The 56,146-nt window shown below is 66.4% G+C and carries 55 protein-coding genes, 1 other RNA gene and 1 pseudogene (1 of these 57 cut by a window edge); 20 read left to right on the top strand and 37 right to left on the bottom strand.

What is annotated here, in order from left to right; translation table 11 throughout:
- Positions 1 to 173 precede the first annotated feature (173 nt).
- Positions 174 to 1,358 (bottom strand): CdaR family transcriptional regulator, encoded by a 1,185-nt coding sequence (locus N416_RS0112425; RefSeq protein ID WP_036457854.1) that lies wholly within the window; start codon positions 1,356 to 1,358, stop codon positions 174 to 176.
- Between the two features lie 233 nt (positions 1,359 to 1,591).
- Here N416_RS0112425 and N416_RS0112430 point away from each other — a divergent pair, with 233 nt between their 5' ends.
- From N416_RS0112430 to N416_RS0112450, 4 genes are all read left to right on the top strand, one after another.
- Positions 1,592 to 2,167, top strand: coding sequence for an HdeD family acid-resistance protein (locus N416_RS0112430; protein ID WP_024442433.1), 576 nt, complete (start codon positions 1,592 to 1,594; stop codon positions 2,165 to 2,167).
- 47 nt (positions 2,168 to 2,214) lie between these two features.
- Positions 2,215 to 2,658, top strand: a complete 444-nt coding sequence (locus tag N416_RS0112435; RefSeq protein ID WP_024442434.1) for a hypothetical protein — start codon at positions 2,215 to 2,217, stop codon at positions 2,656 to 2,658.
- Between the two features lie 225 nt (positions 2,659 to 2,883).
- On the top strand, positions 2,884 to 3,741 hold the full coding sequence (locus N416_RS0112445; RefSeq protein WP_024442436.1) for a 3-hydroxyacyl-CoA dehydrogenase: 858 nt from the start codon (positions 2,884 to 2,886) through the stop codon (positions 3,739 to 3,741).
- 19 nt (positions 3,742 to 3,760) lie between these two features.
- Positions 3,761 to 5,524 carry an oleate hydratase gene (locus N416_RS0112450; protein WP_024442437.1) on the top strand — a complete coding sequence of 588 codons (1,764 nt, stop codon included), beginning with the start codon at positions 3,761 to 3,763 and terminating at the stop codon, positions 5,522 to 5,524.
- 25 nt (positions 5,525 to 5,549) lie between these two features.
- Here N416_RS0112450 and N416_RS0112455 read toward each other — a convergent pair whose 3' ends face one another.
- From N416_RS0112455 to N416_RS0112470, 4 genes are all read right to left on the bottom strand, one after another.
- Positions 5,550 to 6,974 carry a TIGR00366 family protein gene (locus N416_RS0112455; RefSeq protein WP_231384221.1) on the bottom strand — a complete coding sequence of 475 codons (1,425 nt, stop codon included), beginning with the start codon at positions 6,972 to 6,974 and terminating at the stop codon, positions 5,550 to 5,552.
- Positions 6,975 to 7,062: 88 nt separating this feature from the next.
- A complete protein-coding gene (locus tag N416_RS22160; protein ID WP_024442439.1) occupies positions 7,063 to 7,650 on the bottom strand; it encodes a TetR/AcrR family transcriptional regulator in 588 nt (195 codons plus the stop codon).
- Entirely contained in the window at positions 7,647 to 9,473 is a 1,827-nt protein-coding gene (locus tag N416_RS0112465) for an NAD(P)/FAD-dependent oxidoreductase (RefSeq protein WP_024442440.1), read from the bottom strand. The genes N416_RS22160 and N416_RS0112465 overlap by 4 nt, the downstream gene beginning before the upstream one ends.
- Positions 9,474 to 9,586: 113 nt before the next feature.
- On the bottom strand, positions 9,587 to 10,510 hold the full coding sequence (locus tag N416_RS0112470; protein WP_024442441.1) for an alpha/beta hydrolase: 924 nt from the start codon (positions 10,508 to 10,510) through the stop codon (positions 9,587 to 9,589).
- Positions 10,511 to 10,589: 79 nt separating this feature from the next.
- Between N416_RS0112470 and N416_RS0112475 the strand changes: the two genes are divergently transcribed.
- Together N416_RS0112475 and N416_RS0112480 are read left to right on the top strand one after the other, a co-directional pair.
- Positions 10,590 to 10,967 (top strand): MerR family transcriptional regulator, encoded by a 378-nt coding sequence (locus N416_RS0112475; protein WP_024442442.1) that lies wholly within the window; start codon positions 10,590 to 10,592, stop codon positions 10,965 to 10,967.
- Positions 10,968 to 11,037: 70 nt separating this feature from the next.
- Positions 11,038 to 11,793 (top strand): DUF1295 domain-containing protein, encoded by a 756-nt coding sequence (locus N416_RS0112480; protein ID WP_024442443.1) that lies wholly within the window; start codon positions 11,038 to 11,040, stop codon positions 11,791 to 11,793.
- Positions 11,794 to 11,802: 9 nt separating this feature from the next.
- Here N416_RS0112480 and N416_RS0112485 read toward each other — a convergent pair whose 3' ends face one another.
- On the bottom strand, positions 11,803 to 12,624 hold the full coding sequence (locus N416_RS0112485) for a nuclear transport factor 2 family protein (RefSeq protein ID WP_024442444.1): 822 nt from the start codon (positions 12,622 to 12,624) through the stop codon (positions 11,803 to 11,805).
- A 43-nt stretch (positions 12,625 to 12,667) separates the two neighbouring features.
- A complete protein-coding gene (locus N416_RS0112490) occupies positions 12,668 to 13,642 on the bottom strand; it encodes an NADPH:quinone oxidoreductase family protein (RefSeq protein ID WP_024442445.1) in 975 nt (324 codons plus the stop codon).
- Positions 13,643 to 13,740: 98 nt separating this feature from the next.
- Here N416_RS0112490 and N416_RS0112495 point away from each other — a divergent pair, with 98 nt between their 5' ends.
- Positions 13,741 to 14,727 (top strand): alpha/beta fold hydrolase, encoded by a 987-nt coding sequence (locus N416_RS0112495; RefSeq protein WP_024442446.1) that lies wholly within the window; start codon positions 13,741 to 13,743, stop codon positions 14,725 to 14,727.
- A gap of 15 nt (positions 14,728 to 14,742) precedes the next feature.
- The gene (locus tag N416_RS0112500; protein WP_024442447.1) at positions 14,743 to 15,741 is read left to right on the top strand and encodes a TIGR03617 family F420-dependent LLM class oxidoreductase; all 999 of its coding nucleotides are present in this window, start codon (positions 14,743 to 14,745) and stop codon (positions 15,739 to 15,741) included.
- Between the two features lie 26 nt (positions 15,742 to 15,767).
- On the opposite strand, the gene N416_RS0112505 is transcribed toward N416_RS0112500, so the two are convergent.
- Both N416_RS0112505 and N416_RS0112510 read right to left on the bottom strand, forming a co-directional pair.
- Positions 15,768 to 16,883 carry a hypothetical protein gene (locus N416_RS0112505; RefSeq protein WP_024442448.1) on the bottom strand — a complete coding sequence of 372 codons (1,116 nt, stop codon included), beginning with the start codon at positions 16,881 to 16,883 and terminating at the stop codon, positions 15,768 to 15,770.
- Positions 16,883 to 18,022: a phosphotransferase family protein gene (locus N416_RS0112510; protein WP_024442449.1), complete on the bottom strand. Its 1,140-nt coding sequence runs from the start codon at positions 18,020 to 18,022 to the stop codon at positions 16,883 to 16,885. The genes N416_RS0112505 and N416_RS0112510 overlap by 1 nt, the downstream gene beginning before the upstream one ends.
- A 45-nt stretch (positions 18,023 to 18,067) precedes the next feature.
- Between N416_RS0112510 and N416_RS0112515 the strand changes: the two genes are divergently transcribed.
- From N416_RS0112515 to N416_RS0112525, 3 genes are read left to right on the top strand one after another with little or no spacing between them, the layout of a single operon-like run.
- Positions 18,068 to 18,670, top strand: coding sequence for a TetR/AcrR family transcriptional regulator (locus N416_RS0112515; protein WP_024442450.1), 603 nt, complete (start codon positions 18,068 to 18,070; stop codon positions 18,668 to 18,670).
- Between the two features lie 4 nt (positions 18,671 to 18,674).
- Positions 18,675 to 19,370: a PIG-L deacetylase family protein gene (locus tag N416_RS0112520; protein ID WP_024442451.1), complete on the top strand. Its 696-nt coding sequence runs from the start codon at positions 18,675 to 18,677 to the stop codon at positions 19,368 to 19,370.
- Entirely contained in the window at positions 19,367 to 20,365 is a 999-nt protein-coding gene (locus tag N416_RS0112525; protein ID WP_024442452.1) for a Gfo/Idh/MocA family protein, read from the top strand. The genes N416_RS0112520 and N416_RS0112525 overlap by 4 nt, the downstream gene beginning before the upstream one ends.
- A 20-nt stretch (positions 20,366 to 20,385) precedes the next feature.
- Here the strand turns inward: N416_RS0112525 and N416_RS0112530 are convergent, their stop codons facing one another.
- From N416_RS0112530 to hisN, 27 genes are all read right to left on the bottom strand, one after another.
- Complete coding sequence (locus tag N416_RS0112530; RefSeq protein WP_024442453.1) at positions 20,386 to 20,874, bottom strand: flavin reductase family protein; 489 nt, start codon at positions 20,872 to 20,874, stop codon at positions 20,386 to 20,388.
- 39 nt (positions 20,875 to 20,913) lie between these two features.
- The gene (gene nuoN / locus N416_RS0112535) at positions 20,914 to 22,515 is read right to left on the bottom strand and encodes an NADH-quinone oxidoreductase subunit NuoN (RefSeq protein ID WP_024442454.1); all 1,602 of its coding nucleotides are present in this window, start codon (positions 22,513 to 22,515) and stop codon (positions 20,914 to 20,916) included.
- Between the two features lie 2 nt (positions 22,516 to 22,517).
- The gene (locus tag N416_RS0112540) at positions 22,518 to 24,143 is read right to left on the bottom strand and encodes an NADH-quinone oxidoreductase subunit M (protein WP_024442455.1); all 1,626 of its coding nucleotides are present in this window, start codon (positions 24,141 to 24,143) and stop codon (positions 22,518 to 22,520) included.
- On the bottom strand, positions 24,140 to 26,074 hold the full coding sequence (gene nuoL, locus N416_RS0112545; protein WP_024442456.1) for an NADH-quinone oxidoreductase subunit L: 1,935 nt from the start codon (positions 26,072 to 26,074) through the stop codon (positions 24,140 to 24,142). Before nuoL ends, N416_RS0112540 begins: the two co-directional genes overlap by 4 nt.
- Positions 26,075 to 26,089: 15 nt before the next feature.
- A complete protein-coding gene (gene nuoK / locus N416_RS0112550) occupies positions 26,090 to 26,389 on the bottom strand; it encodes an NADH-quinone oxidoreductase subunit NuoK (protein WP_024442457.1) in 300 nt (99 codons plus the stop codon).
- Positions 26,386 to 27,243: an NADH-quinone oxidoreductase subunit J gene (locus tag N416_RS0112555; RefSeq protein ID WP_024442458.1), complete on the bottom strand. Its 858-nt coding sequence runs from the start codon at positions 27,241 to 27,243 to the stop codon at positions 26,386 to 26,388. The genes nuoK and N416_RS0112555 overlap by 4 nt, the downstream gene beginning before the upstream one ends.
- Positions 27,243 to 27,812, bottom strand: coding sequence for an NADH-quinone oxidoreductase subunit NuoI (nuoI, locus tag N416_RS0112560; protein WP_024442459.1), 570 nt, complete (start codon positions 27,810 to 27,812; stop codon positions 27,243 to 27,245). Before nuoI ends, N416_RS0112555 begins: the two co-directional genes overlap by 1 nt.
- Positions 27,805 to 29,037, bottom strand: a complete 1,233-nt coding sequence (nuoH, locus tag N416_RS0112565; RefSeq protein ID WP_024442460.1) for an NADH-quinone oxidoreductase subunit NuoH — start codon at positions 29,035 to 29,037, stop codon at positions 27,805 to 27,807. Before nuoH ends, nuoI begins: the two co-directional genes overlap by 8 nt.
- Positions 29,034 to 31,442: an NADH-quinone oxidoreductase subunit G gene (locus N416_RS0112570; RefSeq protein ID WP_024442461.1), complete on the bottom strand. Its 2,409-nt coding sequence runs from the start codon at positions 31,440 to 31,442 to the stop codon at positions 29,034 to 29,036. The genes nuoH and N416_RS0112570 overlap by 4 nt, the downstream gene beginning before the upstream one ends.
- On the bottom strand, positions 31,439 to 32,791 hold the full coding sequence (nuoF, locus tag N416_RS0112575; RefSeq protein WP_024442462.1) for an NADH-quinone oxidoreductase subunit NuoF: 1,353 nt from the start codon (positions 32,789 to 32,791) through the stop codon (positions 31,439 to 31,441). The genes N416_RS0112570 and nuoF overlap by 4 nt, the downstream gene beginning before the upstream one ends.
- Entirely contained in the window at positions 32,788 to 33,567 is a 780-nt protein-coding gene (gene nuoE / locus N416_RS0112580) for an NADH-quinone oxidoreductase subunit NuoE (protein WP_036457865.1), read from the bottom strand. Before nuoE ends, nuoF begins: the two co-directional genes overlap by 4 nt.
- A 59-nt stretch (positions 33,568 to 33,626) precedes the next feature.
- Positions 33,627 to 34,931, bottom strand: coding sequence for an NADH dehydrogenase (quinone) subunit D (nuoD, locus tag N416_RS0112585; RefSeq protein ID WP_024442464.1), 1,305 nt, complete (start codon positions 34,929 to 34,931; stop codon positions 33,627 to 33,629).
- Positions 34,931 to 35,632, bottom strand: a complete 702-nt coding sequence (locus tag N416_RS0112590; protein WP_051190254.1) for an NADH-quinone oxidoreductase subunit C — start codon at positions 35,630 to 35,632, stop codon at positions 34,931 to 34,933. Before N416_RS0112590 ends, nuoD begins: the two co-directional genes overlap by 1 nt.
- The gene (locus tag N416_RS0112595) at positions 35,629 to 36,183 is read right to left on the bottom strand and encodes an NADH-quinone oxidoreductase subunit B family protein (protein ID WP_024442466.1); all 555 of its coding nucleotides are present in this window, start codon (positions 36,181 to 36,183) and stop codon (positions 35,629 to 35,631) included. Before N416_RS0112595 ends, N416_RS0112590 begins: the two co-directional genes overlap by 4 nt.
- A gap of 22 nt (positions 36,184 to 36,205) precedes the next feature.
- On the bottom strand, positions 36,206 to 36,583 hold the full coding sequence (locus N416_RS0112600) for an NADH-quinone oxidoreductase subunit A (RefSeq protein ID WP_024442467.1): 378 nt from the start codon (positions 36,581 to 36,583) through the stop codon (positions 36,206 to 36,208).
- Positions 36,584 to 36,800: 217 nt separating this feature from the next.
- Positions 36,801 to 37,205, bottom strand: coding sequence for a response regulator transcription factor (locus N416_RS0112605; protein ID WP_024442468.1), 405 nt, complete (start codon positions 37,203 to 37,205; stop codon positions 36,801 to 36,803).
- Between the two features lie 87 nt (positions 37,206 to 37,292).
- Positions 37,293 to 37,640 (bottom strand): DUF6285 domain-containing protein, encoded by a 348-nt coding sequence (locus N416_RS23250; RefSeq protein WP_024442469.1) that lies wholly within the window; start codon positions 37,638 to 37,640, stop codon positions 37,293 to 37,295.
- The gene (locus N416_RS0112615; protein WP_024442470.1) at positions 37,637 to 38,617 is read right to left on the bottom strand and encodes a phosphotransferase family protein; all 981 of its coding nucleotides are present in this window, start codon (positions 38,615 to 38,617) and stop codon (positions 37,637 to 37,639) included. The genes N416_RS23250 and N416_RS0112615 overlap by 4 nt, the downstream gene beginning before the upstream one ends.
- Complete coding sequence (locus N416_RS0112620; RefSeq protein ID WP_024442471.1) at positions 38,614 to 39,855, bottom strand: acyl-CoA dehydrogenase family protein; 1,242 nt, start codon at positions 39,853 to 39,855, stop codon at positions 38,614 to 38,616. Before N416_RS0112620 ends, N416_RS0112615 begins: the two co-directional genes overlap by 4 nt.
- A 17-nt stretch (positions 39,856 to 39,872) precedes the next feature.
- Positions 39,873 to 40,493: a TetR/AcrR family transcriptional regulator gene (locus tag N416_RS0112625; RefSeq protein ID WP_024442472.1), complete on the bottom strand. Its 621-nt coding sequence runs from the start codon at positions 40,491 to 40,493 to the stop codon at positions 39,873 to 39,875.
- Positions 40,494 to 40,501: 8 nt separating this feature from the next.
- Positions 40,502 to 41,407 carry a hydroxymethylglutaryl-CoA lyase gene (locus N416_RS0112630; protein WP_024442473.1) on the bottom strand — a complete coding sequence of 302 codons (906 nt, stop codon included), beginning with the start codon at positions 41,405 to 41,407 and terminating at the stop codon, positions 40,502 to 40,504.
- Positions 41,404 to 42,609 carry a CaiB/BaiF CoA-transferase family protein gene (locus tag N416_RS0112635; RefSeq protein ID WP_024442474.1) on the bottom strand — a complete coding sequence of 402 codons (1,206 nt, stop codon included), beginning with the start codon at positions 42,607 to 42,609 and terminating at the stop codon, positions 41,404 to 41,406. Before N416_RS0112635 ends, N416_RS0112630 begins: the two co-directional genes overlap by 4 nt.
- Entirely contained in the window at positions 42,606 to 43,790 is a 1,185-nt protein-coding gene (locus N416_RS0112640) for a S9 family peptidase (RefSeq protein ID WP_024442475.1), read from the bottom strand. Before N416_RS0112640 ends, N416_RS0112635 begins: the two co-directional genes overlap by 4 nt.
- Positions 43,787 to 44,881 (bottom strand): homogentisate 1,2-dioxygenase, encoded by a 1,095-nt coding sequence (locus N416_RS0112645; protein WP_024442476.1) that lies wholly within the window; start codon positions 44,879 to 44,881, stop codon positions 43,787 to 43,789. Before N416_RS0112645 ends, N416_RS0112640 begins: the two co-directional genes overlap by 4 nt.
- A gap of 150 nt (positions 44,882 to 45,031) precedes the next feature.
- On the bottom strand, positions 45,032 to 46,240 hold the full coding sequence (locus N416_RS0112650) for an acyl-CoA dehydrogenase family protein (RefSeq protein ID WP_024442477.1): 1,209 nt from the start codon (positions 46,238 to 46,240) through the stop codon (positions 45,032 to 45,034).
- 49 nt (positions 46,241 to 46,289) lie between these two features.
- The gene (locus N416_RS0112655; RefSeq protein WP_024442478.1) at positions 46,290 to 47,693 is read right to left on the bottom strand and encodes an acyl-CoA dehydrogenase family protein; all 1,404 of its coding nucleotides are present in this window, start codon (positions 47,691 to 47,693) and stop codon (positions 46,290 to 46,292) included.
- A gap of 112 nt (positions 47,694 to 47,805) precedes the next feature.
- Positions 47,806 to 48,618 (bottom strand): histidinol-phosphatase, encoded by an 813-nt coding sequence (gene hisN / locus N416_RS0112660; protein ID WP_024442479.1) that lies wholly within the window; start codon positions 48,616 to 48,618, stop codon positions 47,806 to 47,808.
- 23 nt (positions 48,619 to 48,641) lie between these two features.
- On the opposite strand from hisN, the gene N416_RS0112665 reads away from it, so the two are divergent.
- Positions 48,642 to 48,965: a hypothetical protein gene (locus N416_RS0112665; protein ID WP_024442480.1), complete on the top strand. Its 324-nt coding sequence runs from the start codon at positions 48,642 to 48,644 to the stop codon at positions 48,963 to 48,965.
- Positions 48,966 to 49,064: 99 nt separating this feature from the next.
- On the opposite strand, the pseudogene N416_RS0112670 reads toward N416_RS0112665, so the two are convergent.
- A pseudogene (locus N416_RS0112670) lies at positions 49,065 to 50,435 on the bottom strand (FAD-dependent oxidoreductase); the annotation flags it as partial.
- A 97-nt stretch (positions 50,436 to 50,532) separates the two neighbouring features.
- Here N416_RS0112670 and prfB point away from each other — a divergent pair.
- From prfB to ssrA, 8 genes are all read left to right on the top strand, one after another.
- Positions 50,533 to 51,639 (top strand): peptide chain release factor 2, encoded by a 1,107-nt coding sequence (gene prfB / locus N416_RS0112675; protein WP_024442482.1) that lies wholly within the window; start codon positions 50,533 to 50,535, stop codon positions 51,637 to 51,639.
- A 4-nt stretch (positions 51,640 to 51,643) separates the two neighbouring features.
- Positions 51,644 to 52,546, top strand: a complete 903-nt coding sequence (locus tag N416_RS0112680; RefSeq protein WP_024442483.1) for a mechanosensitive ion channel family protein — start codon at positions 51,644 to 51,646, stop codon at positions 52,544 to 52,546.
- Positions 52,547 to 52,590: 44 nt separating this feature from the next.
- On the top strand, positions 52,591 to 53,076 hold the full coding sequence (locus N416_RS0112685; protein ID WP_051190256.1) for a hypothetical protein: 486 nt from the start codon (positions 52,591 to 52,593) through the stop codon (positions 53,074 to 53,076).
- Between the two features lie 13 nt (positions 53,077 to 53,089).
- The gene (gene ftsE, locus N416_RS0112690; protein ID WP_024442485.1) at positions 53,090 to 53,779 is read left to right on the top strand and encodes a cell division ATP-binding protein FtsE; all 690 of its coding nucleotides are present in this window, start codon (positions 53,090 to 53,092) and stop codon (positions 53,777 to 53,779) included.
- 1 nt (position 53,780) lies between these two features.
- Positions 53,781 to 54,674, top strand: a complete 894-nt coding sequence (gene ftsX, locus N416_RS0112695) for a permease-like cell division protein FtsX (RefSeq protein WP_024442486.1) — start codon at positions 53,781 to 53,783, stop codon at positions 54,672 to 54,674.
- A 2-nt stretch (positions 54,675 to 54,676) separates the two neighbouring features.
- Complete coding sequence (gene smpB / locus N416_RS0112700) at positions 54,677 to 55,177, top strand: SsrA-binding protein SmpB (RefSeq protein ID WP_024442487.1); 501 nt, start codon at positions 54,677 to 54,679, stop codon at positions 55,175 to 55,177.
- On the top strand, positions 55,174 to 56,019 hold the full coding sequence (locus N416_RS0112705; RefSeq protein ID WP_231384222.1) for a DMT family transporter: 846 nt from the start codon (positions 55,174 to 55,176) through the stop codon (positions 56,017 to 56,019). The genes smpB and N416_RS0112705 overlap by 4 nt, the downstream gene beginning before the upstream one ends.
- A gap of 97 nt (positions 56,020 to 56,116) precedes the next feature.
- Positions 56,117 to 56,146, top strand: a transfer-messenger RNA (tmRNA) gene (ssrA, locus tag N416_RS22625) (it continues 358 nt past the right edge of the window).

The raw sequence follows: 56,146 nt of genomic DNA on the forward strand, positions 1-56,146 counted from the left end.
CGCAACTCGGCCGGGTACCTCTTCGACGTACTCCCTGACATGACTCCATCCTTTCCAAGAAACAGAGTCTCCGGACACGCCGGGGGGATTCAGTCTTGTGGTGCGCCCATGGTGTTCCCTCCGGAGATTCTGTGGACGACGCGACGAGGCTGCACTGATGTGCCGTCGGACCGCTAGCGGCCCTTGACCGTCTCGAATGCGAGGCACAGTTCGGCGAGCTCACGTGGCGCGCTCAGGGAACGTCCGGTGTGTTCTTCGATGCGGCGCAACCTATTTCGTACCGTGTTGGGGTGACAGAACAGTACGGAAGCGGTCTCTGAAATCGACCCATCGTGGTCGAGCCACGCCTCGAAAGTCGCGCACAGACTGAGTTGCTCATCGCTGGGCAGCGAATTGAACGGGCCGAGGATGATTTCGGAGATCTTGCGGGTCACCTCCGGTGCACTGACCGCGGCGATGCCGAGCACCGAATCGTCGAACGCACACACGTTGCCGTTCTGTTGGGCTGGTGCCGCCTGGGCTACCCGGGCATAGCGCAAGGACATCGCGGTGTCGGCGAGATCGTTGAACACCGGGCTGACGCCGATGTTGGTGGTAGCCACGCGCCTGAGCAGGTCGATGACTCGCGACAGCGAATCGTTGGAAGGGAGGTGGGCGATACCGATCTGCACGTCGGGAAGCAGTCGCCATGCGGAGTGCACGTCCAGGCCGGCCAACATCGCCGTGGCGCTGCGGAGAGCTTGCTGACCGACTTTGGGCAATCCCGCGGCGATCACGATGTAGGGACCGTGGGCCGGCAGTCCCAGCAGTTCCGCGACATCCCAGAGGCTGTACTCGCCCAGAGCTCGACCCTGCAGCAGCGCTTCGGTCAGGGCCGCCTGTTCGGCGGCGTCGTCGATGGCGAGTTGTGTTGCGGTCTCGTGGTAGGCGGTGGTCATGGCCTCGGTGTAGCGGTCCTGTGCGTCCCAGAACCGTGCGGTAGCCGACAGCAGAGTCGCCGGACTGATATCCGGATTGTCGGCGCAGAACTTCATCATCTGGTTCCAGACGGTATGGCTGGCAACCCGAAAGGCGGCCACCACCGCGGATCGCGGTACGCCGCTTCGAGCTCTCAGCCGGCCGGTGTCCGCAGCCGGCGAGGTGTCGAAGGACGTGTGGTTCTGCAGCGCGCGGAACACAAAATGCATGTTGTCGGCCGCCGATTGCCCAAGTTCCTCGTCGGAAACTACGGCATTATTCCGATAGAAGGCGACTTCCGTGCGGACTTGGCCGACGATCTGGCGGCCCAGCTCTTCGACGCGTGATTCCAGCAGAGCCCCGAGCTTATCGAGCGCAATGTCGGGTTCGGGGTTGGTCATGCTGGGCATTGTAGGGGGCCTATACGCGGTTGTACCCGTGGACAGTCAAGACCTTGAATCCGTGTTCCCACGGCTATGGGCAGGTTCGAAATAGCTTCCTAGCATCGAGAAGTGTTATCGCAAGACCTGCGTTGGCACCCTCTTCGCTGTTGAGGATTTTTCTCCTTATGCAACTCTCCGGGAAGGACTTGGAATCAGTCATGCCTGAATCACCGTCGGCGACACCCGCCACCATGATCGGAGTTCTTTGGCGAACGGCTATCGCATGGGGTGTGCTCGCGGTCATCTTCGGAGCGCTCATGCTGCTGTGGCCGACAATCACCGTGGTCGCGGCCTCAGTGCTGTTCGGTGCTTACCTGCTGGTGTCGGGGGTGGTGCAGGTGATCGCCGCATTTGGCGTGGAAATTTCGGGTGGTAGTCGCATCTTGCTCTTGATCAGCGGAGCGCTGTCGGTGATTCTGGCGATCATGGCCTTCCGGCATTTCGAGGAAGGCTACGGAGTCTGGCTGCTGGCCACCTGGATCGGCATCGGCTTTGTTTTCCAGGGGATCTCGGAGGTCGTCGTGGCGGCGAGCTATCGGGATCTGCCCGGGCGTGGCTGGCAGGTCTTCGGGGGAGTGGTCACCGTTGCGGCCGGCATCGTCACCCTGGCTTGGCCGATCACGTCGATCGTGACGCTGGCTCAGGTCACCGGAGCTTTCCTGATCGTCATCGGCATCATGCAGATCGTGAAGGCCATCCAGCTGCGCACTGGCGCGAATGAACTGACCCACGATCTGGGCTTGGATGGGCGCTACGCGCATCAGTGACGACGGGGCAGATACCTCAAGTGAATTCAATGATGAAAGGGATATAAATGGCACTGTCTGACCAACTCGCCAAGCTGAGCGCGCAGGCGAAGTCGCTGGAGGACGCCGCGGCCGCAGTATCGTCCAAGAACCGGGCATGGCTGGCCCAGCGAGAAGCGGAGGTACGGGCGACGCTGGACGAGACGCAATCTGCGACCAAGGCTGCGGTCCAGGAGACCAAGGACGACGTCGCCGCAGGCTGGCACGACCTTCAGCAGTCGGTGTCCGACGGCGTAGCGTCGATCAAGAACAAGGCGGACAAGCGGCGTACCGAGCACAAGGCCAAGCGGGCGGACCGCGCCGCCGACAATGCCGAGATCGACGCCGAGGACGCGATCGCCTTCGCTGTCTACTCGCTCGAAGAGGCCGAATACTACGTGCTGGCGGCTGCGCAGGCGCGTATCGACGCAGACGAGGCAGAGCTGGAAGCGGCAGCCAAGTCCACCGAGTAGCACGCTGGAGTGACTTCGCCGTCGGGTGCCGCCGTTCGTTGATCCGGTGTGCACCCGGCGGGCGATGTCGTTGCCGCAGAGCAACCAACTCCACGGGGGCACCTCGCTCGAGCGCGTCTGCGCGAAAGATGTGCCGGGATATGTTCGTACCGATGTATACCGGTCGATCCCGACCAGTGACGCAGCCGATCACGCGCATGTGGCGTGAAAGAACGGAGGAATCCCTTGGCTACGCAGATTCGCAGCGTGACCGTACTCGGTGCCGGCGTGCTCGGCGCGCAGATCGCATTCCAGTCCGCGTTCAAAGGTTTGACCGTGGTCGCCTACGACATCAACGACCAGGCATTGGCGGCCGCCCGCCAACGTTTCGACGGTTTGGTGCAGACCTATGTCACCGAGGTAGCCGACGCGAAAGATGGTGCAGCGCAGGAAGCCCTGACGCGATTGACTCTCTCCAGCGACCTGGGTGAGGCTGTCGCTGATGCCGATTTGGTGATCGAGGCCGTTCCTGAGGTGCTTTCGCTCAAGCAGGAGACCTACCAGAAGCTCGGCAGACTGGCGCCGCCGGAGACCATCTTCGCCACCAACTCCTCGACCCTGCTGCCCAGTGATCTCAAGGACTTCACCGGTCGACCGGACCGGTTTCTGGCGTTGCACTTCGCAAACCGGGTGTGGCAGTTCAACACCGCAGAGGTGATGGGCACCGATCAAACCGATCCGGCGGTCTATCAACAAGTCGTCGAGTTCGCCCGGGCTATCGGGATGGTTCCGATCGAACTGCACAAGGAGAAGGCGGGTTATGTGCTCAACTCGCTACTGGTGCCGTTCCTCAACGCCGCTCTCGAACTGGCGGCTGGTGGCTACGCCGACCCGGTCGATGTCGACACCACGTGGCGGATCGCCACCGGAGCGCCGGTCGGACCTTTCCAGATCTACGACATCATCGGCATGAACACGCCCTACAACATTATGGCGCATGGCAGTCCGGCGGATCAGAAGCTCGCGGCCTGGCTCAAAGAGAACTACATCGACAAGGGCAAACTCGGAATCGCCTCCGGCGAAGGCTTTTACAAATACTCCTGAAACCCCCTCGAAAGGCAGCATGTACTACAGCAGCGGCAATTACGAAGCATTCGCACGCCCGCGCAAGCCTGCCGGGGTCGACGACAAGACCGCCTGGCTCGTCGGCGCGGGCCTCGCGTCAATGTCGGCCGCTGCGTTCATGATCCGGGACGGACAGATGAGCGGTGAGCAGATCACCATTATGGAACGGCTCAAACTGCCCGGCGGCGCCCTCGACGGAATCAAGGAACCCGAGAAGGGATTCGTCATTCGCGGCGGCCGCGAGATGGAAGACCACTTCGAATGCTTGTGGGACCTGTTTCGCACGGTACCGTCGATCGAGGTCGACGGCGCCAGCGTCCTCGACGAGTTCTACTGGCTCAACAAGGACGACCCGAACTTCAGCCTGCAGCGTGCCACTGTCAACCGCGGGCAAGATGCCCACACCGAGTGCAAGTTCGCGCTGAGTCACGCTGCACAGCAGGACATTCTCAAAGTCTTCCTCGCCACCCGCGCGGAGATGGAGAACAAGCGGATCGACGAGGTGTTTGGCAAGGATTTCCTGGCCAGCAACTTTTGGCTGTACTGGCGCACTATGTTCGCGTTCGAGGAATGGCACAGCGCGCTGGAGATGAAGCTGTACCTGCACCGCTTCATCCATCACATCCACGGGCTGCCCGATCTGTCGACCCTGAAGTTCACCAAATACAACCAGTACGAGTCGTTGGTGCTGCCGCTGTACAGATGGCTGCTGGACCAGGGTGTGACGTTCGAGTTCGACACCGAGGTCACTGACATCGACTTCGAGATCACCGCGGACCGTAAGCAGGCCAACCGAATCCACTGGATCCGCGGCGGTATCGGCGGCGGCGTCGATCTTGGACCAGATGACCTCGTGTTGACCACCATCGGCTCGTTGACGGAAAATTCCGACAACGGAGATCAACACACCCCGGCCAAACTCAACACCGGACCGGCGCCCGCCTGGGACCTGTGGCGGCGGATCGCCGCCACGGACCCGTCATTCGGGCGTCCCGACGTGTTCGGTGGCGACATCCCCAAGACCAAATGGGAATCGGCTACCGTCACCACCTTGGATCACCGTATCCCGGAATACATTCAGAAGATCTGCAAACGAGACCCGTTCAGCGGCAAGGTGGTGACCGGCGGCATCGTCACGGCGCGCGACTCGAAGTGGTTGCTGAGCTGGACAGTCAACCGCCAGCCACACTTCAAACAACAACCGAAAGACCAGATCGTGGTGTGGGTGTACTCGTTGTTCGTCGACGTGCCCGGGGACTACGTCAAGAAACCGATGCAGGACTGCACCGGCGAGGAGATCACCCAGGAATGGCTCTATCACCTCGGTGTTCCGGAAGCCGAGATTGCTGAGCTGGCGGCCAACGCGGCCAGGACGGTGCCGGTGATGATGCCCTACGTCACCGCGTTTTTCATGCCGCGCCAGGCCGGTGATCGGCCCGATGTGGTGCCCGACAAGGCGGTGAACTTCGCGTTCATCGGACAGTTCGCCGAGACCAGCCGGGACTGCATCTTCACCACCGAGTACTCGGTGCGTACCGGCATGGAGGCCGCATATCGGTTGCTGAACATCGAACGGGGCGTGCCCGAGCCGTTCGGATCCACCTACGACGTGCGCAAGTTGATCGAGGCGTCGCTGCATCTGCGCGACGGCCAGGAGATGCAGTTGCCGGTGCCGGAGATCTTGCGCAAGCGAATGATGGCCAAGGTGACCGACAACGAAGTCGGCGCGCTACTGGTCCAGCACGGTCTGCTCGCGGAGTAGCGGCTCGGGTTCGCCGAACAAGCTCTCAGATGATCCACGGCGCAATGATCGTCATCGCCCCCAGGACCACCAACCCGATGACGAACGCCACGATCGTAAAGCCCATCACCTGACGGACATTGAGCTTCGCGATCGCCAGCAGTGGCAGCAGCCAGAAGGGCTGAATCATGTTCGCCACGCCCTCGCCGACAGCAACGGCCATGGATACCAGGCCGAGATAGGCCGGTGACTGCTGGCCGATCGCCAGCGCAGAGTCGACGGCGATCGGGCCCTGCACGGCCCAGTGCCCGCCGCCGGACGGCACGAACAGGCTGATGATCACCGAGCCGATAAAGGTCAGGAACGGCAACGTGTACTCCGTCGCGCCGTTGACCAGCGTCTGGGCCAGTAGCGTCTGCAGCGGCTTGGACCCCTCGGCGCCCTGGTACGCCAGCAGTCCGACCAGGCCCCCGTAGAGCGGATATTGCAGCAGCAGCGGGCCAGAGACCTTCGCGGCACCGGTGAATGCCCGGATGAAGCGAATCGGCGTGCGGTGCAGCAGGGCGGCGGTGATCGTGAACAGCATGATCATCGACGAGATGTTCAGCGCGAAACCACTGGTCACGAAATACGTGATCCCCGCCGCGAACAGCAGCACGTTGAGGATCCACTGATTCTCCAGCCATTCGGCAAATGTCTTGCCGGCCGGGATCTCAACGGCCGCTGTGTCGTCTTCGAACACCGCGGAATCGGGGGGCAGGCTTTCCGACGGCTCCATCCGCCACACCGCGAGCGCGAGCACCCCCAACACGATGAGCGCCGACAGCCAGCTGTACGGCTGGAAAATGGTCTGGCTCAACGGCACGGTGAATCCGGCGATCTTGTGGATCACGTTGATGGGGCTGCCGGCATCGGTGTTCGCCAGCGCGATCGACGACGAGAGTCCCTGCGTCCAGACGATGAAGCCCATGAACGCCGCGGCGATCAGGTAGCCGAAATGCGAGTCGGGGAAACGTCGCGCGACCTGCCGGGCCACCAGCGCACCGGCCACCAGGCCCAGGCCCCAGTTCAATAGGGACGCAGCGGCACTGACGGTAAAGCACAGCAGCGCCCCCTGCACCTGGTTGCGCGGCACAGCCGCGACGCGGACGATCGCCCGCTTCAGCACGGGGGCTTCGGCCAGCGTGTAGCCGGTCACCAGGATCAGGGCCATCTGGAAGGCGAACGTGAAGATGTTCTGCGGCCCCCAGACCCCGGCGTACCAGGCCGTCAGCATGCCGCTGGCCGATGCGCCGCGCACCAGAGCGGCGACCATCCCGGCGACGATCAGCGTGAGGATCACGGCGAACAGGTACGGGTCGGGCATCAGGCGCTCGACGTAACGGACACTGAGCCCGGTGAGCGATTGCATGACGCCTCGGCGTTGCGTCGGCTGCTCAGTCATCGCGCCGTCTGCCCGTAGCTCGGTCATTGCGCAGCCTCTCGTCGGAAAACCGCTCGCATTGCGGTCGCTCGTGCTGTGCCACGATAAATCCCGCCGGCGCTCGGGCCGGGGGTTTTCAGCGCATGGTGGCGTGCAGCGCGTCGGTCATCGCTTCAATGGCAGCCTCGCGCTCCAGTGGCCAGCCGTCGACCAGCCACAGGTGCATGAAGGAATCGACCATGGTGTACATCATCGCGATGGCCAGCCGCAGCTGGGCCTCGGTGGCATCGGGCATGGCATCGGCCTCGATCCACTCGGTGACGTTGTCCTCCATGGTGGCTCGATGCGCCGCGGCGAACTCCGGGTCGGCCGCCCGCGCCTGATGCAGTGCCATATAGAGCTGCGGCGCGGAGGTGTAGAAGTCGACCACCTTCTCGAAGAACGCTCTGATCGAGGGCCGTCCCGATCTGCCGCCACGCGGGGCGTCCTGCTGGGACCAGACGGTCATGCGGGTATTGCGCAGTTCGCGCAGCACGGCAGCTTTGGAGTCGAAGTGCAGATAGAACGTCGCCCGCCCGATCCCGGCCCGGCGAACGATGTCGTCGATGGTCACTGCGACATAGCCGCGGTCGGCAAACGCCTCCAACGCGGCGGCCATGATCTGGTCGCGGGTCATGGCGCGGTGCCGGTCACGCATCGTGAGTTTCGGTGCAGTGGAAGTCATTTCAGGATCACCCCCTCCAGCTGGCCGGTGGATCGCCACGCGTTCAGCATCGCGAAGAACTCGACAGGCTTGCCTCCGAAATTGGTCGACAGCATGCCGTGCGGATTCTCCCGGTCGCCCTCGGAACTGAGGTAACTCGGCGTGCACTCGGCGTAGAAGGCTTTGGGCTTTCCTGATGCTTGGTCCATCGCGGCCAGCCACTGCTCCTCGGCGGCCTTGGTGGCTTCGATGGTGTTCGCACCCCGCTGCACGAATGTGCTGACCAGGTAGGCGAAATGGCGGGCTCGCTCCTCGGCGGTGTGGGTGTAGTTGGGGGAGACCCCCGATTGGGTGTAGCCCAGGAAGAAGCAGTTGGGAAAGCCGTGGGTCTGTAGGCCGTGCAGTGTCCGCATGCCTTTGGCCCACTTGTCGCTCAGCCGCACATCGTCGCGGCCCACGATCTCGAAGCCGAGCCGACGGGTGAACTCGGTACCCACCTCGAAGCCGGTCGCGAACACCAGTGCGTCGAGTTCGTATTCGATGCCGTCGACCACGACGGCGGTCTCGGTGAACCGATCGACGCCGCGCCCATCGGTGTCGACCAACGTGACGTTGTCCCGGTTGAACGTATCGAGGTACCGGTCGTGGTAGCCGGGCCGCTTGCAGTTCAGCCGGTACCAGGGCTTGAGCGCTTCGGCGGTCTTGCGGTCGCGGACGGTCTCGTCGATGCGGGCGCGCAGCCGTTGCATCGCCACGTAGTCGACGTGGAACAGGAAGTCGGCGATCTCCTCGGGGGTCATCTGCCGGCCGAGGCGCTGAGTCTCGCGGATCACGGCGGGCTCACTGAGTTCCAGGGCCTTCTGCGTCCAGCCGTCGTCGGTGAGATCGAGGTCCATCTCCACCCCGCAGGTGACCCGGGTGAAGTTCTCCATGCGTTCGCGTTGCCAGCCCGGCTGCAGGCTCGCCGCCCACGCCGGGTCGGTGGGCCGGTTGCCCCGCACCGAGACCGTGCTCGGGGTGCGTTGGAAGACGTAGAGCTGGCGCGCCCACTCTCCGAGGTGCGGGATGCACTGCAGCCCAGTGGAACCGGTGCCGATGACGCCGACGCGCTTGTCGGACAGCTTGGTCAGCCCACCGGATTCGTCGCCGCCGGTGTAGCCGAAGTCCCAGCGGCTGGTGTGGAAGGTATGCCCGCGGAATTCGTTGATGCCGGCAATGCCCGGCAGTTTCGGCCGGGTGAGCGATCCGGGCGAGACCGCGACCAGCGTCGCGGTGAACGCGTCTCCGCGATCGGTGGTGATCTGCCAGCGCTTGGCGGCGTCGTCCCAGTGCAGGCCGGTGACCGTGGTGCCCAGCAACGCGTTGTCGTAGAGGCGGTAGTGCTTGGCGATGTTCTGCAGGTGTTCGCGGATCTCCGGGCCGTGCGCATAACGCTCGGTGGGCACGTAATTCAGCTCTTCGAGCAGTGGCAGATAGATGTAGGACTCGACATCGCACTGCACGCCGGGGTAGCGGTTCCAGTACCAGGTGCCGCCGAAGTCGCCGGCGGTGTCGATCATCCTGATGTCGTCGATACCGGACTCCTGGAGCCGCGCGGCGGCGATCAGGCTGCCCAGGCCGGCGCCGATGATCGCCACCTGGACGTGGTCGTGCACCGGGTCGCGCTCGACGCGTTCGGTCCACGGGTCGTCGGCGTAGTGCGAGAAATCGGCGGTGACCTCGATGAACTGGCCCACGGCGTCGGGACGCAGCCGTTTGTCGCGTTCGAGTGCGTACTTCGCCCGGACCCATTCGGGGTCGTACTCCGCTGGCTGCGGTCCCAGGGAGCTGGCCGTGGGGGGCATCGCCTCGTGCTCCTTGCGTCATCGAGATCTCACTGGACATAATGTCCAGTGAATAGACTAGGCGATAGCTGGCCAGACGCAACGTATATTCCTTGGGCTCAATTCGGCGGCCGTCAGCGCCGAGCTGGGAGAGCGGCGGCGATGTCCTCGAGGGCCCGGGCCGCGTCGTCGAACGGCCAGCGCATGAACTCGTGGATCATCCCGTCGTAGCGATTGATGGTGGTGGGGACACCCGCTTGTTGGAGTCGGGCGCCGTACTGTTCGCCCTCGTCGCGCAGGGCGTCGAATTCGGCGGTGACGATGAACGCCGGAGGAAGCTGCTCGAGGCTGGGGGCCAGCAGCGGCGAGACGTGAGCATCGAGCTTTTCGTGATCGCCGTTGAGGTAGTGGTTCATGAACCACTGCTGGGTCGCTCGACTGATGTTCCCGTACCGTCCCGCGAATTCTTGGATGGAAACATTCGATCGCCGAAAATCCAAGTCCGGGTAGATCAATACCTGGTGTGTGATGGCCGGGGCACCGGCGTCGCGAGCCATCAGCGCGACCACAGCTGCGAGATTTCCGCCGGCACTGTCACCGGCGACAGCGATGTTTGTGCCGTTGGCGCCGATTTCGCCCGCGTGCCGGCCCACCCACTGCGTGGCGGCGAAGCCGGCGTTGATCGCTGCCGGGTACTTGTGCTCGGGGGCCAGGGGATAGTCGACCGAGACGACGACGCGGCCGGTGCGGTTCGCCAGCGCCCGGGCCAGCCCGTCGTGGGTGTCGAGGTCGCCGAGCACAAAGCCGCCGCCGTGGAAGAAGACGATCACCGAACGCCGTTCCTCTGGTTGCGGGTGGTAGATCCGAACCGGCAAATCGCCGGCTTGCGTGGAGATGATGTGGTCGCAAACGCTTGCGACGGCTTCCCCGGTGCCCAGGCTTTCGGTCATCAGACGCATGGCCTGCCGGACCTGCTCCGGGGCGAACGTGTGCAGGTCGGCAAAGTTACTGCCGGCCAGGCGTTCCAAATGGGCTTGGACCTGCGGATGTAGTGGCATGGCGCTGGGTGTCCTTTCTTAAGCGGCGCTTCGTCGCTAGTCTCTGACTTGAACCACGCTTCAAGTCAAGGGGATGGTGATGCTGGACATTGCTGAGGTGGCGAGTCGATCCGGTCTGGCGTCATCGGCGCTGCGGTTCTACGAGCGGCGCGGGCTGATCAGCTCCGGTGAACGCAACGGCCTGCGCCGCACCTACGAGCCGGCGGTGCTTGACCGGCTCGCCTTGATCGGCTGTGCCAAAGCGGCCGGATTCACGCTTGCTCAGATCGAGCGCTTTCTGCGGGCCACGCCCAGTGACACCGAACTACGTGCACGAATGGCTGAGAAGGCTCGCCAAGTCGACGACGAAATCGCCCGCCTCACCCGCATGCGCGACAGCCTCACTCACGCGGTGACCTGCACCCATACCCCACTGGTCGAGTGCCCGGAGTTCAAGGCGCGCATCAGCGAGTCCTAGCAGCTCGTCGGTTGTAGGGACCGTTTGATGTGCTACTACTGCCTAGCATCCTTCGATGAGAGGTTCCGCCATGGCCGGTCTGTATCACGCCGCTGTCGTCTTCCTGATCGTCTTGACGGTCGTCACCTTCGCCAGCAGCTTCTGGTTCACCAATCCTTATGGCCGCTTCGCGAGTCCGGACGATCGCTTCACGCTGCCGGGAAAGATCAGCTGGCTGATGTTCGAGTGCCCGCAATGGTGGGCTTTTACCGTGACGTTCTGGCTGGTGGCGCACTCGCATGGGGCGCCGGCGATCGTGTTGTACGCACTGTGGCAGTGCCACTATCTCTACCGCGGGTTGATCTATCCGCTGAGCCGCAAGGGCGATGACAAACGCTTCCCGGTCTCCGGTATCGCCTTTGGCTTCGTCTTCAACGCCGTCAACGGATTCGCCAACGGTTACGCCGTGGCGCTGGCCCCGCACTTGCAGCAGGAGCGTTGGTTTGTCGACCCCCGCTTCATCGTCGGCCTGGCCGTGGCCGTGATCGGCTGGGGAATCAATTTCCAGGCCGATCGCATCCTGATCGGCCTGCGCGCCGACGGCAGCAGCGGGTACAGCATCCCGTACGGCGGGGTGTATCGCTGGGTGTCTTCGGGCAACTACTTCGGTGAGCTCGTCCTGTGGGCGGGCTGGGCGATCATGGCCTGGACTCTTCCGGGCCTGATCTTCCTGCTCTTCTCCATCGCCAACCTGGGGCCCAGGGCGATGGCCACCCACAAGTGGTACCAGCAGAAATTCCCCGACTACCCGCCCAACCGTAAGGCGATCATTCCCGGCGTACTGTAGGTGTCCGCCTCAGATATAGAGGCGGACAGCGGAAATCTCGCCCCGGTCCGCGCCCGCTGTGGAGAACTCGAACAACCCCACCCCGCGGCGGCCGTCCAGGTGCACCGTCGCAGTGACGGTGTGCCCTGCGGCCAAGAGCTTTTCGACGGCCAGGTGCCGCGCCGTTGCGACGAACTCGGCGACCGAGGTCTCCGAAACACCGTCCGGACTCAGCGTGGCATGGGGAGTCAGCTGCGCCGAAACCGCCGCCGCATCACCGTGCGCCAGCGCCGCGACAAGGTCTTCGACCCGACGCTTACCGCGCTTTCCCACCCCGGAAAGGCCGCGCAGGAATCCAGCGCAGCCAGAAAGGCCTTGGTGCCGAATCAGCTGCGGGCCCAGGATCACCGACGCCAGCAGGCCACGGCCACCGGAGGTAAGGAGCTGCCCGACCATCTTCTGCAGCTCCCAGTGCGCGAACAACCGCTGGATCTTCAGCGAGCTGTCCGGCCCCTGCGAGACCAGGTCATAGCGCAGGTGCATCGGGATATGCATGGTGACACCCGTCGACATTGTGGTGTGCACCGTCAGGTCTCGGAGCACCGACATGCCGGCGACCACGTCGTTCTGCACCTCAAATGCGATCGTGTTAGGCGCGATGAAGGTGTCGAAGAAACGTCCGATGGCGGCCGTGCCGACATGGGGCCTCGAACCGACCGGATCATTCACCTGGCCGTCGGCGGTGAAAATTCCGACCCACGCCGACTTATCGTGCACCGCAACAGCTTTCGGGGACCGCTCTACGGCGTCGAGCAGTGCACTGGCACTGTGCGAAGAACGCTGGTCCGACATCGGAACTCCTCTCGTTTCGAAGACCGCTGAGAATTAACGCCGCTCAGTCACGCATCCGCAGCACGACCTTGCCGGCCGCGGTGCGATTCTCCAGTGCCGCCAACGCATCAGCGGCCCGGTCGAGGCCGAACACATCCGGTTGCGGCGCGGCCACCTTCCCGGAGGCCAGCAACGGCTCCAACGTCTCCCATTGGCGCTCCAGCTCACCCGGATGCGACATCACCCACGCGCCCCAACCGACGCCCACCACGTCGATGTTGTTGAGCAGCAGCCGGTTCACCTTGACAGTCGGAATGTCGCCACCGGTGAAGCCCACCACTAACAGCTTTCCGCCGGGGGCCAGCGAGCGCAGCGAGTCGGTGACACGGTCACCGCCCACCGGGTCGAGCACCAGGTCCACGCCGCGCCCGCCGGTCAGCTCGGCCACCGCCTCTCGGAACCCGTCGGCGAGCACGGTGTCGGTAGCGCCCGCAGCCCGGGCCACCTCGGCTTTAGCCTCCGTGGAGACCACCGCGATCACCCGCGAGGCCCCCAGCGGTGCGGCCAGCCGCAGCGTGGAGGTGCCGATCCCGCCGGCGGCGCCGTGCACCAGCACGGTGGCGCCTTCGGCCAGCCGGCCGCGGGTGGTCAGCGCGAAGAGCACCGTCAGGTCGTTGAACAGCAGCCCGGCACCGGCCTCGAACGACACCGTGTCCGGCAGCTTGAACACCTGCGCGGCGGGCACCGCGATCACCTGCGCCATGCCGCCGTTGAGCATGGTCAATACCGCCACGCGGTCCCCGGGGCGCACATGCGCGTCGGCCGGGGCGCTGCGCACCACGCCGGCAGCCTCGCCGCCTGGCACGAACGGCGGCTCCGGCTTGTGCTGATAGAGCCCGCGGGACTGCAACACATCGGGAAACGCCACTCCGGCGGCGTGGATGTCGATGACCACCAGGCCGGCACCGGCCGGTTCGTCTAGGTCGACTACCTGGGCAGCTGCCGGTCCGTCGAGTCGGGAAATCTGTACCGCGCGCATGGGCGAACCCTTCGTCAGAAGTGCTTTTCCGAAAACCTAGTCCACGCAGGCGTATGCTCGCGATGCGGCAGCGTTGCCGCATTTCCGATGAGGTGGCGATGAGTGCTCAACGGTCCGGTCGGCGGCGAAGTGCCGGCATGTTCCCGGTGGAGTTGCCGCCGGCCCGCACCATGGCGGTCCGGGCAGCCGACGGAACCAAGCTGCACACCCAGGTCTTCGGGCCGGCCGACGGGTATCCGATCGTGCTGGCGCACGGCATCACCTGCGCCATCCGGGTGTGGGGACCTCAGATTGCCGACCTGAGCGCCGATCACCGGGTGATCGCCTACGACCACCGCGGCCACGGACGAAGCGGGGTGCCCAAGCGCGGCGGATACAGCCTGACGCACCTGGCATCCGATCTCGATGCGGTGCTGGAGGCCACCCTGGCGCCGGGAGAGCGTGCCGTCATCGCCGGACACTCGATGGGCGGTATGGCGATCAGCGCCTGGTCAGACCGCTACCGGCACCGCGTGCAGCAGCGTGCCGATGCGGTAGCGCTGATCAATACCACCCTCGGCAACCTGCTGGCCGAAGTCGAACTGTTCCAGGTGCCACCGCCACTGCAGCGGGCCCGGGTGCAGGCAGCCCGTCGCGGGTTGCTGGCCTTTGGCAACGTGCCGATCGTCGGCCCGGCGAACCTGGCGGCTCGGCGATTCGTACACATGCTTGCCGTCGGCGGCGAGGCCGATCCGTGGGTCACCTCGTTGATCTGCGACCTGTTCGCCAAGACGCCGGCCGCAAGCCGCGGCCACTGGGTGCGGGCGCTCGTCGACGCGCTCGGTCCGGCGTCCTTCATCAACCTCGACGGTCTGACCGTGCCCACCCTGGTCATCGGCAGCACCCGCGACCGATTGTTGCCGCTGGCGGCTTCGCAGCGAATCGCTGACGCCGCACCCAATCTCGCCCGGTTCGTCGAGGTCAGCGGGGGCCACTGCTCGATCCTGGAGCACCCTGTCGCGGTCAACCGTGAGCTTCGCGACCTGGTGGACCTGGCCACCGGATCCACCGGCGGCTTGGCCGTCGGGTCCGAAATCAGTTCATAGGGCTTCGGAGCCGCGTTGAGAGTTCTCACGGCCCTCAGCGGGCTGACCGGTGTCGTCGATCAGGCACGCGAGCTGCGCGACGCCGGCGTCGGCGGGGTCTTCACCTTCGAAGGTCCGCACGATGTGTTCGCACCGTTGACGTTGGCCGCCGGTGTGGGCGGCCTGGACCTGATGACCAACGTCGCGATCGCCTTCCCACGCAATCCGATCCATTTGGCGCACCAGGCCAACGATCATCAGCTGCTCAGTGGCGGGCGATTCGTCCTGGGGCTGGGTACCCAAGTGCGTGCGCAGATCGAGAAGCGCTTCGGTGCGGACTTCGACCACCCGGTGGACCGCATGGTCGAGCTGGTCGCGGCGCTGCGGGCGATCTTCGAAGCCTGGAACACCGGCGCCCGCTTGGACTTTCGGGGTGACTACTATCGGCACACGCTGATGACGCCGACGTTCAGCCCCGGACCGAACCCGTACGGCCCGCCACCGATCTACGTCGGCGCGCTGGGACCACGGCTGACCCGTGCGGCCGCGACGCACGCCGACGGCCTGCTGGTGATGCCGTTCTCCACCAAGCGATTCCTGCATGAGAGCACCATGTCCGCGGTGCGCGCAGGGCTTGCCCAATCCGGACGTCGCGCCGAGGATTTTGCGGTCGTGCCGGAAATCATCGTGGCCACCGGCGCCACCGACGCCGAGCGGGAAGCCGCCGAAGCCGCTACCCGGATGTTGCTCGGCTTCTACGCATCGACTCCGGCGTATGCGCCGGTGCTGGCCGCGCACGGCTGGCAGGATCTGCAGCCCGAGCTCAACGCGCTGTCCAAGCAGGGCCACTGGGCGCAGATGGGTGCACGGATCACCGACGAGATCCTGCACACCATCGCCGCATGCGGTACTCCGGCGCAGGTGGCCGCGCGAATCCGCGACCGGGTCGACGGAATCGCCGACACCGTCTGCGTTTACCAGGCTGCGCCCATCGCCCCGGCGGTCGTCGGGGCGATCGTCAGCGAGCTGGGCTGACGGGACAACCCGCTTAGCGCTGAGCGCTAGGGCGCCATGGTGACCCAGTCGGGGAATCCCGTCGGGTCATGCCGGCCCAGCACACCGTGCTCGTAGAGTCCCCAACCCTCGACCGGGGCGGCGTCGCCGTCGCGGCACACCGCGCGCCCCACGTGGTCGATCATCCCGAAGCTGGTGCGCCCCAGGATGCCCGGATCGGTCATGTCATAGGTCAGGCGCTCGGTGAACTTCTCACCCTTCCACTCGCCGTGCAGCCAGTCGATGTCGCCGCCGTAGCCGCCGCCGACGTGAATGGGCACCGGCAGTTTGGATTCCACCTCGAACACCACTGGAGTGCCATCCGGGCGCGTGGCCTCGATGGTGGCCCCGGTGGCGATGCGAGTGCCGGCGCGGTAGCGCGTGGAGATCCGTGGCCACCCCAACTGTTCGACACGGCCATCGCGCCAGACCCGGCTGCAGTCGTTGAGTGAACGGAAACCGTTGGGCTCCTCCTGGATGATCATCACCACCGCGAAGTCCTCGAACGCCATTGGCAGATACAGCCACCACATGCCATCGAACGGCGGGTCGGCGGGCCGGCCCGCCGGTTCGCGTTCACCGACCGGGCGAATTCCCCAGGAGCGGTCGCGTGAGCCGATCCAGATCGCGGGGTCGACGGCGATCTCCTCGCCATCGATCACGATCTGCCCACTCCACGAGCCCAATTGAGCGAAGCGCTGCGCGTCCAGGGTCACCCGGTTGCCGGTCCGCAGGATGTGCCGCTGCTCCTGCACCGGGTCGAACAGCCCCTCCCAGCGCAGATCCAGCGCGATGCCCTCGGTCTCCTCCATCACCACCCGCAGAGAGCGCAGCGGATCGGTGACCTCGATGCGGTAAGCGCCGATCCGCTGATTGAGCCGATCTTGGTCGATGGCGTCGGACAGGTGCACCGCGGTCTGGGTGTCGCCGCGGCGTAGGAGCACGTAGGCGTCCTTGACACCGAGGTTGGGGTAGTAGCCGCACCCGGTGATCAAAAAGATGTCCCCGGTGCGGTCGTGGGCGTTGAGATAGCACCGGTCGTAGAAGTTGCGATCCGAGGAGCCCGGCCAGGCGAGCGGCTGTGGCAATTGGTGGATCGGGAATTCGTCGAGTGGCCCCAGCATCAGCTCTGTTCTCCGATCAACTTCTTGAGCAATCCGGCATGATAGAACAACGATTCGGGATTCTCGGGCTTTTCCATCTCCCCGAAGTGCACCCGACGGGCCCCGGTGCGCATGAACACGATCGCCCACATCACGCCGGCATAGACGTAGAACCAGTGCAGGTCACCGAGTTCGACGCCGGTGAGCTTCTGGTAGGTGGCCCGCACGTCCTCTCCGCGTAGCACCTGCGGGAGCCCGGGGAGTCCAGCCAGTCCAGCGAGTTCCTCGAAAACCAAGTGCGCGAAGATAATCCACGACACATCGAGCTCGCGCGGCCCCAGGGTCACCATCTCCCAGTCCAGCACGGCAACGGGCTGGAAGTCGCGGTAGAGCACATTGCCGACCCGCGAGTCGCCCCAGCACAACACCGTCTCGCCGGCGGCCGCGCCGTCCGGCCAGTTCTCCTCCAGCCAGCCCAGGGCGCGGTCCAACAGCGGCGAACGTCCCATGTCGGGCACCGCGAATTCGTACCACTGCCGCACTCCCTCGAAGTGTCGGTGCAGCGCGGTAGCCCCATCCGTCCCATCGTCGAGGAACGCGAAGGTCTGTTCGGCATTCGGAATGGCGTGCAGCTTGGCGAGCACTTCGACGGTGGAGTCCTGCAGGGTCCGCTGCTGCTCGGCTGTCGCGTCAGAGAACCAGTTGCTGCCGAAGGTATAGGGCATGACGTCGGGAGGCACCTCGCCGTCGATGCGGTCCATCAGGAAGAACGGTCGGCCCAGCACGTCTCCGGTCGGTTCGAGCCAGCGGACCTTCGGCACTGGGACATCGGTGAGTTCACCCACCAGTCGCATCACCTCGAACTGGTGATCCAGCCGGTAGGTCGGAAACACCGGGACGTCTTCGGCGGCCGGTCCCACACGCATCACCCAGCGCTGCTCAATCGGGGCGCCGTCGGCCGTCCAGCGGCCGGTGAGCATGATGGTCTCCGACGACATGCCGTTGGTGTCGACGCCGCTTTCCACGGTGATCTCCGGCGTGGCCGCGCCGGGCAACTGGGTGGCAAGCCAGCGAGACATTACCGTGGGCAGTGTGGTGACATCGCGGCTAGAACGTTGGATCCGGCCGACGTCCTTTTCCACAGTCGGTTGGTCGACCACGGTTGTATCCTCCGTCAAGGTAATTACGATACGACAGGTAGCGTTATGAAAGCAGAACGTTCGGCCGTTGACAAGGGGTCCGGCGCCGGACGCCCTCGTGATCCCCGCATCGACGGTGCCATATTGCAGGCCGCCGCGGAACTGGTTGTCGAAGTCGGATATTCGAATCTGAGCCTGGCGGCCGTCGCCGAGCGCGCCGGCACCACCAAGACCGCGTTGTACCGCCGGTGGCCCAGCAAGGCCGAACTGGTGCACGAGGCCGCGTTCTCGGTGCCCCCGAGCGCGGTGACTGCGCCGCCGGGCGACGTGTCCGGCGACCTCAAGGCGATGATGGCCGGCGCGCGCGACGCGTTCACCAACCCGGTGGTGCGGGCGGCGCTGCCCGGCTTGATCGGCGACATGGCGACCAACGCCGAGCTGACCGCGCGGATCCTGGACCGCTTTCAGGGCCTGTTCGAGGTGATGCGCCACTGGGTGGCCGATTCGGTGAGCCGCGGCGATGCACGAGCCGATGTGGACCCCGACCGGCTCGTCGAGATTATCGGCGGTGCGACGTTGCTGGCGATGATGCTTCGTCCCGACGACGACCTCGACGACGACTGGGTGCAACGGATCGCGGACATCATCGCCCACGGCGTGATGGCATAGACCCATGGCTCAGCCGATCGGGCCCAGCGGGCCGCAGCCCTTCCCGCAAGACTGGGCGTCGCTGCTGGTGTTGGTGCCGCATCCCGACGACCCCGAGTACGGCATCGCCGCCGCGGTGGCCAAATGGACTGCCGCCGGCAAGACCGTCCGCTATGCGTTGGCCAGCAGCGGGGAAGCAGGCATCGCCGGCATGGAGCCGGCGCAGGCCGGGCCGCTGCGCGAGGATGAGCAACGGCGGGCGGCGGCCATCGTGGGGGTTCCTGACGTCGACTTCTGGGGCTTCCCGGACAGCAACATCCGCAATACGCCGGAGTTGCGCGCCAAGATCGCCTCGGTGATCGGTGAGGTGCGCCCCGACGTGGTGGTGACGATCTACGGCGGTGCGGAGTTCGGGCCGGGGGCGCCCAACCAGCGCGACCACATCGAATTCGCCGCCGCGGTCACCGACGCCTGGGACAGTTGCGAGGACCCGCCGCGCTGGCTGTTCCAAGGGGGCCCGGGACCCACCCACGTCGAGGATGTGGGTGACTACCTCGACATCGCGGTGGACTCCCTGGCCGCCCACGAGGTCTACCTATCGGTCCTCGACCCCGCCACGCCGGTAGCCGAGCAGGCACGCCGGGTGGTCGACATGACGACCTCGGCGCAACCCGGTCGCCGGCTGGCCGGGTTCTTGCTGCAGCGGAGCGCCGTCGCATGACCGGCACCAGGACGGTGCTGCGTATCGGCGTGCTCGGAGCAGCGCGGATCACCCCGGACGCACTGCTCAAACCGGCCGCCGCCAACCCTGAGGTCGTGGTGAGCGCAGTGGCCGCGCGCGACATCGGCCGGGCCCGGGCGTTCGCCGCGAAACACGGCATCGCCCGGGTGCATGACAGCTACAACGCACTGATCGCCGACCCCGAGGTCGACGCCATCTACAACCCGTTGCCGAACCACCTGCACGGCAGGTGGACACGCGCCGCACTGGACGCCGGCAAGCATGTGCTGTGCGAGAAGCCGTTCACCGCCAATGCCGAGGAAGCCCGCGAGGTGGCCGCGGCGGCCGCGGGCTCTGATCGGGTGGTCATGGAGGCCTTCCACTACCGCTACCACCCGATGACGGCGCGCATCGAAGAGATCATCGACTCGGGGGAGTTGGGCGAGCTGCGGCAGGTCGACACCGCGCTGAGTTTTCCGCTGCCCCGGTTCTCCGACATCCGCTATCACTACGCGCTGGCCGGCGGGGCGTTGATGGACGCGGGCTGTTATGCGGTGCACATGGCCCGCACCTTCGGCGGAGCTACCCCGGAAGTCGTTTCCGCGCAGGCGAAGTTGCGCGACCCGCTTGTCGACCGGGCCATGACGGCACAGCTGCGGTTTCCGGCCGGGCACACCGGCACCATCCGCTGCTCGCTGTGGTCATCGAACCTGCTGCAGATCAGCGCCCGGGTGATCGGCGAGCACGGCGAGCTGCGAGCGCTCAACCCGCTGATGCCGCAGTACTTCCACCGCTTGCGGGTCAGCTCGCCAAAGGGCAGGCGCGTCGAGCGATTCACCCACCGGGCGTCCTACGCCTACCAGCTCGACGCGTTCGCCGACGCGGTGTTGCGCGGCGTGCCGGTGCGCACCACTCCCGAGGACGCGATCGAGAACATGACCGTCATCGACGCGATCTATCAGGCTTCCGGTCTTCCGCTGCGAGAGCCGGGCTAAGCGCTGCTCGGGCCGTTCCGTCAGGCTTTGTGGCCCGGTTCGAGATCGTTGACGTCGGAAAGCGTCAGCAGGTCATCGTCGCTCTGGGCGGCATATCCGGCCACCGGGTCCAGCAGGTAGCCCATGTGGTCGCCGAGGTCGATCCGGCGCAGCGTCTTGCCGACGAACCAGGCCGGCGCATGGTCGAGGATTGGCATTCCCGCGGGACCGCTGTGCCAGGCGCAGCGCTCGAACTTGTCGATGTCGTCGCCGGTCTGACCGCCGAACAGCCGGGCCAGCTCGATGTCGCGGCGTGCCAGGACGTGAACGGCCAAGTGCTCGGACTCGGCAGCCACCTCGAAGGTGTGGTTGCGCTTGGACATGCCGACCAGAAATCGCGGCGGCTCGATGCTGGCCTGGGTGGCGAACCCGACCAGACACCCCGAGGCGCGCTGATCGGTCGCCGTGGTCACCACGAACATCGTGTAGTCCAGCATGGCGACCAGCTGCTGGAATGACTCGTCTGGCATCTCTCCATGTGTACCCGCTGCACGGCGGGCATGTTGCGCTTACTGCGCGAATTGGGTTGCGGCGTCCACCAGGTCGAGCAGCGGCTGCGGCAGCACCCCTAGCAGCACGGTGATCGCGGCACACAGCGCGATGGCTGCCTTGCTCCACACGCTGGGCAGCACCAGTTGCGGTGGGTCGGCGGGGGAGTCGGTGAAGAACATCAACACGATCACCCGGACGTAGAAGTAGGCGGCGACACCGCTGGCGATCACGCCGACCACCACCAGTGGTGCCGCACCGCCCTCGGCAGCGGCCTTGAACACCGCGAACTTGCTGATGAAACCACTGGTCAGCGGGATGCCGGCGAACGCCAGCAGGAACATCGAAAACAGTAGGCCCACAACGGGGTAGCGCCGGCCCAAACCGGCCCACCGAGACATGTCGAGCTCTTCCTCGCCGCTGGAGCCGCGGATCAGGTTCACCACCGCGAAGGCACCCACCGTGGAGAAGCTGTAGGCGACCAGATAGAACAGCGTGGCGGAGATGCCGGCCGGGATCGCCGACAGCACACCGGTCAGCACAAAGCCCGCGTGGGCGACCGAGGAGTAGGCCAGCATCCGCTTGACCTCGGTCTGGGTGATCGCCGCGATGGTGGCGACCACCATGGTCAGCACCGCGATCAGCCACAGCAGCGGCCGCCAGTGGTCATGCAGCGCAGGCAGTGCGACGTAGAGGATCCGCAGCATCGCCCCGAACGCGGCGACCTTGGTGGCCGCCGCCATGAAGCCGGTGATCGGCGTCGGCGCCCCGACGTAGACGTCGGGAACCCACGAATGGAATGGCACCGCGCCGACTTTGAAGAACAAGCCCACCAGCAGCAGCCCAGCCCCGATCAGCGCCAGCGGGTCGCTGCTGTGGGCGAACAACTGCTCACCGATGTCCGGCAGCGTCAGCACCCCGGTGGCGCCGTAGAGCAGCGCGGCGCCGAACAGGAACAGCGCCGAAGAGAAGGCGCCCAGCAGAAAGTACTTCAGCGCCGCTTCCTGCGAGAGCAGACGGCGGTAGCGGGCCAGCCCGCACAGCAGGTAGAGGGGCAGTGAGAGCACTTCCAGCGCCACGAACATGGTGACCAGGTCGTTGGCGGCGGTGAACACCATCATGCCGCCGGCGGCAAGCACGGTCAGCGGGAATACCTCGGTCTGAGCCACCCCGGCTCGCGCCGCGTCGAGTTCGGCGACGCTGTCCGGCACTGCCGACGCCTGCGGAGTGAACGCGTCCAGGCCCGCACGTGCCGGGGCTGCGGGGGCTGTCGCCGCTCCCGGACCTTCGGGAACTCCGGCACCGATATTGCGCTCGGAGATAAACAGCACGGCCATGATCCCGACCAGCACGATGGTGCCCTGCAGCACCAGTGCGGGCGCGTCGACGGCCAGCGCGCCCAGGACCGCGATGCGGCCACCGGTCGGCAGATCACGGCCCACCACGACGATCGCGGCGAACGTCGCGACTAAACCGCCGACAGCGAGCAGGACCTGCATTACGTAGCGCGCTCGGCGCGCAATGAACGCCTCGAAGAGCACACCCGTCACCGCAGTGCCGAAAACGATCAGCAGGGGCAGGACAAGGCTGTATTCGACGGATGGGATAGGCATGCCCGCCATGGTCAGTGCGCCCCCTCAGCGGTCAGTGGTGCCGGATCGGTCTCACCGATCGTGGTCAAGGTGTGCGCGACACCCGGATTGATGATGTCCAGCGCGGGTTTGGGGTAGAAGCCGAGGAACAGCAGCAGCGCGATCAACGGCGTGACGACCAGCAACTCCCGCGGCACCAGATCGCGGATGCGCTCATTGCCCGCCGTGACCGGGCCGGTCATCACCCGCTGATACAGCCACAACATGTAGATCGAGGACAACACCAGCGCCGTGGAGCCGACCGCCGCCGCCACCCAGTACCGGTTGAACGTGCCGACCAAGACCAGGAACTCGCTGATGAACGGGGCCAGACCGGGCAGCGACAGGGTGGCCATCGCGGCGACCATGAAGGTGCCGGCCATCACCGGCGCCACCTTCTGCACGCCGCCGTAGTCCGAAATCGCCCGGGCACCGTCGCGCCGGGACACCAGGAACCCGGCGATCAGGAACAGTGCCGCCGTCGACAAGCCGTGGTTGAGCATGTACAACGTCGAACCGCTCTGCCCCTGGCTGGTCATGACGAAGATGCCCAAGATGATGAAGCCGAAGTGCGAGATCGAGGTGTAGGCGATCAAGCGCATCATGTCGCGCTGGCCGATCGCCACCATGGCCCCGTAGACCACGCCGATGACCGCCAGCACGATGATGACCGGACGGAAATATGTTGAGGCGTCGGGGAAGAGCTGCAGGCAGTACCGCAACATCCCGAAGGTCCCCACCTTGTCCATCACCGCCATCATCAGCACGGCAGTGGCCGGGGTGGATTCCACGGCGGCATCGGGCAGCCACCGGTGCAGTGGCCACAGCGGGGCTTTGACCGCGAAGGCGAACATGAAGCCGGCGAAGAGCAGCTTGAGTACACCCGGATCCACCGTCGTGGTCGCCGGGGAGAAGATCGAGACCAGTTCACGGAAGTCGAAGGTGCCGCCGGAGGCGCCTTCGCCGGAACTCACCACGTACACCCCGATCACCGCGGCCAGCATGATCAGACCGCCGAACAGGTTGTACAGCAGGAACTTCAGGGCCGCTTGGGAACGCTTGGCGCCATTCCCGAAACCGCCGATCATGAAGTACATCGGGATGAGCATCGCTTCGAAGAACACGTAGAACAGCAGCACATCCAGCGAGACCAGCGAGATCAACACCATCGCCTCGACGGTCAGGGTCAGCGCGGCGAACGCGTGCGGGCCGCGGGCTGACGAGCGCAAGCGCAGCGCAGCCGGGCGCTGGGGGTCGTTGGCATCGGCACCGTTCTGATCGGCCCGTTCGCCGTCGTTCCAGCCGGCCAACATCAGCAACGGCACCAGTCCGGCGGTCAACAACGCCAGGATCACCGCGATACCGTCCACTCCGAGCGTGTAGCTCGCGCCGAATGCCGGTATCCAGGAGTGCGACTCGACGAACTGGTAGGGGGCGGCCACCGGGGTCGTGTCGAAGCCGACGGTGACCACGATCGCGATCGCCAGCGTCGCCAGGCTCACCAGCAGGGCGGTCCACTTCGCCAGTGCTGCCGCTCGGGCCGGCAACACGATGACCAATCCGGCGCCGACCAGCGGTACCAACCACAGCAGGCTCAGCCAGGGCACGTTGTTGTTCACAGCTGCACCGCCAGCACGAGTGCGACGACCAGGACCGTACCGGCCAGCATGGTCAGCGCGTAGGAGCGCACGAAACCGGTCTGCAGGCGCCGCACCAGGTATGACGCGATCGCAACCAGGCCGGCTGTCATGTTGACCGAGCCATCAACCACCCGGTCGTCGACGCCGACCAGGCCTTGTGCCAGTCGGTTACCCGGACGCATGAGCACCTCCTCGTTGAAGGCATCGCCGTAGAGATACTTGCGGGCCGCCACCGTCAGCGCCGACACGTCGGTGGGCGCGGTGATCGGTATCGGCTTGCGGCCGTACATGTTGAAGGCCACGGCGACACCGAGTAGGACAACTCCGAGGGTGATCGCGCCGGTGAGCCAGGCCGGGATGGCGTGCGCGTGCTCGGCAACCGGCGCTACCCGGGTGACCACCGGCTCCAGCCAGTGCTCCAGGCGCCCGCCGATGGCCAGCGCGGCGCCGGCGAACACAGCGCCCAGAGCCAGCACGATCATCGGCCAGGTCATCACCCGCGGGGATTCGTGCGGGTGCTGCAGCACGCGGTCCGCACTCACCTCGCTCTCATCGGCGGCCCAGCGGCGCTCGCCGCCGAACGTCATCAGCATCACCCGGGTCATGTAGAAGGCGGTGATGCTGGCGCCCAGGATGGTGACCGCCCCCAGCACCCAGCCGCGGGTGCCGCCGGATGCCAACGCGGCCTCGATGATGGCGTCCTTGGACCAGTAGCCGGCGAACGGCGGCACCCCGATGATCGCGAGATAACACAGTCCGAACGTCGCGAACGTCACCGGCATGAAGCTGCGCAGGGCGCCGTAGCGGCGCATGTCCTGTTCGTCGTTCATCCCGTGCATCACCGACCCCGAGCCCAGGAACAGCCCGGCCTTGAAGAAGCCGTGGGTAAGCAGGTGCATGATCGCCACCGCGTAGCCGGCCGGGCCCAGGCCGGCGGCCAGCACCATGTAGCCGATCTGGCTGACCGTGGAGGCGGCCAGTGCCCGCTTTATGTCGTCGTTGGCGCAGCCGATGATCGCGCCGAACAGCAGCGTGAGGGCACCGACCACGACCACCGCCAGCCGGGCGTCGGGGGACAGATCGAACACCGGTCCGGACCGCACGATCAGGTAGACACCGGCGGTCACCATGGTGGCGGCGTGGATCAGGGCCGACACCGGGGTCGGGCCTTCCATGGCGTCGAACAACCAGGCCTGCAGCGGGACCTGCGCGGATTTGGCGCAGGCACCCACTAACAGCAGCAGGCCGATCGCGGTGGTCAGGCCGCTGGGGCCGGCGTCGCCGACCGCGCCGAACAGCCCGTCGTAGGACAGCGTGCCGAATCCGGCGAACATCACGAACATGGCCAGCGACAACCCGATGTCGCCGACCCGGTTGGACACGAACGCCTTCTTGCCCGCCGCGGCCGCCACCGGCTTGGCGTACCAGAAGCCGATCAGCAGGTAGGACGCCAGGCCGACGCCTTCCCAGCCGACGTAGAGGCCCAGGTAGTTGTCGGCCACGACCAGCAACAGCATCGCCGCGACGAACAGGTTGAGGTAGGCGAAAAACCGTCGCCGGTCCGGGTCGTGCTTCATGTAGCCGGTTGAGTAGATGTGGATCAATGCGCCGACGCCGCTGATCAGCAGCACGAAGCAGATCGACAGCTGGTCGATCAGTATCCCGAAATCGACCTGCAGGGCACCGACCGGCACCCAGCTGAACAGGTGCGTGTGAAGCGCCCGGTCCTCGCCGTCGCGGCCGAGCATGTCGGCCAGCAGGGCCAGGCCGATCCCGAACGAGCCGAGCACCGTGGCGCAGGCCAGTAGGTGTCCCCACCGATCGGTGCGGCGCCCGCCGAGTAACAGGATCAGGGCACCGGCCGTCGGAAGGGCCACCAGCAGCCAGCTCAGCTGGCTCAGATTCGTCATAGAGCTCCCCAACTCCTAGCCGCGCAGTAGGTTCGCGTCGTCGACCGAGGCGGATCGCCGGGCCCGGAAGATCGTCATGATGATGGCCAGGCCGATCACCACCTCGCAGGCGGCGACGACCATGGTGAAGAACGCGACCATCTGGCCGTCGAGCTGGGAGTGCAGCCGGGCGAAGGTGACGAACGCCAGGTTGGCGGCGTTGAGCATCAGCTCGACGCACATGAACATCACCAGTGCGTTGCGCCGCAACAGCACTCCGGTGGCGCCGATGGTGAACAGCATCGCCGACAGGTACAGGTAGTTCTCCGGATTCACTGGTCCGATTCCTCCCCGTTGGCCGCGGCGGTGCTGATGCGCCGCTCCTCAGCATCGCTCCGCTGTGCACCGTCGGCGGCGGCGGCGTTGCCGGTGGAACCGACCCAGCGGTGCGTTAAGGTGTCCGACACCGACAACTCGGAGTAGGTCCCGTCGGGTAGTCGTGCGGCGATGTCGACAGCGTTGTGGCGGGCGTACACCCCGGGCGTGGGCAGCGGGGTGGCCCGCCGGCCGGATTGGAAACGCTGGATGGACAGCTCCCGCTGCGTCATTCGCGGCTGCAGTCGTTCGCGGTGCGTCAGCACCATGGCGGCGAGCACCGCGGTGATCAGCAACGCACTGGTGAGCTCGAACGCCCACAGGTAGCGGGTGAAGATCAGCGCCGCCAGTCCCTCGACATTGTGCTGGCCCAGGTCCGCCGAGCCGGTGCCCGTCGCGGCGGGCGTGCCAATGCTTCGCAGGTGCGTTGTGGCGCTGCCGATTCCGGCGATCAGCAGCATTCCGAAACCGATGCCGGCGAGCGTGGCGCCGACTCGCTGGCCGCGCAGGGTCTCCACCAGAGACTCGGCGGAGTCGACACCGATCAGCATCATCACGAACAGGAACAGCATCATCACCGCGCCGGTGTAGACGACGATCTGCACCACGCCCAGGAACATGGCGTCTTGCACGAAGTAGAACACCGCCAGGATCAACATCGTCATCGCCAGAAACAGCGCCGAGTAGACCGCCTTCGCGGCGGTGACGACGCCGATGGCACCGATGACCGCGATGACGCCCAGGACCCAGAACACGACCGCTTCCCCGGTCGAGGTGCGGACGACGATATCGGCGGCGAGCAGTGTGGTGCCCATCAGGCTTTACCCTGCTTGACTCGGTTCAGCATCACGAACAGGTCTGGCTCGGCATCGAGCCCGGCCGGGCTGACCCGGCCCAAGTAGTAGTCCTTTTCGGTGGCGCCGGGCGGCATCGCGTGCGGCGGCGCGACCATGCCCGGTTCCAGGGGCGCCAGTAGCTGGTCGCGTTCCCAGATCAGGTCGGCGCGGTTGTCGGCGGCCATCTCGTAGTTGTTGGTCATGGTCAGCGCGCGGGTGGGGCAGGCCTCGATGCACAGTCCGCAGCCGATGCAGCGCAGGTAGTTGATCTGGTAGACGCGCCCGTAGCGTTCGCCGGGGGAGAAGCGTTCCTCGTCGGTGTTGTCCGCGGCTTCCACGTAGATGGCGTCGGCTGGGCAGGCCCACGCGCACAATTCGCAGCCGATGCACTTCTCCAGCCCGTCCGGGTGCCGGTTGAGTTGGTGACGGCCGTGATAGCGCGGCGCCGTGGGCTTCTTGCGCTCGGGGTAGCCATCGTTGATCGGCCGCTTGAACATCGTCTTCCAGGTGACGCCGAACCCGGCCAGGGCGTCTCTCAAGCTAGCCATTGACGTCCTCCTTGACCCGCGATGGATTGCGTTGCGGCAGCGGTGGTGTCGGAAATGCCCCCTCGGACGAAGGCACTGCGACGGCTGGCGGCGGCGATTCGTCGAGGCGGCTGTTGAGCGCGCTGAACTTGCGATGCAGCGCCACCAGCAGCACCACCGTGGTCAGCGTGCTGATACCGGCCAGTGCCAGTTGCCAGTGCTGGTAGCCGTCGTTGCGCATGCTGCGCAGCACCGCGGCGAGCATTACCCACGACAATGACACCGGGATCAGGATCTTCCAGCCCAGCGCCATGAACTGGTCGTAACGCAGCCGGGGCAGGGTCCCCCGCAGCCAGATGTAGATGAAGATGAAGCCCCACAGCTTGACGGTGAACCACAGCAGCGGCCACCAGCCGGTGTTGGCGGCCGGCCACATGTTGAACGGGAACGGCGCGTGCCAGCCGCCCAGGAACAAGGTGACGGCGACGGCCGAAACCGTGGCCATGTTGATGTATTCGGCGAGGAAGAACAGCGCGAACTTCAGCGACGAGTATTCGGTGTGGAAGCCGCCGACCAGTTCGCCTTCGGCCTCGGGCAGGTCGAACGGCGCGCGGTTGGTCTCACCGACCATCGCGGTCAAATACACCAGGAAGGCCGGCATAAGCAGGAATGCGAACCATGCCCGATCCTGGGCCGCCACGATGCCCGAGGTCGACATGGTCCCGGCGTAGAGGAACACCGACGCGAACGCCAGACCCATGGCGACCTCGTAGGAGATCACCTGGGCGGTGGAGCGGATTCCGCCGAGCAGGGGATAGACGGATCCGGACGACCAGCCGGCCAGGATGATCCCGTACACCCCGATCGAGGACATCGCCAGCACGAACAGCACTGCGATCGGCAGGTCGGCCAGCTGCAGCGCGGTGCGGTGGCCGAAAATGCTGACCTCGGGACCGAGCGGGATCACGGCGAATGCGGTGATCGCCGGCACCGTCGAGATGATCGGCGCCAACGTATATATCACCCGGTCGACGTTGAAGGGGGTGATGTCCTCCTTGAGCGCCAGTTTGATCGCATCGGCCAGGCTCTGCAGCCAGCCCTTCGGCCCGACGCGGTTGGGTCCGGGGCGCATCTGCATGCGGCCCACGACTTTTCGTTCGATGACGATTGCCAGGACCACCGTCAGAATCAGAAACACGAAGACGCCGAGGACCTTGACCAGCATCAACCACCAGGGATCGGTCATGAGCTGCGTCCTATCTGTACCGTCGCGCCGGGGGTGACTCCCAGATCCCGATGCACCGCGCAGCCGTGCGAATTCATCGGCAGCCACAGCACGTTGTCGGGCATCTCGGTGATCACCAGCGGCAGGGTGATGCTGCCGTGCGCGGTGCTGACCGTGACCGGCTCGTCATCGGCCACACCGATATCGGCGGCCGTGGTCGCCGACAGACGCGCCACCGGTTTGCGGGCGGTGCCGGCCAGATTCGGTTCGCCGGCTTGCATCCGGCCCTCGTCGAGCAGCATGCGCCAGCCGGCCAGCACGGCTTCGCCGGTGCCGGGCTGCGGTGGTGACCCGGCGGCGACGTCGGGGCCGGCGACTCGCTCACCGGACCAGGCGCCCAGCCCCGCCAGTTCCTCGCGGGCAGCTTCCAGCGTGCCCAGCCCCAGCGCGACGCCCATCTCCTCGGCGAGGACGTCGAGCACCCGCCGGTCGGGCAGGGCGCCGGTGTCACCGAGCGCGACACCGAACCGCCGATGGCGGCCTTCCCAGTTGACATAGGTGCCGGACTTTTCGGCGGCGGCGGCCACCGGCAGCACCACGTCGGCGCGTTCGGTGACATCGCTGTGCCGCAACTCGAGACTGACCAGGAATCCGACCGCATCCAGGGAGGCCAGCGCCGCTGCCGGGTCGACCAGGTCGGTCGGCTCCAGCCCGCCGACCACCAGTGCCCCCAACGTTCCGTCGGCCGCGGCCGCCAGGATGGCGTCGGTATCGCGACCCGTCTGCGCCGGCAGGTCGTCGGAGCCCTCGAGACCCCACGCCCGCGCCACCTCGGCCCGCGCCGCCGGATCCCCCAGCGGACGTCCGCCCGGGAGCAGGCCGGCCAGCGCCCCGCCGTCCAGTGCTCCGCGTTCTCCGGCTCGGCGGGGCACCCAGGCCAGCTTCGCGCCGGTGGCTTCGACCAGCCGGATCGCCGCCGACAGTGCTCCCGGTGAGGCCGCCAACCGCTCGCCGACCAGCACCACCGCGCCCGGTTGGCGAAGCGCTTGCCCCAGATCGGATTCGTTCCCGGTGTGCAGGCCGTCCAGCGCCGCCGCCTCACCGCCGGGAACCACTGCCAGCAGGGTGCCGAACATCTTGGTCAGCCCGCGATCGGCGAACGGCGCCAGGCTGAACACCTTGGTGGCGTTCTTGCGGGCCGCCTTGCGCAGTCGCAAAAAGACGATCGGCGATTCTTCCTCGGGTTCCAGACCGGCCAGCAGCACCACCGGGGCGGCTTGCAGATCGGCATAGCTGACCTCGATGCCGCGGCCTGCCACCCGGGCGGCCAGGAACGCGGCCTCTTCGGCGGACTGTGCACGCGCCCGGAAGTCGATGTCATCGCTGTGCAGCGCCACCCGGGCGAACTTGGCGTAGCCGTAGGCGTCCTCGGCCGATACCCGGCCGCCGACCAGTACGCCGGTGCGCCCACGTGCGGCGGCCAGGCCACGCGCCGCCACTGCCACCGCGTGCGGCCAGGAGGTGGGGACCAGTTTCCCGCTGTCGTCGCGGACCAGCGGCGTGGTGATCCGGTCGCTCTGGGTGGCGTAGGTGAACGCCCAGCGGCCCTTGTCGCAGTTCCATTCCTCGTTGACGTCCGGGTCTTCGCCGGCCATCCGCCGCATCACCTTGCCGCGACGGTGGTCGGTGCGCTGGGCGCAGCCCGACGAGCAGTGTTCGCAGACGGTGGGGGTGGACACCAGGTCGAACGGGCGCGCCCGGAACCGGTAGGAGGCGCCGGTGAGTGCGCCCACCGGGCAGATCTGCACCGTGTTGCCCGAGAAGTAGGAGTCGAACGGCGTGTCGGTGTAGATGCCCACCTGTTGCAGGGCGCCGCGATCCATCATTTCGATGAACTTGTCCCCGGCGATCTCATCGGCGAACCGGGTGCAACGTGCACACAGGATGCAGCGGTCGCGGTCCAGCAGCACCTGCGAGGAGATGTTGATCGGCTTGGGGTAGTGACGCTTGGTCTCCTCGAAGCGGGTCTCGGTGCGGCCGTGCGTCATCGCCTGGTTCTGCAGCGGGCACTCACCGCCCTTGTCGCAGGTCGGGCAGTCCAGCGGGTGATTGATCAGCAACAGCTCCATCACCAGGTGCTGGGCCCGATCGGCCTCGGCGGAGGTGTGCTGGGTGCGTACCACCATGCCGTCGGCGGCGGCCACCGCACACGACGGCTGTGGCTTGCGCTGGCCCTCCACCTCGACCATGCACTGCCGGCACCAGGCCACCGGGTCCAGCAGCGGGTGATCACAGAACCGCGGGACCTCGATGCCCAACTGTTCAGCGGCCCGAATGATCAAAGTGCCCTTGGGGACCGTGATCTGTTGGTCGTCGATGGTGAGGGTCACCGACTCCTGGCCGTCCGGCTGAGAAGTTTGGGTCACGCCACACCGCCTGCTGCTCCACCTGGCACGAACATGCTCGCTTTCGGGTCGAACGGGCAGCCGCCCTCGAGGTGGGCGATGTATTCGTCACGGAAGTACTGGATCGACGACTTCACCGGCATGGCCGCGCCGTCGCCCAAGGCGCAGAACGACTTTCCGAACAGGACGTCGGCGATGTCCAGCAGGGTGTCGAGGTCTTCGGGGGTACCGCGGCCGGCTTCCAGCCGTTCGTAGATGGGCACCAGCCAGTAGGTGCCCTCACGACACGGCGTGCATTTCCCGCAGGACTCATGCTTGTAGAACTCCGACCAGCGTCCGGCGGCGCGTACCACGCAGGTGGTCTCGTCGAAGATCTGTAATGCCTTGGTGCCCAGCATCGATCCCACCGATGCCATGCCCTCGTAGTCCAACGGGATATCGAGGTGCTCCTCGGTCAGAATCGGGGTCGACGATCCGCCCGGCGTCCAGAACTTCAACCGGTGTCCGTCGCGTATGCCGCCGGCGTAGGCGAGCAGTTCGCGCAGCGTGATGCCCAGCGGCGCCTCGTATTGGCCGGGCCGGTTGACGTGCCCGGACAGCGAATACAGGGTGAACCCGCGGGATTTCTCGGTGCCCATGGAGCGGAACCACTCCGCACCGTTGCGCAGGATCGACGGCACGCTGGCGATCGATTCGACGTTGTTGACCACCGTCGGCGAGGCGTACAACCCGGCCACGGCGGGGAACGGCGGGCGCAGCCGCGGCTGGCCCCGATAGCCCTCCAGCGACTCGATCAGCGCGGTCTCCTCGCCGCAGATGTAGGCGCCTGCTCCGGCGTGCACAGTGATGTCCAGGTCGAAGCCGCTGCCGCCGATGTTGGTGCCCAGCAATCCCGCCGCATACGCCTCGGCGACCGCGGCCTGCATTCGGCGCACCACCGGCAGCACTTCGCCGCGGATGTAGATGAAGGCGTTGCGGGCGCGGATTGCGTAGCAACACACGATCATGCCCTCGATGAGGACATGCGGTGTCGCCATCAGCAGCGGCATGTCCTTGCAGGTGCCGGGCTCGGATTCGTCGGCATTGACCAGCAGGTAGTGAGGACGCGCCCCAGGACCCTCACTGCCTTGGGGGACAAAGGACCACTTGGTTCCGGTGGAGAATCCGGCGCCGCCTCGGCCCCGCAACCCGGAGTCCTTGACCAGTTCGATGACCTCGTCGGGTGTCATCGCCAGCGCGCGCTTCATGCCGACGTAGCCGTCGTGGCGGCGGTAGGTCTCTAGCGTCCAGGACTCGGGCTCGTCCCAGTAGCTGCTGAGCACCGGGGTCAGCGGTGTGCCCTCGGGCGGTGTTCCTTTGGTAAGGGTCATTTCGCACCCCTATCGGTTTTGCTGCCGGGCTCCGGTGCCGTCATCCCGCGCTCACGGGCCACCTGCAGGCCGGCCAGCGTCGCCGCGCCGGCACCTCCTTGGCCGTCGTCGGAGCGTTCGTCCGGGAAGCCGGCGAGAATCCGCTCGGTGGCGGCGAAACTGCACAGCGGCATTCCTCGGGTGGGCCGCACTTCGGCATCGGCGCGCAACTTGTCGACCAGTTCACGCGCCGATTCCGGGGTCTGATTGTCGAAGAACTCCCAGTTGACCATCACCACCGGCGCGTAGTCGCAGGCGGCGTTGCACTCGATGTGCGCCAAGGTGACCGAGCCGTCCGCAGTGGTCTGATCGTTGCTGACGCCCAGGTGTTCCTTGAGCTCGGAGTAGATGGCGTCGCCGCCCATCACCGCACACAGGGTGTTGGTGCAGACGCCGACCAGGTACTTACCGGTGGGATCACGCCGGTACATCGAATAGAACGACGCGACCCCGGCGACGTCGGCGCTGGTCAACCCCAACAGTTCCGCGACGAACGACATGCCGGCCGGTGTGATGTAGGTGTCCTCCGACTGCACCAGATGCAGCAGCGGCAGGATCGCCGAGCGCGGCTGCGGGTATCGGCCGATGATCTCCTTGGCGTCGGCCTCCAGCCGGGCTCGCACGTCGGGGGAGTAGGCGGTCGGGGCGCCGGGGTGGTTGAACTGATTGGGTTCTTCGGGCTGTCGGCCCAGCTGCAGAAAGACTCGGTTGCCGTCGGTCCCGGCGGTCGGCGGCATCAACCGGCCACGCCCGGTCTTGTTGACGCCGACCTTGTCGATCTCGCCTCCTGGCGCGCTCACCGGTCCACCCCGCCCATGACCGGGTCGATGCTGGCGACCGCGGCGATCACGTCGGCGATCAGCCCGCCCTCGCTCATGGCGGCCACTGCCTGCAGGTTGGTGAACGACGGGTCCCGATAGTGCACCCGGTAGGGGCGAGTACCGCCGTCGCTGACCATGTGCACCCCCAGTTCGCCGCGCGGTGACTCGACCGAGACGAACACCTGCCCCGGCGGCACCCACAGATCCTCGGTGACTCGCTTGAAGTGGTGGATCAGACCTTCCATCGAGTGGCCCATGATCCAGCCGATGTGCTCGCGGGAGTTGCCCTGCCCGTCCGGGCCGATGGTCAGGTCGGCCGGCCAGGCGATCTTGCGGTCGGAGACCATCACCGGGCCGGGCTGCAGCTTGTCCAGACACTGTTCGACGATTTTCAGGGACTCCTTGATCTCTGCGATGCGGATCAGGTAGCGGCCGTACGCATCACAGCCGTCGTCGGTGATCACCTCGAACTCGTAGTCCTGGTAGCCGCAGTAGGGTTCCGCACGTCGCACGTCATAGGGCAGGCCCGTCGAGCGCAGTACCGGTCCGGTGATGCCCAGCGCCATGCACCCGGTCAGGTCCAGGTAGCCCACGCCTTTGGTGCGGGCCTTCCAGATGTAGTTCTCGGTCAGCAGGTCCTCGATATCCTTGAGCCGCTTGGGCATCAGCTTGAGGAAGTCGCGAATCATGGGGATCGCGTCGCCGGGAAGGTCCACCGACACCCCGCCGGGCCGGACGTACTGATGGTTCATCCGCAGACCGGTGATCGCCTCGAAGATGTCGAGTACCAGCTCGCGTTCCCGGAAACCGAACAGCATCACCGAGAGCGCGCCGAGCTCCATGCCACCGGTCGCGAGTGCGACCAGATGCGAGGACATCCGGTTGAGCTCCATCATCAATACCCGGATGACGCTGGCGCGTTCGGGGATGTCTTCGGTGATGCCCAGCAGTTTCTCTACCCCGAGGCAGTAGGCGGTCTCGTTGAAGAACGGCGACAGGTAGTCCATCCGGGTCACGAATGTGACGCCCTGGGTCCAGTAGCGGCTTTCCAGGTTCTTCTCGATGCCGGTGTGCAGATAACCGATGCCGCAGCGGGCTTCGGTGACGGTCTCACCCTCGAGTTCCAGGATCAGCCGCAGCACGCCGTGCGTCGACGGGTGCTGGGGCCCCATGTTCACGACGATGCGTTCGCCGGGGTCAGCGGCCTTGGCGGCGTCGACCACCTGATCCCATTCCTGCCCGCCGACATTGAGAACGGTGTGCGGTGTATCGGTGCTCATTACTTGTAAGCCCTCCGCTGGTCCGGCGGCGGTATCTGTGCGCCCTTGTACTCGACCGGGATGCCGCCCAATGGGTAGTCCTTGCGCTGCGGGTGACCGTGCCAGTCGTCGGGCATCTCGATTCGGGTCAGTGAGGGGTGGCCGTCGAAGATGATCCCGAAAAAGTCGTAGGTCTCCCGCTCATGCCAGTCGGTGGTCGGGTAGATGGCGAAGAGCGAAGGAATGTGCGGATCCGCGTCGGGGGCAACGACTTCCAGACGGACGCGGCGGTTGTGGGTGATGGATCGCAGCGGATACACCGCGTGCAACTCGCGGTCGGCGTCGCTGGGGTAGTGCACACCGGAGACTCCGAGGCTCAGCTCGAAGCGCAGTTCCGGCTCGTCGCGCAGCAGCCGGGCGACCGCCGGCAGCTGCGCGCGTGCAACGTAGAGGGTCAGTTCATCGCGGTAGACGACAACTTTCTCAATGGCGTCGGTGAACTCGATTCCGTTGCGCTGCAGCGCGACGCTGAGGGTGTCGACAAGTTCGTCGAAGTATCCGCCGTAGGGCCGCGGGGTCTCGCCGGGGAGCGTGGCCTCGGTGACAAGACCTCCGTATCCGGATGTGTCGCCGGTGCCCGTCGCGCCGAACAGGCCGTGGCGGACCTTGATTAGGTCTTCGGGCCCGTTGCGGTCGCGGTCCCCGCCGCCTGCCTCGCTCACCGCAGCAACCCCCTCATCTGCCAGGTGGACGGCGCCGACAAGGCGGCCTCCTCGGTCGCGGTGATCACCTGTTCTCGGTTGGCACCCAAAGGCATTGAGCGAATCTTCTCGTGCAGCTTGAGGATTGCGTACATCAGCATCTCCGGCCGGGGCGGACACCCAGGCAGGTAGATATCGACCGGGACGACATGGTCCACGCCCTGCACGATCGCGTAGTTGTTGAACATTCCGCCCGACGACGCACACACGCCCATCGACAGCACCCACTTGGGCTCCACCATCTGGTCGTAGATCTGGCGCAGCACCGGTGCCATCTTCTGGCTGACCCGGCCCGCCACGATCATCAGATCGGCCTGCCGCGGTGAGGCCCGGAAAACCTCCATCCCGAACCGGGACAGGTCGTAGTCGGGTGCCATCGTCGACATCATCTCGATCGCGCAACAGGCCAGGCCGAAGGTGGCCGGCCACAGCGACCCGGTGCGGAAGTACCCGGCCAGGTCTTCCACCGTGGACAGTAGGAGCCCGCTCGGCAGTTGCTCTTCTAATCCCATGTCTAAGCCCGCCTACTCCCGCTCAATCCCAATTCAGGCCGCCGCGCCGCCAGACGTAGGCGTAGGCGACGAACACGATGACGGCGAACAGCACCATTTCGATGAGGGCGAACATTCCAAGCCCGTCGAAGGCCACTGCCCAGGGGTAGAGAAAAACGATCTCGATGTCGAAGACGATGAACAGCATCGCCGTCAGGTAGTACTTCACCGGGAACCGCTGCCCGGATGGGGCGTGCGGACCGCTGACCGGCTGGTCTGTGGGCTCGATGCCGCACTCGTAGGCTTCTAGTTTCGACCGGTTGTAGCGCGAGGGGCCTACCAGAGCGGTGGCGACCACGGAAAATACGGCGAAACCGGCGGCGAGCGCGGCGAGGACCAGGATCGGCAGGTAGAGGTTCATGCTCAGTGACGTAGTTCCCTTCCGGGCACCGATGTGACTTCAGGCACAGCCTAGTCTGCTGCCACGAGGCGGTTGGGAAGAATCCGAAATTGCCGACAACTGTGACGGGTATCACCTGTAGCGGTAACGGCGACAGGGGAATTCGGTCCTGAGGCTGCCCTAACCCCGCCGGTTCAGCGAGGCTCGACGCAGGAGAGGTGAGGCTGGGACCGCGGTATCAACCAGGGGTCGGCGTGCGCAGCAGACCCAGCACCGCGCGGCTCAGTTCCATCGGGTCGATCGGGTGGGCCACCGCGGTGTCGGCATGTGACCATTTGGCGAGCCAGACGTCGTCGGCGCGGCCGGTCAGCACCAGGATCGGCGGGCAGGGCGTGATCTCGTCTTTGAGCTGTTTGCAGATGCCCATCCCGCCGGCCGGGGTTGCCTCTCCGTCCAGGATCGCCAGGTCGATTCCGCCGGCATCCATCTGCCGGATCACCACCGGCTCGGTCGCGACCTCGACATAAGTCAGCTCCGGTAGGTCCGGGTGCAGCTGCTTGCCCAACGCGGTCATAACCCGTGCGCGGGTCGCGGCGTCGTCACTGTAGACAAGGATTCGCAGCGCGGCATTGGAGTCGGACACGCACCAGATGCTACTGCGCAGGTCCTGTCGATACACCAGGTTTGGAGCAGCGCCGTCGAAGTGATTGTCGCGCAGGAACTCTAGCGGTTACTGGGCGTATCCCGGATGGTCGATCGCCAACCGATGCTCCACCAGGGTGTACAGGCAGGCGGTGAGCGCCTCAGGCCGGTCGTCGAGGTCGCCGGCCCGGATGGCGGCGGCCAGCTCGGCCTCGTCGGCGAAACCCAGCCCGGCCAAGGCCTCGACCACGACGCCACCGGCGGTATCGCGCAACTCCCGTTCGACGATACGCAGTGCGTTGGCCGCCACCCGGGCGTGGAACCTGACCTGGCCGTCGTTGGCGGCATCGCCGTCGCGGTTCACCAGCGCGGTGTCCAGGAATTCGGTGACAGCTGCGACGAGTTCGGCCGCGGTGGGGCGGCGTCCGGCGCTCATGGCCGCACTCCATCGAGCAGGCGCAGCACGTCCCATTCGGATTCGGAGACCCGCCGACCGATGGTCGCCAGTTCCACCGAACGGGTTTGGCCACTGAGGTGACGCTGTGCCTGGTAGCGGCAGATGATGCCCCATCGCAGCGTGCCCAGCAGTAGCCACCAGTCGAACCGATCCGGGTCGACGGCACAGTCGCCGCCGGCCTGCTCATAGGCGGCCAGGAAGGCGTCGATATGGCCGAGCCCACCGGCGGCGCGCTCCAGGGGCGCACCGAACCGCCAGGCCCGGAGACAGAACCAGGCCAAGTCCTCACACCCGTCGCCGAGGTGCACCAGCTCCCAGTCCAGCACGGCGGCCAGGTCACCGTTGCCGGAGACCATCAGATTGCCCATCCGGAAATCGCCGTGGACCAGCTGCTTCGGCACCGGCGATGGACGATCGGCGGCCAGCCGCCGAAACGCCCATTCGAAGGCAGCGGTGGTATCGGGCATGGTGTCGAGCTGGGCGCGGCACGCGGCCAGCTGATCGTCGGTGCTCAGTGCGATGCCACTCGGATCGGCCCGGTGGATGGCGCTCAGCGCGCGCGCACACTGGCGCAGCAGGTGTTCGCCTCCGGCGTCATCGAGCTGGCGCTCGATGCGGCGAACCACCGTCTCGCCGTCGATCAGGTCGCAGATGAGGTACGGATTCCCCAGTGCTGCAGGGGAATTATCGGCGAGTAACACGTGCGGAACGGGAGCGCCGGCCTCGCCTGCGGCGTGCTGGGCCTGCGCCTCGAGTTCCATGCTGGCGTAGAGCTCCTCGAGCGGCCCGGTGCGCAGAATCAGTGACCGGCGTTCCTGGTTGTCGGCGACGGCATCGAAAGCCCAGGTGATGCGGCTGGCGCCGCCGGTCAGGGCGCGCAGGCCCTCGACCGCGACGGGGCCCATCACCGGCGTCAGCACATCGGCCAGCCGATCGGCGAGCTGGTCGGCGGTCATCGCCGGCGGTCGAACCCGAACAGGCGCTGGGCGACCCGACGGATCTGGATCTCCTCGGCGCCCTCGGTGATCCGGTATCGGCGGTGATGCCGGTAGATGTGCTCGAACTGCTCGTGGCGGGTGTAGCCGATTCCGCCGTGGATCTGAATGGCGCGGTCGGCGGCTTCGCACACCAGCCGGTTGGCGCGGTAGTTGGCCATCGACACCTTGTCGGAGACCTCCAGGTGGTGGTCACGGTCCAGGTGCCAGGCCGCATAGTTGACCAGCAGTCGCACCATCTGGGCCTCGGTCTGCAATTCGGCCAGCGGCCACTGCACCGCCTGGTTGACCGACAGCGGCTTGCCGAACACGATGCGTTGCCGGGCGTACTCGGCGGCGCGGTCGATGCAGTACTGCGCGGCGCCCAGGCTGGAGGCGGCCTGGCGGATCCGGTTTTCGTGCAGGAAAGTCTGTGCCACGTCCAACCCGCCGTCGACTTCGCCGAGCACCGCTTCGGCCGGAACTCGCACGTTGCGCAGTTCGACCTCGCCATGGTCGGTGGGCATGTTGAAGGTCCACCAGTAGAACGGGATGGTGAAGCCCGGGGTGTCGGTGGGCACCAGGAATGCGGTGATGCCCCGCGCCGAACCCGCCTCGCCGGACGTGCGGGCGAACACCAGATCGTGGGTGGCCCGATGCACTCCGGTGTTGAACCGCTTGGCACCGTTGATCACCCAGGTGTTGCCGTCGAGTTCGGCGCGGGTTTCCAGCCACGTCGCATCCGAACCATGGTCGGGTTCGGTCAAGCCGAAGGCCATCGAGCGCTCGCCGGTGATCATCGCCTCGGAGAACTCGCGGCGCTGCTCGTCGGTGCCGAACCGCTCCATCATGATCACCTGCGGGAAGTTCCCGACGATCGAGGACTCGTCCTGCAGATCGTTGTGCAGGCCGAGACCTTTGTGCGCCAGATGTTCCCGGATCACTGCCATGTCGACGTTGGTTCCGTTTCGCCCGCCCAGCGAGGAGGGCAACCCGTACCGCAGCCAGCCGGCGGCGTCGGCGCGGCGGCGCATCTCATCGAGCAGTTCTTCCCACTCACGTCGCGGGATGCCGCCACGTTCCACGTCGGTGCGGGCGAACTCGCGCCGGTGGTCGAAATACTGCATGTTCTCGGCCTGCAGCGGTGCGATCTCGCGTTCGATGAAGTCGTCCATCTCGGCGAGCACACCGGGAAGATGTTCGGGCAGTGTGAAATCCATGGCGATTCCTTCAGTTGTCAGTGATCACGGCCGTACAGGGTCTTTCTCCAGATGGTCGACAGCGTCTCGATTGCCTCGCTGTCACTGATCCGCCATCCCGGCCCGGACGGGCCGACGAACACGACGGTGAAATTCTCGAACAGTAGCGCGATGGCCGCCGCGATGTGGTCGGGATGGAGCTCGACGCCATAGCCCTGCTGCTGTGCCCGCCGCACCGAGGCGGCGACGATCTCCATGCCGAACCGGCGGAACTCGTTCTGCAGCGCGGCGAATCGCTCGCTGGTCGCGGCCAGCTGCGCGACTGCGATCATGACGCCGATGTTCGGCTTGAACATGGCCCAGTAGGCGCTGACCACCGACGAGAAGAACTCGGTGTCCTCCGGAGATTCCGGCAGTCGCATCTTGAGGCCGGAGGACTCGACCACCTGGGTGAGAAACGACTCGGCCAGCGCGGCCAGCAGCTCTTCCTTGTCGCGGAAGTACCGGTACAACACGGCCGTCGACTTTCCGGCGGCCGACGTGATGTCGGCCAGTGTGGTGCCGTGAAACCCACGTTCGGCGAACAGTTCTCGGGCGGCTTGCTCGATCGCACCACGCGTCAGGCGCCCCTTGGAACTGAGCTCACGCTGGGTCGACATCGAGGCTCTCAGACCCGCTTCCGGTCTCCGGCGGCCAGCAGGGCGCTGGGTAGCCCGTGGCCGACGACGGTGCTGGCCACGCCGGCCGCGGTGATGGCGGCATCCAGATCGATTCCGGTGTCGATGCCGCAGTCACCGAGCAGGTACACGAGGTCTTCGGTGGCGATGTTGCCGGTGGCACCCGGGGCGAACGGACAGCCGCCCAGGCCGCCGGCTGAGGCGTCGAGTCGGGTGATTCCCGCCTGAATCGCCGCGTAGGCGCAGGCCAGCCCGGAGCCGCGGGTGTTGTGGAAGTGCGCTCCCAGGGGGATGTCGCCGATGATCGGCTGCACCGCCGCGATCAGGTCGGTGACGCGCCGGGGAGTGGCGGTGCCAATGGTGTCGGCGATGGCCAGCCGGTCGATTCCGAAAGCGGTCGCCGAGGCGACGATGTCGGTGACGCGGCCGGGCTCGGTCGGACCGTCGAACGGGCAGTCCCAGGCCGTGGCGACGATGACCTCCACCGAGGCGCCGGCGTCGTGGGCGATGCCGGCGATGTCGGTGATGGCTGCGACAGCCGCTGCCGTGGGGCGCCCGACGTTGGCGGTGCTGAAGGCATCCGAGGCGCACACCACGTACTCGATGGACTTCAGGCCGGCGGCGACCGCCCGGGCGGCGCCACCGGGGCTGGCGACCAGTGCGGAGAACTCGAGTTGGGGGTAGCGCCACAGCTCGGCGGCCAGCTCGGCGGCATCGGCGAGGGCCGGGACTTTGGTCGGGGAGACGAAGGAGGTCACCTCGACTTCGCGAACGCCGGTGGCGGCGATGGCGGCCAGCAGTTCGAGCTTGGCGCTCAACGGGATCGGTGCTTCGATCTGCAGACCGTCGCGCAGCGCGACTTCGCGGATCGCGACCTGGGCGGGCAGTGTGCTCACAGCACCCCCTCGGTGCGTAGGGCGTCGATCTGCGCGCTGGTCTTGCCGAGCAGGCCGGCGTAGACCTCGTCATTGTGCTGGCCGGGCCGGGCCGATCCGGCGTTGCGGATGGTGCCGGGGCTCTCCGAGAGCACGGGCATGACGCCGGGTCCCAGCACGGTGCGCTCGGCGCCTTCGTCCCAGTGTTCGGCGAGCATGCCGCGCGCCCACAGTTGCGGGTCTTTGACGACCTCGGCAACGGTGTTGATGGGCCCGGAGATCACGCCGGCGTCGCTGAGCGTCGCGATGATGGCATCGGGCGCCCGCTGCGCCGCCCACTCGCCGATGATCGCGTCCAACTCATCCTGATTGCGGCCGCGGGCCCCGTGATCGGTGAACCGCGGGTCGGTTGTCAGCTCGGGGCGCCCCATGGCCTGACACAGCCGGGCGAACACGCTGTCCTGGTTGGCGGCGATCACCACCCAGCTGCCGTCGGCCGACTGGTAGATATTCGACGGGGCGATCCCTTCCAGCCGGGTGCCCGACGGTCCGCGGACCACGCCGCCGACGTCGTAATCGGGGATGGTGGATTCCTGGATGGCCAAGCAGGATTCGGTGAGGGCGACGTCGACCACCTGGCCTTGGCCGGTGACCGTGCGACGGTAGAGGGCGGCCAACGCACCTTGGGCGGCGAACATGCCCGCGAGGCTGTCACCGAGAGACAGGGCCAGCCTCGGTGGCGGGCCGCCGGGAAAGCCGTTCATGTGCCGCAGCCCGCTGGCCGCCTCAGCGACCGAGGCGTAACCGGCCTTGTGTGCATCCGGTCCGGTCTGTCCGTAACCGGAGACCCGCACCAGGATGATGCCCTTATTGCGTTGACGCAGGATGTCGAAGCCCAGCCCCCAGCGCTCCAGCGTGCCGGGCCGGAAGTTCTCCACGACGATGTCGGACTTGTCGATGAGCTCCAGGAACAGCTCGCGGCCGCGCTCGGTACGCAGGTCGAGGGTGACGGCCTTCTTGTTGCGGGCGTGCACGGTCCAGAAGAAGTGGTGCCCGTCGAGCTCGGCCTGTCCCCAGGTGCGCAGCGGGTCGGGTTTGCCGGGCAGCTCGATCTTGATGACCTCGGCACCCATGTCGCCCAGCAGCCGCCCGGCGAACGGCCCGGAGATCAGCGTGCCGAGCTCCAGCACCCGGATGCCGTCCAGCGCACCAGCGGTGTTCATGCCGACGAGCCTACGAAATCGTGCTGGGCCAGCCAATCAGTGACGATCGTTACGGCCTGTCGCAGCGCGTCACGCTGATCCGGCCCGGCGTAATAGTGGTTGGCTCCGGGGATCTCGTGCATCGCCTTGTCGCTGGTGCCGATCGCCTCGAAGAGCCGGCGGGTGTGACTCGGGGTGCAGGCGTCGTCGGCCAGATTGCCGATCACCAGGGTGGGCACCGCGATGTCTGCTCCGCAGTCCAATCCGTCGCCGTGGGCGTCGTCGTAGCTCCACTGCGACAGCCAGCTGCGCAGCGTGCAGAATCGCGCCAATCCGACCGGGCTCATGTTCACCACCGCGGGCTCGCCCAGATAGCAGCTGCCGGGGGTGCGATCGTTGGGATCGACGGTGGGATCCAGCCAGCGCGGGTCGGCCATGGTGCCGTGTACGACGAACCCGAACTCCTGATCGGGCAGGCCGGCCTCGGTGTACTCGGCCAGCTTCGCCTTGACCCAGGCGGTGATCCGGCGGTTGCGGGCGATCTGGGCCGCCCGGTAGCGGTCCAGGAACTCCGTGCTGTAGGGCGGCTGGTTGGGGTTGTCCGGGTTGTAGAGGTCCAGTTCCGGGTCGCGTTTGGTCGGGTCGGACTCGTCGAGGATGGACGCGTCCAGCCACTCGGTCAGCGTGCCGTGGCGGCTGATGTGGGCGGCCAGCAGCATCACGCCGTCGGCCGGGATCAGGTTCAGTTTGGTGAGGTCGGGGCCGTCACCGGACGGGCTGGCCGTCACCGTCGGGTGCTGTGCCTGCTGTTGGTAGAACAGTGACAGCGAACCTCCGCCGCTCCATCCGGCCAGCACCACCTTGGCGTAGCCGAGCCGGTTCTTGGCGTCGGAGATGCACTGACCGAGGTCTTCGACCACCTTCTCCATCAGCAACGCCGAGTCGGTGCCGCGGAATCGGCTGTTGCAGTAGATGACGTGGTGACCGGCGCGGGCCAGCGCATTGACCATCGGAAGGTAGGCGCCGCCGCCGATCGGGTGCATGAACACCAGCACGGTGTCGCTCGGCGCATCCTTCGGCTTCAGCAGGTAGCTCTCCAACACCACCAGCTCGGCGACTCCGCCGTAGACGTCACGGACGCCCGAGTTGTTCTGGTAGGCGATCAGGTAGGGGATTCGGTCGTAGTCGTGCTTGGCGGTCATGCGTGCTGTCCTAGGTCGGCGGCCAAAACTTCGGGGGAGGGGATGAGGCGGCGCCGGGTGTCGATGGCGATGACCTGCCAGTCCACCCGCTGATAGTCGTCGAACTTCCGGCGCGCGCGCTCGCGGGCCTTCTCCGGTGCACCGTGATGCACGCCCTGCGGGGCGTGGCTGATCAGTCCGGGTGGCATCGGAATCCCGTAGAGCGAACCGCCGTGGAAGAAGGCGATTTCGTCGTAGTCGACGTTGCGGTGATACCACGGTGTGCGTTCGGTGCCCGCCACCCCTTCGGCGGGTTTGGGCAGGAAGTTCATCACGTAGACCCCGGTGGCCTGCATGAACAGGTGCACCGTCGGTGGCAGATGCACGCTGTCAGACGTCACCACGTTGTAGTCGGCGATGTTGAACGAGAACGCGAAGTTGTCGCCGCGCCAGCCCTCGACGTCAATCGGATTGTGTTGGTAGTGAAGCGTTGTCGGGCCGCCGTCATGGATCAGCCGGACCTCGTAGCTGTCCCGCCCATCGTCGTCGATGGGGGCTGGATCCGGGATGACGATCAGGGAAGGGTCGAACGGGAAGTGCCGGCCCAGCGGACCGGGCGGTGGAACCCGGAACTCGTCGGTGGCCTCGATCATGAGCAGCGTCGTTTCGGCCGCGGGTAGTTGTCGCCAGGTGGTCGCTTTGGGCAGATATAGCCAGTCGCCCTCGCGGTAGTCCAGTGGGCCGAACTCGGTTTCCAGCTGTCCGGACCCGGCATGGACGAAGCAGAGCAGGTCGCCGTCGACGTAGCGGATGTGAAACGGCATCGGGACCGAGCGCCGCGACAGCCGGATGCGGCAGTCGGCGTTGCTGAACAGCAGCAGCGGATCGCCGGCGGCGTCGGTGGCGTCGGTCGGCTGCAGGAGCGCGGCCAGCACATCGACGGGCCGCAGTGGTCCTTCGGCACGGTAGGCGGTCGGGTCGTTGCGCCGGTACATGTTGGCGGTGCGGCCGATGAAGCCACCGCGGCCGAGTTCATCGTCCTTGAGGCCGTCGAGGTCGGCGTGCAGGCGATGCGGCGTGGTGCCTTTGCGCAGGTGGACGAAGGATTCCATCGGCGACTCCCGGGGATAGGCGCAAGAAAGTAAAAGTAACATTACTTTTCGTTTATCTCCGGGGCAAGTGCGCGAGCAGACGCAAAAGCCCCCATTCCGTGCGGGAGATGGGGGCCTGTGCGTCTGCTCGGCGGGAAGGGGGCGGGTGCGCTACTTCAGCTCGGCCGAAGTCAGGCCCAGCAGCCGGCGGGCCACCACCAGCAGCTGAATCTGCTGGGTGCCTTCGAAGATGTCGAGGATCTTCGAGTCGCGGCTCCACTTCTCCAGCAGCATCTGCTCGGAGTAGCCCAGGGTGCCGGCCATTTCGACGGCCTTGAGGGTGATGTCGCTGGCCACCCGGCCGGCCTTGGCCTTGCCCATCGACGCCTCTTTGGAGTTGGGGATGTTGTTGTCGGCCTGCCACGCCGAGCGCAGCGTCAGCAGGTTCGCCGACTCCCAGTCGGCCTCCATGCGCAGGAATTCCGCGGCCGGTGCGCTCTGGGCGTGGGCCGGCTTGTCATAGGAGATCTCGATGCCCGCGGCGGTGAGCATCTTGCGCAGCTCTTCGAGTGCGGCGCGCGCGACCCCGACCGCCATCGCGGCCACGATCGGCCGGGTGTTGTCGAACGTCTCCATGACCCCGGAGAAGCTCTTCTCGGTGTTGATCTCCGGGCTGCCCAGCAGGTTGTCCTTGGGGATGCGGGCGTTGTCGAACCGGATCACGGCGGTGTCGGAGGCCTTGATACCGAGCTTGTGCTCCAAGCGCTCCACGATCACACCGGGGTGCTCGCGCGGCACGACGAACGACTTGATGGCTGCCCGCCCCAGCGCCTTGTCCAGGGTCGCCCACACCACGATGTGGGTGCATCGCGAACCGGCGGTGACGAAGATCTTCTCGCCGTTGATCACGTACTCGTCGCCGTCGAGGGTGGCCGTCGTGGTCACCGCCGCCGAGTCGGAGCCAAAGCTCGGCTCGGTGATGGCCATTGCGGCCCACACCTTGCCCAGTCGAGCGAGCTGTTCATCGGTGGCCACACCGGAGATCGCCGCATTGCCGAGGCCCTGGTAGGGGACCGACAGCATCAAAGCCACATCGCCCCAGCTCATCTCGAGCACCTGCAGCATTGCCGCCATGTTGGAGGCGTTGCGGTTGCCGGTCTGTGCGCCGGCGTCGCGGAAGGCCTCGGCGCCGGCCATCGCACTGCCGCCGACGCCCGAGACCCCGTCGAACAGGGATTCCAGGGTGTCCAGCTCGAGCGGATAGGCATGCTCGCGCGCGTCGTACTTGCGCGAGATGGGGCGCAGCAGTTCAGCGGCCCCGGCGTGCGTCATCTCGATGACCTCTTGCATTTTACGGGGCAGTTCCAGATTGATTGCCATGATCAGACTTTCGTGTTCGCAGCGGAGTTGGCTGGGTGGCTCAGAAGACTCAGATGACCAGGACACCCTCGGCGATGCCGAGTGCCCGCAGATCCCGGTACCACCGCTCGACCGGGTGCTCCTTTGTGTAGCCGTGCCCGCCGAGGAGCTGTACCCCGTCCAGGCCGATCTGCATGCCCTTGTCGGTCGCGATCCGCTTGGCCAGCGCAGCCTCTCGGATGAACGGCAGTCCCTGTTCGCACCGCGACGCGCCGCGCCAGGTCAGCAGTCGCAGCCCGTCGAGCTCGATGGCGATGTTGGCGCACATGAAAGCCACCGACTGACGGTTGGCGATCGGCTCGCCGAACGCCTCGCGCTCCTTGACGTAGGGCATCACGTGGTCGAGCACCGCGTGGCTGGTGCCGACCGCAAGCGCCGCCCAGCCCAACCGGGACAGTGCGATGGCCTGCGAGTAGTCCGCATCGGTCGCGGCGTCCTCGCCGAGTCGGGCGTTGAGGGGGACCGACACCTTGTTCAGCTCGAGCTGGCCCAGGGCGGCGGCGCGCAGACCCATGCTGGGATCGGCCTTGACCGTCAGGCCCGGCGCTGAGGACTCGACGATGAACAGTGCGGGATTGCCGTTCAGCTGGGCGGCCACGATGAACAGCTCGGCGTCGGCGGCCGCTACCACCAGCGACTTCACGCCGTCGAGCCGGTAGCCGCTGGGCGTACGCACCGCGGTCGTCTTGAGGTTGGTCGGGTCGAACAACGGGTGCGGCTCGACGATCGCGACGCAGGCCTGCGGAACCTTCTCACCGGCGAACTCAGGCAGGTAGGTGGCCTGCTGGTCGGCACTGCCCCAGTGGGTCAACGCCGAAGCCACTCCGCCGGGGGCCAGGATCGGCAGCGCCAGGCTCATGTCGCCATAGCCCAGCGCCTCGGCCACCAGCACGTTGGTGACCGCGGAACGGTGTGCGGCGATCCCGTCGAAGTCCTCCGGGATGTTGATCGCCGTGATCCCCAACTCGGCCGCCTTGCCGAGCAGCTCACGCGGGTAGTCGAGGGCTTCGTCGGCGTCGTGGGCGGCCGGGCGCAGCAGCTCGGCCGCGAACTCCTCGACCGTGTCGATGATCATCTGCTGGTCATCGTCGGGCGTCAGGTCGAAGTAGTCGCCCCCCTTGCTCCGGGCGGGGGCTCCGAGCCGGGCCGGGGCCTTGCCCAGACCCTGGACCTTCTTGAACTGGCGGGTGGAGGCTCCGGCGACGGAGAACACCGTCTTGACGCCGTAGTTCAGGCCACGGTTGAGCGGTTGCCGCAAGCCGTAGCGGTCCAGAAAGTCCTGGCTGACCAGTGGCGTGACGAACGACAGGGCGGCTGCGATCGGGCTGCGCTTGTGCGGAACCGACCCGACGCCGCTGGCGCGGCTGTTCAACCGGACCTTTGAGCCGTTGGTGGCGGGGGCGATATCAGTCATGTCAGAGCCTCACTCGATGGGAAGGTATCGATGAGACCACCTTACTCCGAAGTAAGTTAACTCAAAAGTAAGGTGTGACGAAGTCGTCAGTCGGCCCCCGCCGGTAGCCCGATTACTGCGGGGTCAAGGCCGCCAGCACCTGCTGGTGCAGGGTGGGGTTGGCGGCCACGGCGCAGTTGCCGTGCGGGCCCGGGTTACCGGCCAGGTCGGTAAACACCCCGCCCGCTTCGCGCACCAGGATGTCGACGGCCGCCAGATCCCAGACCGACACTGCCGGCTCGATGGCTGCGTCCACAGCTCCCTCGGCGACCAAGCAGTACGCCCAGAAGTCGCCGTAGGAGCGTGCCCGCCACACCGCCTCGGTCAGCCCCAGGAACTGCTCCCGCAGGCCGCGCGCGGCCCAGTAGGGCAGCCCGGCGAACGTCAGGCTGGAGGAGCCCACATCGGCCACCGAGGAGACCGACAGCGGCCGGGCCGGGCCGCCGGCGACGGACCCGAACGCGCCCTGACCGCGCGTCGCCCACCACCGCCGGTGCAACGCCGGGGCGCTGACCACCCCCAGAATCGGGACGCCGTCTTCAAGCAACGCGATCAGAGTGGCCCACACCGGCACCCCGCGCACGAAGTTCTTGGTGCCGTCGATCGGGTCGATAATCCATTGGCGCCCAGTGAAAGTGGCGGTGCCACCGAATTCCTCGCCGAGGATCTGGTCGTCGGCACGCTCGGCGACCAGGACCTCGCGCAGGGCGGTTTCCACCGCTTGGTCGGCGTCGGTCACCGGGGTCAGGTCGGGCTTGGTGTCGACCCGCAGGTCAAGCGCACCGAACCGCGCCAAGGTGATTTCGTCCGCCCGGTCGGCCAGGCCCAGGGCCAGGGTCAGGTCTTGATGAAGCTGCGAGTCGCGATTGTCGTTGATCTGCGCCATGGCGAAAGTCCTACCATGACCACATGTGGGAGTTTGGGGCACTGCTGTTGCTACTGGCGGTTCTGGCGGTGTTCCTCGCGCCGCGTTTTCTGCGCTCGGGGCCGGGCTCGGGCGCCCAAGACGGCACCGTGCTGGTCACCGGCGTCAGCCCGCGGCCCGAGGCCACCGGCCCGCAATACGTCACCATCACCGGTGTCCTGCATGGGCCCACCGTCGATGAGCACGAGGTCTACCAGCGCTACGCCGTCGATGTCAGCAAATGGCCGAGCGTGGGCGATCTACTGCCGGTGCGCTACTCGCCGCGCAATCCGGACAACTGGAATCTGATCGGGCCGATCGGCGACTGACGTTCCCGGTCAGTGCGACTGCGACTCCGGCAATGCCACCGGGTAGGACGTCAGGCCCGCGTCATCACAATCCGGGCAGGAGTCGGTCGCGCCCGGTCCGTGCCCGACCCGCAGCATCTCGGCGACGTTGGTCAGCTTGACCCGGGGGCGGCCGTGCGGCTCGCCGGTGGAGCGCTCGTGGGTATCGATCAGCTGCCAGTGCTCGGCGGTGACCAGTTCCGGCTGGCGAGACAGCAACCAACGGTGCAGTTGCGCTTCATAGTCGGTGTCGACATCGGGTAGGCCGCCTTGCGCTGCCCGGGAGGCCAGATCTGCGGCGAGCGTGTCGACGGTGGCCTGCGAATCGCTCTTGTTGGAACCGATCACCCCGGAAGGTCCACGCTTGATCCATCCGACCACGTACTGATTGCTGGTGCCTTCGATGCGGCCGTCGGTGTGCGGAATGGTGCAGCTGCGATCGTCGAACGGCAATCCCGGCATCGGAACCCCGCGATACCCGACGGAGCGCACCACCAACTGGGCCGGCAGAACCTCGCGCTCACCGGTGTCATTGGCGCTGACCCAACCGTTCTCGTCGGTCGTCAGCTCGTTGCGTCCCAACACGATTTCCTCAACCCGGCCGTTGCCGCGGATCTCGATCGGTGACGTGCAGAACCGGAAGACGATCCGGCGGTGATCAGGACGGGTTTCGCGCCCGACGTAGGTGCGCAGCACCTTGACGTTCTGCCGGGGATGCTTGGCGGCCGCCTCGATGTCCTCGTCGGTGATCCCGGCGAACTCGGCGGCGTCGATCACCACGTCGACGTCGTCGAGACCCTTCAGGTCGCCGAGTTCGCGTAGCTCGGGGCTGGTGAACGTGGCCTGCAGCGGGCCGCGCCGACCGACGATCACGACCTCCTCGACACCGCGCGGGCTGAGCAGATCCAGCGCGTGGTCGGCGATGTCGGTGCGGCGCAGTTCGTCGGGTTGACTGACCAGAATGCGGGCCACGTCCAGGGCCACATTGCCGTTGCCGACCACGATGGCGCGCTTGCACGTCAAGTCGGGTGCATGGTCGGCGAAGTGCGGGTGGGCGTTGTACCAGCCGACGAAGTCGACCGCGGCGACGCTGCCGGGAAGGTCCTCCCCGGGAATGCCCAACTGCCGATTCGACTGCGCTCCGATTGCGTAGATCACCGCGTCGTAGCGCTCGGCCAGTTCCTCGGGCATGACGTGCTCGCCCACGGTGACGTTGCCGTAGAACCGGAATCGTGGATCGGCGGCGGTCTTCTCGAACTGGGCGCTGATCGACTTGATCTTCGGGTGATCCGGCGCCACACCCGAGCGCACCAGGCCCCACGGCGTCGGCAGCATCTCCAGCATGTCGACGCGCACGTCGACCTCACCGCCGGCAGCAAGCTTGAGCAGCGATGCCGCAGCGAAGTAGCCGGAGGGACCGGAGCCGACGATGGCCACGTGGTAGGGCCGCATCCTCGAACCTTCTTTCGGAGTCGGAAGTCGTTCATGCACCCGCGTAACCCCGATGCTAGAGGTCGCACGCCAATGGCCGCCGGTAACCTCGATAAACGTGGAACCAGACCGCCAGCCCGATATCGATGCCCTCGACGCCACCTTGACCACGGTGGAGCGGGTGCTCGATGTCGATGGCCTGCGCCGCCGTATCAGCGATCTCGAACGCGATGCATCCGACCCGAACCTGTGGGACGACCAAGCCCGCGCCCAGAAGGTGACCAGCGAGTTGTCGCATGCTCAGGCCGAGCTGCGCCGGGTGGAGGAGTTGCGCCAGCGCGTCGACGACCTTCCGGTGCTCTACGAGTTGGCGGCTGAAGAAGGCGGTGCTGACGAGGTCGCCGAGGCTGACGCCGAACTGGCCCGGCTGCGCGAGGACATCGACGCGATGGAAGTCCGCACCCTGCTCTCGGGGGAGTACGACGAGCGCGAGGCGCTGGTCACGATCCGCTCCGGGGCGGGCGGCGTGGACGCCGCGGACTGGGCCGAGATGCTGATGCGGATGTACATCCGCTGGGCCGAGCAGCACAAGTACGGCGTCGAGGTGTTCGACACCTCCTACGCCGAAGAGGCCGGGATCAAGAGCGCCACCTTCGCGGTGCACGCCCCCTTCGCCTACGGCACCCTCTCCGTGGAGCAGGGCACCCACCGTCTGGTGCGGATCAGCCCGTTCGACAACCAGGGGCGCCGGCAGACGTCGTTCGCCGAGGTCGAGGTGTTGCCGGTGGTGGAGACCACCGACCACATCGACATCCCCGAGGGCGATGTGCGGGTCGACGTGTACCGCTCCAGCGGGCCGGGCGGACAGTCGGTGAACACCACAGACTCGGCGGTGCGGCTCACCCACATCCCCACCGGGATCGTGGTCACCTGCCAGAACGAAAAATCGCAGTTGCAGAACAAGGTTTCGGCGATGCGGGTGCTGCAGGCCAAGCTGATGGAACGCAAGCGATCCGAAGAGCGAGCCGAGATGGACGCGCTCAAAGGCGATGGTGGCAGTTCGTGGGGCAACCAGATGCGCTCCTACGTGCTGCACCCCTACCAGATGGTCAAGGACCTGCGTACCGAGTACGAAGTCGGCAACCCGGCCGCGGTGCTCGACGGTGACATCGACGGATTCCTCGAAGCCGGAATCCGGTGGCGCAACAGGCCGGAAGGCGACTAAGCGGATGGTCTTGGCTTTCTCTCCGGGGCAGCGCTGGCATGACTTGTGGCGCGGTGAGATCGGCGAGTGGGTCATCACCAAGGGCTTGCGAATCGTCCTGCTGCTGATCGGGGCGGCGCTGGCATCGCGGTTCATCACCTGGGCGGCGCGCCGCGTCACCCGGCGGCTGGAACGCGGCTTCGCGGCCAGCGACGCGCTGGTGCGGTCTGAAGCCTCCAAGCACCGCCAGGCCGTTGCCTCGGTGATCTCGTGGCTGTCGGTGGTGCTGCTGTGCGTGATGGTCGCCGTCCAGATCACCAGCATCCTCGACGTTCCGGTCGGCTCCCTGGTGGGGCCGGCCGCGGTGCTCGGTGGCGCGATCGGTTTCGGCGCCCAAAAGCTGGTGCAGGACCTGCTGAGTGGATTCTTCATCATCACCGAAAAGCAGTATGGCTTCGGCGATCTGGTGCAGCTGTCCATGGTGGGAGCACCGACCGAAGCGCTCGGGACGGTCGAGGAAGTCACGCTGCGGGTGACGAAGCTGCGCACCCCCAACGGCGAGGTCTACAACGTGCCGAACGGCAACATCGTCCGGTCGCTGAACTTGTCCAAGGACTGGGCGCGCGCCGTCGTCGACATCCCGGTACCCACCACCGCCGACCTGACCCGCGTCAACGAGGTGCTGCACCAGGTGTGTGAGAACGCCCGCGAGGCCGACGCTCCGCTGCGGGACCTGCTGTTGGACCAGCCGTCGATCATGGGCGTGGAGAGCATCGAGCTCGGCGTCGTCAATCTGCGGATGGTGGCTCGCACCCTTCCCGGGAAACAATTCGAGGTGGGCCGCCGGCTGCGCATCCAGGTGGTGCGGGCTCTGGCGGCGGCCGGCGTGGTCACCGCCGGCGATGTGAAGCCGGTGGAGACACTGTGAAACTCAGCATCAGAAAGCCCGACGACGTTCCGGAGAAGCCAGAGGTGGCAGACGGCAGGCGACTGAAACTGCCGGCGCATCTGTTCGGCGGCCGGGTCCGCACGTCCACGGCGGCGCTGATCATCGCCTTCGTCGCGGTGTGGTGGGTCTACGAGACCTACCGGCCGGAGCCGACGCCGCCGCCCGCCCCGCAGGTGGTGCCGCCGGGATTCATCCCCGACCCGGCCTACACGTGGGTGCCGCGCACCAAGCTGCAACAGCCGCCGGTGACGGTCACCGAGACCGTCACACCGACACCAACCACCACCGAGGCGCCCGCCCCGACGGAGCCGCCGGCCGGTGCACCGCCGCCGGCGCCGGTGCCGGGATTCCCGTTCTGTCCGCCGCTGTGTCCGCCGCCCGCCCCGGCGCCGCCGGAGGAAGCCGGACCGGTCCCACCGGCTCCCGAGGCGCCGCCGGATGTTCGCCAGCCCGTGCCTGTGCCGCCCACACCCGCGTCCCCGCCCGGTCCGGGCGCCTCACCCGGCTAAACTTCGTGCCGTGATGATCACGCTCGACCATGTCACCAAGCAGTACAAATCGTCGGCCCGTCCGGCGCTGGACAATGTCAATGTCAAGATCGACAAGGGCGAGTTCGTGTTCTTGATCGGGCCGTCCGGCTCCGGCAAGTCGACGTTCATGCGGCTGCTGCTGGCCGAGGAGACACCCACCTCGGGTGACATTCAGGTGTCGAAGTTTCACGTCAACAAGCTGCCCGGCCGCCACATCCCCAGCCTGCGGCAGGTGCTCGGATGCGTGTTCCAGGACTTCCGGTTGCTGCAGCAGAAGACCGTGTTCGAGAACGTCGCGTTCGCGCTCGAGGTGATCGGCAAGAAGCCGGAGATGATCAACCGGGTCGTCCCCGAGGTTCTGGAGATGGTCGGGTTGTCCGGCAAAGCGAACCGGCTGCCCGGTGAGCTGTCCGGTGGTGAGCAACAGCGGGTGGCGATCGCCCGGGCCTTCGTCAACCGGCCCCTGGTGCTGCTGGCCGACGAGCCGACCGGAAACCTGGACCCGGAGACGAGTGAGGACATCATGGATCTGCTGGAGCGGATCAACCGCACCGGAACCACGGTGCTGATGGCGACCCACGACCACCACATCGTCGACTCGATGCGCCAGCGCGTCGTCGAACTGTCACTGGGCCGGCTGGTGCGTGACGAACAGCGCGGTGTTTACGGGATGGACCGCTGACGTGCGCTTTGGATTCCTGTTCAACGAAGTCCTCACCGGCCTGCGTCGTAACGTCACCATGACGGTGGCGATGATCCTCACCACGGCGATCTCGATCGGGTTGTTCGGCGGCGGCCTGCTGGTGGTGCGGCTGGCCGACCAGTCCCGCAACATCTACCTGGACCGGGTGGAATCGCAGGTATTTCTGAACCCCGACGTCGCTGCCGATGACCCGAACTGCGAAGGCCAGGAGTGCAAGGCGCTGCGCGAACAGATCGAGACCCGCGATGACGTGAAGTCGGTGCGCTACCTCAACTCTGATGACGCGTATGCCGACGCGATCCGTAAGTTCCCCGAGTTCAAGGATGTGGCGAGCAAGGACTCGTTCCCGGCGTCGTTCATCGTCAAGCTGGAGAATCCGGAGCAGAGCAAGGATTTCGACGCCGCGATGCAGGGTCAGCCGGGCGTGCTCAGCGTGCTCAATCAGAAGAAGTTGATCGACCGGCTGTTCGCCGTGCTCGACGGACTGAGCAGTGCTGCGTTCGCGGTCGCCCTGGTGCAGGCGGTGGGGGCGGTGCTGTTGATCGCCAACATGGTTCAGGTCGCCGCCTATACCCGGCGCACTGAGGTCTCCATCATGCGTCTGGTGGGTGCCAGCCGCTGGTACACCCAGCTGCCGTTCCTGGTGGAGGCGGTGCTGGCCGCGACGGTGGGGGTGATCATCGCGATCATCGGTCTTCTCGTGGTGCGAGCGGCGTTCCTCGACAATGCGCTCAGCCAGTTCTATCAAGCGCATCTGATCGCGCGGATCGATTACGCCGACATCCTCTACATCTCGCCGATCCTGCTGCTGTTGGGCGCGGCGATGGCCGGAGCGACCGCGTACGTGACGCTTCGGCTGTACGTGCGGCGGTAGCGATGGCTAAGAAAGCGGCGGACAAGGGCAGCAAGAAGAAGCCGGACAAGCAGATCGTTGCATCGAATCGCAAAGCGCGCCACAACTACTCGATTCTGGACGTGTACGAGGCTGGGGTGTCGCTGGTGGGCACCGAGGTGAAGAGCCTGCGGGCCGGGCAGGCTTCACTGGTCGATGCGTTCGCCACCGTCGATGACGGCGAAGTGTGGCTGCGCAACATGCACATTCCCGAATACCACCACGGGACCTGGACCAATCACGAGCCGCGACGCACGCGCAAGCTGCTGTTGCATCGACGCCAGATCGACATGCTGATCGGCAAGATCCGCGACGGCAATCTCACCCTGGTGCCGCTGTCGGTGTACTTCACCGAAGGCAAGGTCAAGGTCGAATTGGCATTGGCACGCGGTAAGCAGGCCCACGACAAGCGGCAGGACCTCGCCAAGCGTGATGCGCAGCGCGAAGTGACCCGGGCGCTGGGTCGGCGCGCCAAGGGCATGTGACCGGCGCCGTCCTGGCGCTGTTGTCAGCGGCCGGGTTCGGGGTCAGCGATTTCGTCGGTGGCCTCGCCGCGCGTCGCGTACCCGCCCTGCGGGTGGTGTTGGTGTCCTACCCGGTGGCGCTGGTGTTGCTGGGCACGCTCGCCATTGCGGTGGGCGGACCGATTCCTGCGGGTGCGATCGGCTGGGGCCTGGCCTCCGGTGTGGCGCTGGGGCTGGGTGGCTGGTGGTTCTACGCCGCGTTGGGTGCCGGGCCCATCGCGGTGGTGTCTCCGATTTCGGCGGTGCTGACGGCCGGGGTTCCGGTGGGGATCGGCTTGATCCAGGGGGAGCGGCCCGGCACGGTGGCCGATGGCGGGATTGTGCTGGCGCTGTTGGCGGTGGTCCTGGTGAGCCGGCAGGCCACCGACGAGGACGTCCGGCCGCACCGCTTCACCCGCAAGGTGGCTTGGCTGACCGTGGGCGCCGGTATGGCGTTCGGGTTGGACTTCGTGTTCATCCACGAGGCGCCGGACGACTCCGGGCTGTGGCCGTTGGCGTTCGCGCGGGTGGCCGCCGCGGTGCTGGTGTTCAGTGCGGCGACCGGGGCGCGTGAATTGCGGTTGCCCACGGGCAGGCCGTTGAAGCTGGCGCTGGTGGCGGGGCTGTCGGACACCGCAGCCAATGTCGCGATGCTGCTCGCGCTGCGCGGCTCGGACCTGGCGTTGGCCAGCGTGCTGATTTCGCTGTTCCCCGCGGTGACGGTGGTGCTGGCCATCGTGGTGCTGCGTGAGCGGGTGCACCGCGGACAGGTGCTCGGCATGGTGCTGGCTGCGGTGGCGGTGGCGATGATCACCGCGCGGTGACGGTGCGGCGCCGATGGAATGAACAGGCGTCGGTCTGTCGTTGGAAACGCGTACCATGAAGTGTCCGCCGAGGGTCGGCGGCAATCACCCAAGACAGGGGGCTGAAAGGTTTCGACTGCGTGTGTCG

Origin of the sequence: Mycobacterium sp. UM_WGJ (assembly GCF_000455125.1) — a bacterium.
Lineage (GTDB): Bacteria > Actinomycetota > Actinomycetes > Mycobacteriales > Mycobacteriaceae > Mycobacterium.

Bases quoted from the DNA above. Each gene is read 5' to 3' on its own strand.
- N416_RS0112645 (WP_024442476.1), bottom strand. From the start codon at position 44,881: ATGGAATCCTTCGTCCACCTGCGCAAAGGCACCACGCCGCATCGCCTG.
- nuoI (WP_024442459.1), bottom strand. From the start codon at position 27,812: ATGGCTAGCTTGAGAGACGCCCTGGCCGGGTTCGGCGTCACCTGGAAG.
- N416_RS0112430 (WP_024442433.1), top strand. From the start codon at position 1,592: ATGATCGGAGTTCTTTGGCGAACGGCTATCGCATGGGGTGTGCTCGCG.
- N416_RS0112525 (WP_024442452.1), top strand. From the start codon at position 19,367: ATGACCGGCACCAGGACGGTGCTGCGTATCGGCGTGCTCGGAGCAGCG.
- smpB (WP_024442487.1), top strand. From the start codon at position 54,677: ATGGCTAAGAAAGCGGCGGACAAGGGCAGCAAGAAGAAGCCGGACAAG.
- N416_RS0112505 (WP_024442448.1), bottom strand. From the start codon at position 16,883: ATGCTGGGGCCACTCGACGAATTCCCGATCCACCAATTGCCACAGCCG.
- N416_RS0112595 (WP_024442466.1), bottom strand. From the start codon at position 36,183: ATGGGATTAGAAGAGCAACTGCCGAGCGGGCTCCTACTGTCCACGGTG.
- N416_RS0112485 (WP_024442444.1), bottom strand. From the start codon at position 12,624: ATGTCGGACCAGCGTTCTTCGCACAGTGCCAGTGCACTGCTCGACGCC.
- nuoE (WP_036457865.1), bottom strand. From the start codon at position 33,567: ATGCCGCCGACCGCCGGGACCGACGGCAACCGAGTCTTTCTGCAGCTG.
- N416_RS0112555 (WP_024442458.1), bottom strand. From the start codon at position 27,243: ATGGGCACCACACTGCTCGCCGCCGATATCGTCGTCCGCACCTCGACC.
- N416_RS0112635 (WP_024442474.1), bottom strand. From the start codon at position 42,609: ATGAACACCGCTGGTGCGCTGGACGGCATCCGGGTGCTGGAGCTCGGC.
- N416_RS0112625 (WP_024442472.1), bottom strand. From the start codon at position 40,493: ATGTCGACCCAGCGTGAGCTCAGTTCCAAGGGGCGCCTGACGCGTGGT.
- N416_RS0112665 (WP_024442480.1), top strand. From the start codon at position 48,642: ATGTGGGAGTTTGGGGCACTGCTGTTGCTACTGGCGGTTCTGGCGGTG.
- N416_RS0112620 (WP_024442471.1), bottom strand. From the start codon at position 39,855: ATGGATTTCACACTGCCCGAACATCTTCCCGGTGTGCTCGCCGAGATG.
- N416_RS0112450 (WP_024442437.1), top strand. From the start codon at position 3,761: ATGTACTACAGCAGCGGCAATTACGAAGCATTCGCACGCCCGCGCAAG.
- N416_RS0112615 (WP_024442470.1), bottom strand. From the start codon at position 38,617: ATGACCGCCGACCAGCTCGCCGATCGGCTGGCCGATGTGCTGACGCCG.
- hisN (WP_024442479.1), bottom strand. From the start codon at position 48,618: ATGGCGCAGATCAACGACAATCGCGACTCGCAGCTTCATCAAGACCTG.
- N416_RS0112650 (WP_024442477.1), bottom strand. From the start codon at position 46,240: ATGGCAATCAATCTGGAACTGCCCCGTAAAATGCAAGAGGTCATCGAG.
- N416_RS0112495 (WP_024442446.1), top strand. From the start codon at position 13,741: ATGAGTGCTCAACGGTCCGGTCGGCGGCGAAGTGCCGGCATGTTCCCG.
- N416_RS0112530 (WP_024442453.1), bottom strand. From the start codon at position 20,874: ATGCCAGACGAGTCATTCCAGCAGCTGGTCGCCATGCTGGACTACACG.
- N416_RS0112455 (WP_231384221.1), bottom strand. From the start codon at position 6,974: ATGACCGAGCTACGGGCAGACGGCGCGATGACTGAGCAGCCGACGCAA.
- N416_RS0112640 (WP_024442475.1), bottom strand. From the start codon at position 43,790: ATGACCGCCAAGCACGACTACGACCGAATCCCCTACCTGATCGCCTAC.
- N416_RS23250 (WP_024442469.1), bottom strand. From the start codon at position 37,640: ATGAGCGCCGGACGCCGCCCCACCGCGGCCGAACTCGTCGCAGCTGTC.
- nuoH (WP_024442460.1), bottom strand. From the start codon at position 29,037: ATGACCGATCCCTGGTGGTTGATGCTGGTCAAGGTCCTCGGCGTCTTC.
- nuoD (WP_024442464.1), bottom strand. From the start codon at position 34,931: ATGAGCACCGATACACCGCACACCGTTCTCAATGTCGGCGGGCAGGAA.
- N416_RS0112520 (WP_024442451.1), top strand. From the start codon at position 18,675: ATGGCTCAGCCGATCGGGCCCAGCGGGCCGCAGCCCTTCCCGCAAGAC.
- N416_RS0112600 (WP_024442467.1), bottom strand. From the start codon at position 36,583: ATGAACCTCTACCTGCCGATCCTGGTCCTCGCCGCGCTCGCCGCCGGT.
- N416_RS0112480 (WP_024442443.1), top strand. From the start codon at position 11,038: ATGGCCGGTCTGTATCACGCCGCTGTCGTCTTCCTGATCGTCTTGACG.
- N416_RS0112680 (WP_024442483.1), top strand. From the start codon at position 51,644: ATGGTCTTGGCTTTCTCTCCGGGGCAGCGCTGGCATGACTTGTGGCGC.
- N416_RS0112465 (WP_024442440.1), bottom strand. From the start codon at position 9,473: ATGCCCCCCACGGCCAGCTCCCTGGGACCGCAGCCAGCGGAGTACGAC.
- N416_RS0112515 (WP_024442450.1), top strand. From the start codon at position 18,068: ATGAAAGCAGAACGTTCGGCCGTTGACAAGGGGTCCGGCGCCGGACGC.
- nuoN (WP_024442454.1), bottom strand. From the start codon at position 22,515: ATGGCGGGCATGCCTATCCCATCCGTCGAATACAGCCTTGTCCTGCCC.
- nuoL (WP_024442456.1), bottom strand. From the start codon at position 26,074: ATGACGAATCTGAGCCAGCTGAGCTGGCTGCTGGTGGCCCTTCCGACG.
- N416_RS0112470 (WP_024442441.1), bottom strand. From the start codon at position 10,510: ATGCCACTACATCCGCAGGTCCAAGCCCATTTGGAACGCCTGGCCGGC.
- N416_RS0112425 (WP_036457854.1), bottom strand. From the start codon at position 1,358: ATGACCAACCCCGAACCCGACATTGCGCTCGATAAGCTCGGGGCTCTG.
- N416_RS22160 (WP_024442439.1), bottom strand. From the start codon at position 7,650: ATGACTTCCACTGCACCGAAACTCACGATGCGTGACCGGCACCGCGCC.
- N416_RS0112475 (WP_024442442.1), top strand. From the start codon at position 10,590: ATGCTGGACATTGCTGAGGTGGCGAGTCGATCCGGTCTGGCGTCATCG.
- N416_RS0112655 (WP_024442478.1), bottom strand. From the start codon at position 47,693: ATGACTGATATCGCCCCCGCCACCAACGGCTCAAAGGTCCGGTTGAAC.
- ftsE (WP_024442485.1), top strand. From the start codon at position 53,090: ATGATCACGCTCGACCATGTCACCAAGCAGTACAAATCGTCGGCCCGT.
- N416_RS0112435 (WP_024442434.1), top strand. From the start codon at position 2,215: ATGGCACTGTCTGACCAACTCGCCAAGCTGAGCGCGCAGGCGAAGTCG.
- nuoF (WP_024442462.1), bottom strand. From the start codon at position 32,791: ATGACCCTTACCAAAGGAACACCGCCCGAGGGCACACCGCTGACCCCG.
- N416_RS0112490 (WP_024442445.1), bottom strand. From the start codon at position 13,642: ATGCGCGCGGTACAGATTTCCCGACTCGACGGACCGGCAGCTGCCCAG.